Raw genomic sequence first — 57,671 nt, 5'->3', positions numbered from 1 at the left:
ATTCCTTTTTGCTTCATCGCATCCTTGAGCTCTTCGTCATCCACAAGTTTGCCGGCAGTTTCCATGGCTACAAGTAGCGATGCTTCTGTATAGTTTTTAGGTGGCTGAGTCTCTTTTTCCAAGAGATCCGGCTTATGTGGCCCATGTTCTCCTTTTGAAAAGACAGGGAGGGTTCTCTTGTCCTCATTCTCTCCGCCCTCTTCGTCATCTGACGTTGAGAAGTCATATACTGCTTTCCACCCCAAGTCTGTTATGACGCGTCCCGTTGCTTTGAATTCTATGCCACCGATATCTGCCATTACTGTAGTACCCTCATATTGCATATCAGGGTAGAAGATGGCTATAAATCGTTTGAGTATGATGTCGTATACATTTTGCTCAAATACAGAGAGTCCTGAAGGCTGATATCCCGTTGGTATGATGGCGTGGTGATCAGTTACTTTCGAGTCATCGAAGTGTTTTTTTTGTTTGGGAAGTTTTTTTGATTTCAGAGGCTCTATCAAGTGTGGCACGATCTGATACAGCCCATTGAGGATGCTTGGGCATTTATCATAGAGATCGCTTGTCAAGTAGGTCGTGTCTACGCGAGGATAAGTCGTCAACTTTTTCTCATACAGGGACTGTATATATCTGAGGGTCTCTTCAGCCGTGTAGGAAAACTTTTTGTTGCACTCTACCTGAAGGGAGGTGAGGTCAAATAGTCTGGGAGCTCCCTCTTTTCCCTTTTTTACTTTGATATCAGTTACTGTAAGATCCTTTGATGCTATCTTATCGATGATTTCTTGTGCTTCCTGGACAGTTGTATAGCGTCCTTTTGTAGAAGCAAAGATCGCCTCCCTGTAAGTCGTCTTTATCTCCCAGTAAGGCTCGGGTTTGAAGTTTTGTATTTCTTCATATCTCTCTACTATGAGAGCGAGGGTAGGGGTCTGTACACGTCCGACAGACAGAAGTTTCTCTCCCGGTCTTGAGAACTTTAAAGTGTACAATCTGGTGGCATTCAGTCCCAGGATCCAATCCCCAATAGCTCTACTAAGCCCGGCATAATATAGATTTTGAAACTCTGATGCATCTCGAAGATTTTGAAATGCCTCTGCGATAGCTTCCGCTGTCATTGACGACAACCAAAGCCTTTTTACGGGACACTTACACTCTGCAAGCTGAAGAACCCAGCGTTGTATCAACTCCCCTTCTTGTCCGGCATCCCCACAGTTGATGACCACAGAGGCTTCGCTCACAAGTCTCTTTATGGTGTTGAACTGAGCCTCTATCCCCTTGTCTTCGATAAGTTTTATACTGAACCTTTCAGGGATTAATGGTAGGGAAGATATAGTCCATCTCTTCCACTCCGGTTTGTAGTCTCCAGGGTCTTTGAGGGTGCAGAGATGTCCGAAAGTCCATGTCACCCGGTAACCATTGCCTTCAAAGTAGCCGTCATGCCGGGAAGTCGCCCTTATGACTTGGGCAATTTCTCTTGCAGCTGAGGGTTTTTCGGCAATGCATAGGATCATGTGGATACTGTGTTTTGTGAGACTTCTACTGACTTTACCCCTTTTGTATCGGATAGGGGCAAAGTTACATGAATTGAAGTAAACTCACAAAGACCTTGATTCAGTATAATATCAGTCCCGAGATCCCGGCCAATATGATGAGAAGGATGGGGTGCAGCCACTTTTTGAGGACAAATACAAGGACGATGCCAAAGAGTAGATAGCTCTTATAGTCGATAAAGTTTTCAGTATTGATCAACAATAGTGCTGCAGCTGCTATAAGACCCACAGCTGCCGGTCTCAGGCCGGTAAATATCGCATCTATGTGTTTATTGTGTCGAATCTTCGCGAAAGACAGGGATATAAGCAGCACCAATACGAAAGAGGGTAAACTTACCGCAAAAGTGGCCAGTATACTGCCCCAGATATTTCCTGTTACTGTATATCCTATATATGTGGCACTGTTGATCCCAATGGGGCCGGGTGTCATTTGCGATACTGCAACGATGTCCGTAAACTCCTGCATCGTCAGCCAACCATGCTTGTGTACTACCTCCTCTTGTATCAAGGATAACATGGCATAGCCACCTCCAAAGCCAAACAAGCCTATCTTCAAGTACACCCGGAGTAGTTCGAGATATATCATATCGGACAGCTATTTGTGATGATTGATTCTTTTCTTGACAAACATGATATACATCCAGCCCAGTGTTCCTGCTACGACGATGACTGTTACGGGGTTGATCCCCCAATGCCATACCAATACTGCAGATAAAGCGGGTATCCATGTCAATTTCCACCCGAGTTTCATTGTCCTCCAAGTGCTGACCACCGGAGCTGCTATGAGTGCCACCACGGCCGGCCTTATACCCTTGAAGACTTTCTCTACATAAGGGTTCTCTCTGAACTGTGTCAGGTACATGGCTATGATGAGGATAGTGAGCATACTTGGCAGAGTCGTCCCAAGTGCACATACACATGCTCCCCAAAAGCCCTGAAGTCGATATCCAACAAATATGGAGATATTGACCGCAAATACCCCGGGTAGAGACTGAGCTACGGCAAATAGGTCTATAAACTCTTCGTCCGTCATCCATTTTCGTCTTGAGACGATCTCTTCTCGTATGAGTTGAAGCATGGCGTGGCCACCCCCAAAGGTAAATGCACCTATGAGTGTAAATGTCTTGAAGAGTAGCCATAACCGGCGTTTGTCCACTGCTTTGTCCATTGTCCGGGTTCTCTTATTTGTACTCTCTATTCGCGATCTGAGATAAACAAGAAAAGCTATCCAATATATTTCATATTGGATAGCTACTGTAGCCCATAGGGGAATCGAACCCCTCTTTCAAGAATGAAAATCTTGCGTCCTAACCGATAGACGAATGGGCCAATATTTCTTTGAGAATCCGTACTCCTACATATTAAAAGGGTAGGGTACATCTTCTGTCAAAATCTTAAAGAGCGTTGACTTGCTTAGTAAGCTTTGACTTGAGGTTCGCCGCCTTGTTCTTGTGGATACGTCCCTTAGAAGCCATGCGGTCAAGGAGAGAGGTGATCTCCGGCAACTTTGCCATAGCTTCTGCCTTGTCTGTTAGGTTTCTGAAGTTGCGAACCGCATTACGCATAGTCTTTCCGTAGTATCTATTGCGTAGACGACGAGTCTTATTTTGTCTGATTCTTTTAAGTGCTGACTTGTGATTTGCCATGACTACTTTTTTGTTTTCTTATTCTTTTTATTTGTAGCCCATAGGGGAATCGAACCCCTCTTTCAAGAATGAAAATCTTGCGTCCTAACCGATAGACGAATGGGCCAAATTTTACTCCTTAAGATCTTAGTGAGAGTCTCACTTGTTGGAGTGGTTTTGCGTCTGCAAAGATACGGAATAAATTTTGATACTTCCAAATCTTTCATAGAAAAAGTTTTGGGTTGGGCAAAACTTTGTGGTTTGGAGTGTCTCTTTGGAGAGAGCAAAGCAACAAAGAGCGTTAAGGAAAGTCCTAATACGCTCTTTGTTCCTGAGGCTTTAGGCAGAAATGTATCTGCCTTGTGCCTTGTCGAAGCTTAGCGACGGATGCCGAGCTCTTTGATAATAGCACGATATCTTTCGATATCCTTGCTTGCGAGGTAGTCAAGCATGCGACGACGCTTACCTACTAGCATTTTAAGAGCTCTTTCAGTACTATAATCCTTTCTATTGACCTTTAGGTGTTCGGTCAAATGGGAGATACGGTATGAAAACAATGCTATCTGGCTCTCAGGTGAACCAGTATCAGTGTTAGACTTTCCGTGCTTCTCGAAGATTTCTTTCTTTTTTTGTGAATCTAAATACATGATTCTAAAAGGTTTATTGCTTGAAAGTGTTAATAATTTTGTCATCCTCTCCATATGGATGGGCCGGATTAACTCCGCAAAGATAGGGCTTTTATTCCTTATACACAAGAGTTTTGGATGGTTTTATATGTAATGATCAAAAATGCCTTTGAGTATTTTTTGTTTTTGACAATTTATTCTTCGTAAGAAATCCTTTAGTAGTGGGGCTCCCAACTTAATATCCAAAAAGAAAAGTGGAGTGAGCAACAAAATTGAAGGTTTGTGGCTTACTCCTTATTGGATATTTTTGACGAGAGTAGAACTCTCGAAATTAACGTGGCTACCTTGATGAATTAAGATGCCTACCTTGATCTATCAGGTTAGACAACTTTTTCATCCCCCTTGGGTGCGGGTTAAATCTTCGCAGTCAGATTAAATTAAATAGAAAAGGCTGACTCTTTTGGAAAGAACCAGCCTTTTTTCTTGCTTTTCTTTATTTGTCGTTAAGCGAGGAGTTGATCGAAGTTGTATGTGCGTACAAATTCGGTTGCGTCCTGTATCAATTTGTACATGACAACATCATCGTGTACCATAGGTACAGACTTGCGGAAGTCGTTGTGTAGCTTAGTCAACTTTTCTGAAGTTATGGCTTCTGCACCTCTAAGGTCAAATGCCTGAGCTCCGTTCATCAACTCAATACCAAAAATCGTTTCAAGATTTTGGATAAGAGGCATGAGCTTTGTTGCGGCATTGGCACCCATAGAAACATGATCTTCTTGTCCATTACTGCTCACGATACTGTCTGAAGCAGCAGAATAGCAATACATCTTGTTTTGGCTGACAAGCGAAGCAGCTGCGTATTGAGGAATCATGTAACCGGAATTGAGCCCGGGAGCTGCAACCAGAAATTCAGGAAGACCTCTCAAACCAAGTATTAGCTGTGCCACTCTGCGTTCCGAAATGTTGCCAAGCTCTGAAAGTGCAATGGCGAGGAAGTCATAGACCAAAGCCAGTGGCTGTCCATGAAAGTTTCCTCCGCTGACGATGAGATCATTTTCAGGGAATATAGTAGGATTGTCTGTTACAGAGTTGATCTCACGAGTGACAACAGAGCTCACATAATCAATGCTGTCATAGCTGGCTCCGTGCACCTGAGGGATGCAACGGAAAGAGTAGGGATCTTGGACTTGAGCCTTGGCTTTCGATTGCATCGGACTCCCTGAAAGTAGGGATCGCATCTGCTCTGCAACGACTTGCTGTCCTTTGTGAGGTCTGACGATATGCAGACCGGCTGTAAATGGAGCGGCAAGGCCATCAAAAGCTTCGAGAGAAAGTGCTCCGATACAGTTAGCCATCTTCATGATGCGACGAGCTTTGATCAGGGCATATACTCCGTGCGAAGACATAAACTGTGTACCATTGAGGAGGGCTAGGCCTTCTTTACTTTTGAGCGTAATAGTCTTCAATCCTAATTCATTAAAGACATCGATTGAGTTCCTTTTAACTCCTTTGTAATACACTTCTCCTTCCCCAATGAGAGGGAGGAATAGGTTCGATAGTGGCGCAAGGTCTCCTGATGCTCCGAGAGAACCCTTATCGTAAACTACAGGAGTGATACCATGATTGAGCATTGAAACAATGCACTCTACCGTATCTACTTGAACCCCGCTATAGCCGAGTGAAAGCGCATGAGCTTTGAGAAGCAACATGAGACGCACTATCTCAACTTTTACTTCATTGCCGCAGCTGCAAGCATGACTCTTGACGAGATTTTCCTGCAGGGTGGTAAGGTCCTCAAGAGATATCGAACGGTTGCACAATGAGCCGAAGCCTGTGGTAATACCATAGAGTGGACGGTCAGACTCCTTGACTTTGTTGTCAAGATAGTCGCGGCATTTTTGGATACGTTCTCTCCCTTCTTGAGATAGCTCTACCTTGATGTCTTGAGAATGGATAAAAGTTTCAAGACCATCAAGTGTAAGATCATCTTTGCCTATGATAAAAACCTTACTCATGGCATTAGAGTGCTGCGTAGGTCTTTTCGAGAACTCTACGTTCGACAACTTGGACTTCTTCTTCCATCTTCTTAGCTTCTGTAGCCAAAGAATTTACGAAGGCTTCGTCTTTGATAGACCCGAGGTTGATGCGAACATTGAGGAGTGCGCCGAGAACTGCAGTACGTGCACACATCATAGCTACACAACCATCTGTGATGGCGTTTTGATTCCCTCTTTCTACCACGGCTTCAATAAGAGGTAGGAGAGAGAATGTCTTCTTTGCTACTTCCATTGGTACTTGAGCCGCATGCTTTGTTGCTTCTTGGATCGCATCGCTGCGCTTAGCTTTTTCATCATCTGTCTCCTTTGGTAGCTTGAATGCATCAAACACCATATTGTAGGCATCACTATCTCTGTCGATGTCAAGGATAAGTTCATTGAGGATGCTTTCAGCCTTCTGAGCGATGGTCTTCATCTCTTCCTCTACTTCGACATATTTCTTTTTGCCGATAGTCAGTTGAGCTACCATCTGAGCAAGGGCTGCAGAGATAGAACCACATAGTGCAGAAACGCTACCACCGCCGGGGACGGGATCTGATCCTGCTGTTTTATCAATAAACTCGGTTATTTTTAGATCTTTAAGCATATTAATTTTAGGTTTACTTTGATTGAATATTAGATATTTGATTGTGATACGGGATGCCGTTTTTTACTGTAGTCTTCACGATATTCATCCCAAAGTGATAGGAAAGGAACTTATATGACGGATACTGTAGAATGATGAGATCTCCCTTTTTGCCGACTTCAATGCTACCGACTTTATCGTGCATGTCTATTGCTTTTGCTGCATTGATGGTCATTGCTGATATCGTCTCTTCAATGGTCATGCCCATATTGATTGTCGCAAGAGCAATCAACAATGGAATAGAGGCAGAGAAACAGCTCCCGGGATTGAGGTCCGATGCTACAGCCACAGCACACCCTTCGTCGATCATTTTACGAGCTGGTGCATAGTCAGCCTTGAGACTGAATGCTGTGAGGGGAAGAAGGGTCGCGATAGTTTCGCTTTGAGCAAGGGCTTTTATCCCTTTTTCAGATATTTGAAGAAGGTGATCTGCTGACAGGCAGCCCAATTCAGCAGCTAACTCTGCACCACCAAATGGAACAATTTCGTCAGCGTGCATCTTGACCTTCATGCCCATTGCTTTTGCTGCATCAAGTAGTCTCCTTGTTTGAGCATGATCAAATACTCCCTTTTCAGTGAAGATGTCGCAGATATCGGCCAAACCTTTTTCTTTGACGATAGGGAGTACTTCTTTGACAATATATTCGATATATCCCGTGGGATCACCCTTGAACTCTGTAGGTGTGTCATGTGCTCCCATAAATGTCGGGCAGATATCAATCGGTTGACACTTGCCTATCTCATTGATAACTTCAAGTTGTCGTATCTCGGTCTCAAGATCCATCCCGTATCCGCTTTTGGCCTCACAAGTTGTAACACCCATTGAGAGCATATTGTAGAGATGAAGGAGGGCTGCTTGTTTGAGTTCCTCATGAGATGCTGCACGAGTAGCTTTGGTTGTTGAGGCTATACCTCCACCTTTTTGCATGATGCTCATGTAGCTTTCGCCTGCAAGTCTCCATTGAAACTCGTCTTCACGATATCCGCCGAAGACAACATGAGTATGGGAGTCTACGAAGCCCGGGAGGACTGCTGAGCCTTGTGCATCTAAGCTCTCAATGCCTTTGGTCATGGATTCGGCAACTTCACTTTCTTTGCCCGCAAATGCAATGACACCATCCTTGATAAGGACAGCGCATGGGCCTTCGATTACTCCGATATCACCCATCGCCTTGGCTCCTTTTCGGTAGGAGCCTTGGCAGGTAATAAGTTGTCCGATATTGTGGATATAAAGATTCGCTTTCATAGCAGAATTTATTCCATCATTCTGGTTTCCAACACTTGGTCTATTGAGAAGTTTTCCAAGCCCAAGTAGTATTCAGCTGTGTCGACAAGAGCAGCAAGAGGAACGAGTCCTACGATCTCAGCTCCCACGATCTCTACTCCGTATCGACGAGCCTCAATGCGGATAAGTTCGTGAGCACGGTACACAGATGTTTTAGTATAATCTGTGAGATTCATAGACACCTGCGTGATGTGCCTGTCCGTAAGTTCGACGCCCATGGCCTTACAGAATCTAAGACCACCACCGATGAACCGTACTTTCTTTGCAATTGCATCAGCGATTGAGAGATCTGAAGTGTTCAAGTTAACGTTATAAGCGACAAGAGGCATACGTGCACCTATAGCCACAGTTCCTGCTGTAGCATGGCGTTCGCATGGGCCGAAGTCCGGATGCCATGCCGGATCTTTGATCTTTTCAGCCATTCCTTCAAATTCGCCCTTACGTATTTTTGCAAGGTTTTCACGATCAGGAGATGTTGCAGATTTTTCATAAAGGAATACAGGTACACCTACTTCTTCTCCGATGACCTTACCAACTTCTTTAGATAGTTCGACAGCTTCATCAAGAGATACGTTACGGATGGGGATAAATGGTATGACGTCCACTGCTCCCATACGTGGGTGCTGACCTTCATGCTTGTTTAGGTCAATCTTTGATACTGCAATCTTTGCTGCAGCTATGACAGCAGTTTTGACTGCTTGGGGTTCTCCTACGATGGTGACAACCATGCGGTTATGATCTTCATCGTTACTATAGTCAAGTAGTTTGACTTCAGGTGTTGTACGGAATGGCTCAAGGATAGCTTCCATTACCGCTTTGTCACGACCTTCGCTGAAATTAGGAACACACTCTATGACCCTTTTATTATTCTCCATAATAGCTTGTAGTGATTATTGAGTTATTGATTAGTTTGTTTGTGTTTTTTACGTTGAGTTGGTTGATCTCGCTTTATTATTAGATGAGAGAATCGATAATTTCATCATCTACGAGATAAGGCATCGTGATGTGATAGCCGGAAGAATGGCTTTCATTAAATGCCTTGCTTGTCTCCATTGCATTTGTGTTGCGAGCCCAAGAGCGACGAGCAACACCTCCCATTACGTCCCAAAGCATGGCTGTGCGTAAGATAGTGTCTGCTCGCTCTGATCCGTCAAGTACCATACCAAAGCCTCCATTGATTGACTTTCCAATGCCAACACCACCACCATTATGCAGTGCGATGAGACTCATCCCTCGCGCGGCGTTACCGGCAAAGCATTGCACCGCCATGTCTGCCATGACATTGCTTCCGTCTTTGATATTTGCTGTCTCTCTGAATGGAGAATCTGTACCACTCACATCGTGGTGGTCACGACCAAGCATGATCGGTCCGACTTCTCCTCTACGAACCATGTCATTAAACTTTAGAGCGATCTCAAGGCGTCCGAGAGCATCTTGATAAAGGATACGTGCCTGAGTCCCGACAACCAAAGCATTCTTTTCCGCATCTCTGATCCATATCCAGTTATCCCTGTCTTGCGGGCGGCGGTCAGGATTTATACAATCCATGGCAGCTTTATCAGTTTTAATCAAGTCTTCGTGTTTACCACTGAGACAAACCCATCTGAATGGACCATAACCATAGTCGAACAGCTCTGGTCCCATGATATCCTCAACATAGCTTGGCCAGATGAATCCATCTTTGTCATCTATACCATTCCTCGAGATTTCCATGACTCCGGCATCATAAATGGACTTCATGAATGCATTACCATAGTCGAAGAAGTATGTGCCTTTAGCCACGAGTTTTTTTACAACTTCAAAGTGGCGCTTTAGACCTTCATCCACAGCAACTTTGAAGGCCTCTCTATCATTTTTTAGGAGTTGAGTACGCTCTTCAAACGTCAAAGAGGCAGGACAATATCCACCTTCATATACTGCATGGCAGCTTGTCTGATCGGAAAGAAGATCGATATGTATATTCTTTTCGACGGCATATTCCAATAGATGAACGATATTGCCAAGGTAAGCTATCGAGGTAGGACCCTGAGCTTTTGCTGCAAGGTCAAAAGCTTCCTCGATGCTACGCGCTATGTGTTGCACCCAGCCTTGGTTGTATCTCGTCATGATGCGAGACTCATCCACTTCAGCTACGATAGAAATAGCGCCTGCAATATCAGCTGCTTTAGGTTGAGCTCCACTCATTCCACCGAGCCCCGATGATACAAAAAGTTTTCCACTCAAGTCTCCATTTGCACCGATTCCGAGACGTTGGCGGCCGGCATTTAGTAGGGTGTTGTAAGTGCCATGGACAATCCCCTGTGGCCCTATGTACATCCATCCTCCCGCAGTCATCTGTCCATAGTTGGCTACTCCCATTTGAGCTGCAACTTCCCAGTCTTTGATGTTGTCAAATAAACCTATCATCATCGAATTTGTGATGATTACACGTGGTGCATCGGGTTTCGATTCAAAAAGTCCGAGAGGATGGCCGCTTTCTATGACAAGGGTTTGATTTTCTGTAAGCTCACTGAGATACTTCATGACAAGTCTGTATTGCATCCAGTTTTGGAAGACTTGTCCTGTCTCTCCATAAGTGACAAGTTCGTAAGGATAGAGCGCTACGTCGAAGCATAGGTTATTGTCTATCATTACTTGAAAAGCCTTGGCTTCAATACATTTACCGGGATATTCGTCAATGGACTTCGCATTTAGGTTGCCCTCAGGTCTGAACCTATAGCCATAGATCTTTCCCCTTGTTTTTAGTTCTTCCAAAAATTCAGGAGCTAATTCTTTGTGTAGCTCCTTAGGAATGTACCTCAATGCGTTACGGAGGGCGACTTTTGTCTGTTCTTTAGTCAGACGGTAGCCTCTGTCCGGGGCTCTTCTGATCCCTTCTTCAAATTTTGGGTACTTTGGAAGTTGAGAATCTAAAGTAAACATTTTCGTGTTTCCCATATTTTTTTATGTTTTTATAGTTGAATTTTTCGTTTAATATGCGCTACGGTACTTATCTTCCTCTTCATCATTGATAATGCTCAGGTAGCTTTTGTACCGGCTTGGTGCTATCTTGCCGTCAGCCAGAGCTTGAAGGACTGCACAGTTTGGCTCATGGGTATGTGTGCAGTTGTTGAACTTGCATTCTTCAGATATCCTGAAAATTTCAGGGAAGAAATGCCCGACCTGCTCTTTCTCAAACTCGAGAGTCCCGAAGCCCTTGATACCGGGCGTGTCTATTACATATCCGTTTTCAGAACCTTCTAATGGGATCATTGTCGAGTAGGTTGTCGTATGCATCCCTGTGTTATGAGCCTCCGAGATATCAGCTGTTTTAAGGTCGGCATTAGGGATTATTTTGTTGATAAACGTAGATTTCCCCACGCCGGAATGCCCACTGACAAGGGTGACCCCGTATCGGATATGTTGGAGTAGGGCATCTACCCCTTCCCCTGTGATTGCAGAGACCCCAAAACACTTATAACCAACTTCCTCATAGATTTTTTTTAGAGTTTCCATATCCTCAAGATCTTTGTGATTATACCTGTCTATCTTGTTGAAGACAATAGTAGTCTCTATATTGTAAGCCTCAGCCGTTGAGAGGAATCTGTCTATGAATGTTGTGGTCGTAACCGGGTAATTGACCGTGACCAAGAGTAAGGCCCGGTCAATATTTGCCGCAAGTATATGTGCCTGCTTTGATAAGTTAGATGAGCGGCGTATGATATAGTTAGAACGCGGATGGATCTTTGTGATCCATCCCGCGTTCTGTAGATTATTATCCTCCGAAACCTCAATGGAGACATGGTCTCCCACAGCTACAGGATTGGTAGTGCGTATACCTTTGAGTTTGAATGACCCCTTAACTTTACAAATAAAGGTTTCGTTCTGCACTTTTACCGTGTAGAAACTTCCTGTGTTTGTTATGACTACTCCTTCGCTGTATGTGACCATATGTTAAGCCTCGACTACCAAGAACAGTGCCGATGTCTCGCCTGAAGAGGTCTTGATAGAGGTTAGACTGTCATGATTTCCTTTTCTTTTGCAGCGTATAGTTCGTCGATCTTTTTGACAAACTGATCATGCAACTTTTGGACATCTGTCTCTGCATTCTTTGCAGCATCTTCAGGAAGACCCTCCTTTGTCCCTTTCTTGAAGAGGTCTATCGCATCACGGCGCGCATTACGGATACTGATCTTTGCATTTTCAGTTTCACCCTTGACTTGTTTTGCCAACTGCTTACGACGTTCTTCTGTGAGGGGTGGGATGCCAAGACGGATGATTTCACCATTGTTTTCCGGAGTTATACCTACCTCGGAGTCTATGATGGCTTTTTCGATGTCTCTGATGATTGATTTTTCGTATGGTGTGATGATGATAGTCTTTGCATCAGGTACAGTAACATTTGCCACATTGTTAAGTGGAGTGGGGGATCCGTAATATGGGACGAGGATATCATCCAAGATTTTAGGATTAGCTCTTCCTGCGCGGATCTTTGCCAACTTTTCGTCCAAGAATGCAATTGTCTCTTGCATGTTCTCCTTAGACTCTTTCAAAATCGTTTCAATGTCCTTCATAAATCTGTTATCTCTATGTAATGTTGATTATATATCTCCTTATAATGTGACAAGCGTCCCTATCTTTTCTCCATCCATGAGTCTGATAAGGTTGCCCGGTGTATCCATATCAAAGACGACAATAGGCATCTTGTTGTCCATACACATTGCCGTTGCAGTGAGGTCCATCACCTTTAGGTTTTTCTTGTATATCTCGTCATAGGTGATCTCTTCGTAACGTGTTGCTGTGGGATCTTTTTCCGGATCTGCAGTGTATATCCCGTCCACACGAGTACCCTTGAGCATGGCATCGCACTCGAGCTCTATTGCGCGTAGAGAAGATCCTGTATCTGTTGTAAAGTATGGATTCCCCGTACCTGCTGCACATATAACCACTCCTCCGGATTCAAGTTGCTCAATGGCCTTCCATTTGTCATAAAAAGTGCCGATAGGCTCCATACGTACAGCAGTCATTACTGATGCGCGGATTCCTTTCTCCGCCAATGCAGAGCTCAGAGCCAGGCTGTTGATCACAGTTGCCAACATTCCCATTTGGTCACCTTTTACTCTGTCAAATCCGGAGGCCGTGCCCGACAGTCCTCTGAAGATATTACCTCCTCCTATGACAATGGCCACTTGTACTCCTTTTTCGGAAATCGTTTTGATTTCGTTGGCATATGTCTCAAGCCTGTTATGATCTATACCGTAACCCTGATTCCCCATGAGGGATTCACCACTAAGTTTGAGTAATACGCGTCTAAACTTTGGCATGAATAGTTGTCGTTGTTGAAGTTCTTATTATAAACTCGTGCAAGCAAAGATAACAAGTTTATTTGACATCTAAATCTTTTTTATTGCCTATGATTCCTGATTGCGTCTATTGCTTTCCCCAAGGTTCAGATTGGTGCTTAAATCAAAAAGACGAGAATGTCGGTTTGTGAAGAGATGCTTTACGAGCCTGAAAATGTTCTACAACTTATCCTGTTCAATCGAGCATAAAAAAACTCCCACAGATCGCTCGGATCTATAGGAGTCGGAGTTTTGGCAAACTATATCTTAAGCTTCTGCTTCAGCCGGTGCTTCTTCAGATGCTTCTTCTGCTACCGGAGCTTCTTCTGTTGCCGCTGCTGCCTCAGCTTCAGCTCTTGCTGCTGCTTCAGCCTCAGCCTTTGCCTTAGCTTCTTCTGCACGCTTTTCAGCGAGAGCTTCAGCCTTAGCCTTGTTTACTTCTTTTTCTGCTTCAAGACGCTTTTTGTCTTCAACTTTCTTTGCTTCAAGAGCTTTGTTCTTGATAGAAGCAAGACCTTCTTTTTTGTCCTTCAACCATGCTTCAAACTTAGCCTTTGCTGTAGCTTCATCAAATGCGCCCTTACGCACACCACCTTGGAGGTGCTTCATGAGGAGCACACCTTCTTTAGAGAGGATACTGCGGACAGTGTCTGATGGTTGTGCACCTACATTCATCCAATACAAAGCTCTATCGAAGTCCAAATCTATTGTAGCAGGATTAGTATTCGGATTATAAGAACCTAATCTTTCAATAAATTTTCCATCACGTGGAGCCCTGCTGTCTGCGACAACGATCTTGTAGAATGGATAGTTCTTGCGACCGTGTCTTTGCAATCTAATTCTTGTTGCCATTAAATTGTTTTGTTTAGCTATTTATAAAACTTTGTATGTATCCATAACCCGGGAATACATCCCAATTTAGGATTTGGGTGCAAAGTTATTGATAATCTTTCAAATAACAATGCGTTACTTCTGTTATTTCCTTTTTTGTTGCTTCTGAAGCTCCATTTGTTGCTTTTGCATCTCTTCGAGGCGCTGCATGAACTTCGATTTCTTCATCGGCTTTTTCTTGTTTTCTTCCATCTGAGCAAGCAGTTTCTCCTCATTGATTGCAAGTCTGAATACACCGGTCTGAGCTATAGATATAAGCATCGAGAGTAGGTAGTAGTAGCTGAGACCTGATGCGTTTTGGTTTAGGAACACAAAGAGCATGATGGACATGAGATAAGGCATGAACTTCATGGCCTGCATACCCGGAGCCTGGGGTTGGTTGGCTTGGCTGATCTTCATGTATACTACCTGAGTGATGGTCATGAGGAGACAGAACAGACTGATGTGGCTACCGACGAATGGTATCTCAAATGGCAAACGGATAATGTCATCGTAAGTCGAAAGATCACTTGCCCAAAGGAAACTTTCACCGCGAAGATTGATACTTGTTGGGAAATATTGATACATCGCGATCAAGAATGGCATCTGGAGAAGCATCGGTAAACAGCCGCCCATTGAGCTTGCTCCGGCTCTTTTGTAGAGCTCCATAGTTGCTCTTTGGCGCTGCATCATATTGTCATCCCCCGGATACTTCTTGTTGATTTCCTCCACTTGTGGGCGGAGTACTCTCATCTTTGCTTGTGCAATGAAAGACTTGTATGTGAATGGGCTGAGGAGAATCTTGATGAACAGAGTCAATAGGAATATGATAAGCCCATAGTTGGAGAACATCTTCTCAAGGAAGTTGAATACAGGGATGACAAGCCAAATATTGATAAATCTGAACCAATCTCCCATGTCTACAATCTTTGCAAACTGAGTGCTTTTACCCATTTCTTTGTCGACTGCCTTGAGGAGAGAGTAGTCGTTAGGGCCGAGATAAATGGTAAGGGCCGGCTGTGGTTCTCCCGATTCTTCCAAAGCCAATACAAACTTAGACTCAAGAGTCTTGAGGTAATCTGTGCCTACATTGACAGAGCTACTGAGCGAAACACTTTCAAGCCCTTTGTCACTGTATAGTATTGTGGAGAAGAACATGTCTCTGAACGCAATCCACTTGACAGATCCGCTGATATTCTCTTTTACATCCTTGCCGGTATTCAATTTTTCAACATCACCTCCGCTGTGCTCATAAGCGAGACCGGAATATCTGGCTTCAGTTTTATCGCTTTTTTCGTTTTGGTAGATTGGGAGCTTTATATGTCCATCAAGATAGAGAGCATTCGGAGCAATAACCTTATCAAAGTTATTGTTTTCGATCCGGACATCGACTCTGAATTTATCTCTCAGATGGTAGATAAATGATAGCTCCTGTCCATTATCTGAAGCAAGAGTCATGCGTACAGTCTTATCATCAATCTTCTGTGATCTGAAAAATAGATCTTTGGTGTTGATGATACGGTTGGAGGCTGTGACGAAAGTATAGTTGAACTCGGCCTCTTCGGGACGAATGAGTCTCACATTTTCACCCTTGTAGTCTTTGTATGTCTTTAGCTCGGTAGATATGAGTGTTCCACCCTTATTTGAAAATGCAACTTTTATAGAGTCATTTTCGAGAGTAACTACTTCTTCGACCCCTGATGCTGCAAGAGACAAGTCTCCGAACACACGTGCTTGATTGCTCATACGAGCAGAGTCGCTCATCTCCTCTGTGACTGTTGCCGTAGAGTCTTGGGCAAAATGTGTGACTTGGGAGTCTGCCTCTGCCTGAGCCTTTTGTGCGGCTGCAATAGAGTCGTTGTATCTTTTTTGTTGTGCAAGTTGCTCTTCGGAGGGGCGTCCCAGCCATGTGAATAGTACAAGTACTAATGCCATGAGGACAAACCCGATGATCGTGTTTCTATCCATTCGATGTTGTTTGCTTCTACTGTTTGTATGTATGCAATAATGCTTTATTGTTGAGATTTATTTCTTTTTCTTACTGTCATGCTCTGAGATACTTGCTCTCATAAAGGACATGAAGAGAGGGTTGGGTTTGACAACGGTGCTGTTGTATTCGGGATGATATTGCACCGCCACATACCATTTTTTGTCCGGTAGTTCGACCGCTTCGACAAGACCTGAGTCGGGATTGTGACCTGAGAAGATGACACCTGCGGCTTCAAAATCATCTTTGTACTTATTGTTAAACTCAAATCTGTGCCTATGTCTTTCCTCAATGTCTGTTGCACCGTAGGCTTCTGCTATTTTTGTCCCTTGTGTCAAGTGGCATTTGTAAGCACCAAGACGCATTGTGCCACCAAGGTTGATGACGGATTTCTGATCCTCCATGATGTCGATGACTTTGTGTGTGGAGTTGGGATCAATCTCTGTGGTATTGGCATCAGACCAACCCAAGACGTTGCGAGCAAACTCTATCATTGTACATTGCATGCCAAGGCATATCCCGAGCATTGGGATGTCATTTTCTCTTGCATACTTGAGTGTCTGTAGTTTGCCGTCAACACCCCTGGTACCGAATCCGGGCGCCACGACTATACCGTCAAGATCTTTGAGGGCTTGAGCTACGTTTGTCTCATCGATCCTCTCTGATTGGATGTGTTTGAGGTTGAGTTTGCGATTGTTGTAAATCGCCGCTTGTTGTAAAGCCTCATCTATCGACTTGTAGGCATCTTGCAGTTCGACGTATTTTCCCACAAGACCTATGGTGACTTCGTCCTTAGCTTCCTGTTTCATTTTTAGGAAATCCTTCCATGCTTTCATTTCAGGTTTTTCACCTACCTCCAGTCCTACTTTGCGCAGGATCACTTCATCCATCTTCTGATCTTGGAGTACAAGTGGGACTTCGTATATCGTAGGAACATCGTAAGACTGCACTACTGCCTCAACGGGGACATTGCAGAATAGAGCAACCTTGGCAAGTATATCGTCTTTGAGTTCGTGTTCTGTGCGGAGTACAAGGATATCCGGTTGGATACCAACCTCTTGGAGATGCTTTACCGAGTGTTGAGTAGGCTTGGTCTTGACCTCACCTGCAGCTGCAATGAATGGAATGTAAGTAAGGTGCACACAGAGGCAGTTGGAGCCTAACTCCCACTTCAGCTGGCGAACACTTTCCAAAAATGGTAAAGACTCGATGTCGCCGACAGTACCTCCAATTTCTGTAATCACAAAATCAAACTCACCCTTTGACCCAAGAAGTTTTACGTTTCGTTTGATTTCATCTGTAATGTGAGGTACTACTTGAACAGTCTTGCCCAAGTAATCTCCACGACGCTCTTTCTGTATTACATTTTGATAGATACGTCCTGTCGTGATATTGTTGGCTCTTGTTGTGGAGATGTTGAGAAACCTTTCATAATGCCCCAAGTCCAAGTCTGCTTCGTGACCATCAGTGGTGACGTAGCACTCTCCGTGTTCGTAAGGATTGAGTGTGCCGGGGTCTATGTTGATATATGGATCAAACTTTTGAATTGTCACCCTATATCCCCTTGCTTGTAGGAGCTTACCGAGAGATGCGGCTACAATGCCCTTGCCAAGAGAAGAAACGACTCCGCCCGTAACGAAGATGTACTTTGTGCTACTTGAAGTATTCACTGTATCAATGATTTTTAGAGGTTGATAAAAGCGCGGTTTCGGAAATATCAGGGCTCATTCCTTTCAACTAACCCTTTGATATTTATTGTACCCAACACACAAAGTTACGATAATATAATGTGAGTTCGATGTCAGGAGTCGCATATTTTTTCGTTTGATTTGAATTTTATTTCCAATATTGGCTCAAGTGTACTTTTTAAACATGCTTTATTAAACAGCACTGAACCAAATTGCTACATTACCGGTAGGGTTCTTCTGATCTTTATTCTTTGCTTCGTATTCAGCATGGTTGATGTATATTGTATACTTTATTATCGGCCTTTTAAAAGGTTGTCTAACTTGAGAGATCAAGTTAGACTCCTTCATTCATCAAGTTAGACACCTTGATTTGTCACCTTCTTTACCTTTTCATCAATAACCCTATTTGAGGCAGGGTTTGAAGGGATAGATTATTCTATCTCTCTCGGGCATGAGGTTTGTTTTTGCAGTCATAGCGTAGACTATGGTGAAATAAAAAAAAGGTCTGTGTCATCCTAAGTTGACACAGACCTTGATTTGGTGTTATTGACGTTATCGTCAGATTAGTTGACAGTCTTTTCTTTGCCTTGAGAAGTTACGACCATTTCGAAGTAACGGTGATTCTTCAAGAAGTCTTTCAAGTATTGTTGGATACTTGCAGGTGTGATTTTCTTGAGAGTATCAAGATAGATCGGATGGTTGTCTTCCTGGTCAATAAATTTAGAAACCATTATATTCAACCAATAACCATTTTCTCTTTGATTTTGGTTGTAGTTGTTTTCCATATTCTTGACTGTTTTGTTGAAGAACTCCTCATTGATTCCATGTTCTGCCATTTCGTTTAGCTCCTTCTTGATCTTATCGTTGAGATATTGGGACTTCTCAGGAGCTGTCTGGAAGTTGATGATGATAGTGGCTTCGCCTTCCGGATACTTGCGTACGCTACCGCTTGCGCTGACACCATATGTTCCTCCTTCTTCTTCACGGATAGACTTTAGATACTGTTGAGTCAAGATCTCGCCCAATATCTGCATCTTCATGCGGGATTCAAGAGAGTATGGAACTTTGCTTACAAATATATCGAGAACGTTCGCCATCTTAGTGTCTATTTCTTTGTTGAAATGCTTGATCACTGCCTTTTGAGTGATAGCTTCAGCCTTGTTGAAGTGGCTTACATCTTTTCTTTCCACAACAGGAAGAGCACCGAGATATTGCTCTACCAATGGCTTGAGTGTTACTTCGTCAAACGTACCAATGATAAAGAATGAGAAGTCGCTTGCGTCAGCGAAGCGTTCACGATATATCTCCATGATACGATCGTAGTTTACTTTATCAAAATCTTTTTCCTTGAGAGGTACGCGGAGAGCAACACCAGGATAAAGCATCGCCGGGATAGTATCAGAGATAGAACTCATCGGATTGGCTGCTGCACTTCTGATACGCTCGATAGCATTTTGCTTAAATGCTTCAAATGCTTCCTTGTCACTTCTGTTTGCTGTCATTCTGAGATATACAAGTTGGAGCATAGTTTCAACATCTGTGTTGCTCGAAGCTCCTGATACTGTCTCATAAAACTCTCCAACCTCTGCTGAAGCTGTTGCTACACGACCGGTCAACGCTTTTGATAGTTGGATAGTGTTGAAGTTGCCCACCCCACCAAGAGACGTTACAGCGCCTTGGAGTTTGATGTTTTCTACTTCTTTGTCTACATTAAGCATTCTGAAACCACCGGGACTCATACCTGAGAGGATGATCTGATTTTCCTTGAAGTCTGTCTTTTTGAGGTAAACCTTTACACCATTGCTTAGTGTCCAAAGAGTAGTTTCATAAGGTAGATCTTTCTTCACTGAGATAACTTTACCTGCTTTTGGTAGGTTTTCGATAAGTTTCTCGTTCGAGACTTCTTCCTTGTATGGCTCTACTGTTTGTTGAAGAGCTGCATTATATTGTGAGAGTAGCTCTTCAGATGTTGGGTACTTTAGGCCTGCTTTTTCGGGACCCATAAGTGTGATGAGGAGATTTTCACCGTGAGCTACTTGCTTGAAATACTCATTGACCTGCTCCACTGTAATCTGAGGGGCAATCATGCTTAGAAGTTGGTGTTCAACTTCAACACCTGGGATACGGCCTCCGTCAGTGAAGAAGTCTTTGTACTCTTCTGCGTACGCGCCATTAGTTTTGTTGGCTTTGTTTTTCAAACTTTCTTCACTTGACTTGAGGATATTCGTGCGAAAACGATCATATTCACTTGCTGTAAATCCAAAGTCTTTAGCACGCTTCATCTCAGCAATAAGAGCATTCATGGCAGTGAGGTATTGTCCCTCTTTTGCATAAACGTCAAAGCCCAATGCATCTTTAGTCTTTGCCAAGCCCATGTACTTACCATTGGACATAGACGCAGATAGGAATGGTGCATTTGGTTTTTGTAGGATTTCCGAGATACGCTCATTGAACATTGTTGAAATAGCAGCACTGAGATAATCAAGTACAAGACCTTGTACTGAAGACTTGACCTCTTCAGGAAGAACATCTCTGCTGTAGCTGAATGACAAACCTGTCAATGTCGCTTCAGGGTCTGTAGCGATGGCAACGATAGGTTCCTTGTTATCCGGAATTTGTGTGTAGAATCTTTCTGCTGCATTTTCCGGCTTCTTGACATCGGCAAACTGTTCTTTGATCTTATTTTCGACATAATCTACATCAATGTCTCCTACAATGATAAGAGCCTGGAGATCCGGACGGTACCATTTTTTGTAGTAATCTTTGATCTCTTTGTACTTAAAATTGAGGACAATATCCATTGAACCGATAGGAAGGCGCTTACCATACATGTTGCCATTAGGGAATGCCAAAGGAAGTATCTTTTCGATCATTCTCATATTGGCATTTTGGCTACCTCTCCACTCTTCATGGATAACACCCCTTTCGTCATCGATTTCCTTGTGATCAAGAGTGATGTTGTTGCTCCAGTCATGAAGGATAAGCAAACAAGAGTCTACGATGCCTTGTCTTGTTGTTGGGGCATCCATGATGGTGTACACTGTTTCATCAAAACCTGTGTAGGCATTTAGGTTGGAACCGAACTTAATACCGATGCTTTCCAAATAATTGATGAGATTTTTACCGGGGAAGTTCTTAGTTCCATTGAATGCCATATGCTCAAGGAAGTGAGCCAAACCACTTTGACTATCTTCTTCAAGCATTGAACCCACTCTCTGTGCAATATAGAAGTGAGCACGTTCTTTGGGTTGTTCGTTGTGACGGATAAAATAAGTCAGACCGTTGTCCAACTTGCCATATCGTACCATCGGGTCGATAGGTAGTGGCTGAAGCTGTCCTTGAGCAAAGGCACTCTGAACGCCTAATGCGACAAAAAGCAACAGCCCAAGACTTTTAATCTTGTTTAAGAACATACTGTTAATTCTTTGTTTTTAGGTTTGTAGTAATTGTTAATTCAAAATTTAATCACAAAGCTATAAAAAAAAGTACTATCGCAAGTATATATTGCATAGTACTTAAATAAATTCATTGTGAAAATTGTTTCTGATGTTTCTATTGGAGGAGGAATGATGTCCTGATGGCGTGCTCTATTCCTTGCGTCCGCCTGAAATCATACCTGAACCATAGCACAAGATCGAGTCCTTATCATATATGGTGCAATACTGTCCCGGTGCAATTCCTTGAACAAGATCGGCAGACTTCACTTCGTAGCCATAGGGTGTTGTATACAGTATGCCTTTCGTAAACTCCGGTGTGTGCCTCACTTTGAAAGTAATGTCAAGATCGGAACCGCCTTCAGGCATCGGATTTACAGAGATAAAGTTCATCTCACTCATCTCTATTATGTTGCCATATTGCTCGATCGGGTCATAACCTCTGCTCACGAAGATAGTATTGGACGGGACATCCTTACGTACGACAAACCACGGCCCACCGCTAAGGCCTAGTCCTTTGCGCTGTCCTATCGTGTGGAACCAAAATCCCTCATGTGTTCCTATTTTTTTGCTTGTTTCTATGTCAACGATATCTCCCGGCTTTGTTCCAACATATTTTCTCAGAAAATCATTGTAATTGACTTTCCCCAAGAAGCATATCCCCTGACTGTCTTTTCTTGTTGCTGTCACCAGGCCTTCGCGTCGGGCAATTTCTCTAACTTCGGCCTTGGGCAGAGCTCCGAGAGGGAAGAGAGCTTTCAGAAGTTGAGGATACGTGATCTGGGCCAAGAAGTCGGTCTGATCCTTAATCAAATCCCGTGCTGTGGCAAGGAAATGAATTCCATCAATTATCCGTTTATCTGCGTAATGCCCTGTTGCAATAGCATCGTATTTATGCCCCCAATATTCGTTGAAATACCCAAACTTGATGATTCTGTTGCACATCATGTCAGGGTGGGGGGTCAGTCCCGCACTCACGGTATCTATCATATACTTGACCACATAGTCCCAGTACTCGTCATGGAGAGAGACAATCTCCAGAGGACAGTCGTACTTACGCGCCAACCATTTCACCATCTCAATGTCTTCCTCCGCAGGACAGTCAGGGAACTCTTCCCCTTCCATTCCGATACGTATATAGTATAGGTCGGGGCGTATCCCTTGGCTATGCAGCAGGTGAAGAGCTACCGAACTATCTACACCTCCTGAAAGAAGTAGTGCAGTCTTCATGAGATCTTGGATCCCGGCAGTGTGTCAGATAGTGTTGTCAGCAGCGTAAGTTTGCCTTTAGGATCAACAGCCGATAATATCATACCTTCAGATACAATGCCTCTGATCTTACGTGGTGCAAGATTGGCTACAAAGCAAACTTGTTTGCCTACTAGTTGGGATGGATCACTGTAGTGTTCTGCTATACCTGAGAGTATGGTGCGCTTTTTTATACCATCATCGATGATGAAGTGGAGTAATTTGTCGGCTTTAGGCACCTTTGAGCACTCCAATACCGTTCCCACTCTCATGTCCACCTTAAGGAAATCTTCGAACGGTACATCGGGCGCTATCGGATCTGCCGCCGGTACTTCATTGGCTTTATTTTCCTTACGGATAGCTTCTAATCTTTCGATCTGAGCATTGATGACTTCGTCTTCGAGTTTGTCGAATAGCAAGGTTGCAGGCATCAATTGCTGTCCCTCATGTAGAAGTTCAGAGCCAACAATGTCCCATGTCGGCTTTTGCGTCATTGCAAGCATTTCGCGCAGCTTCTTCATCGAGAATGGCAAGAATGGTTCCATCAAGATTGCAATGTTAGCAGACAATTCTAGAGAGATACTCAGTATCGTTGATACCCTGTTCATATCTTCCTTCGCCAACTTCCAAGGCTCGGTGTCGGCAAGATATTTGTTGCCAAGTCGTGCAAGTCCCATTGCCGCACGTTGAGCATCGCGGAAGTGATAGCCATCGAGCAGTTTTGTTACTTCATCTTTTATCGCAGTGATTTGAGCTATGACCTCCTTGTCATATTCCGTAAGGGTATTCCTTGCAGGGACTTTTCCTTCAAAATATTTGTGTGTCAGTACGATTGCACGATTGATGAAGTTCCCCAATATTGCTACAAGTTCGCTGTTATTGCGAGCTTGGAAGTCTTTCCATGTGAAGTCATTATCTTTGGTCTCCGGAGCATTGGCAGTAAGTACATATCTGAGTACGTCCTGTTTGTCTGCAAAGTCTACGAGATACTCATGTAACCATACCGCCCAGTTACGGGAAGTTGAGATTTTGTCCCCTTCAAGGTTGAGAAACTCATTGGATGGGACGTTATCGGGGAGGATATATGATCCCTCCGCACGGAGCATTGCAGGGAACACAATACAGTGAAAAACGATATTGTCTTTGCCTATGAAGTGCACCAGCTTTGTGTCCTTATCTTTCCACCATAGTTCCCAGTCATCCGGACGAAGTTCTTTGGTATTGGAAATATAGCCTATCGGAGCATCAAACCATACGTATAGGACTTTGCCCTCAGCACCTTCCACAGGTACAGGGATACCCCAGTTGAGGTCACGACTCACGGCTCTTGGACGAAGTCCGAGATCAAGCCAACTTTTGCATTGACCGTACACATTGGGCCTCCATTCCTTATGCCCTTCGAGGATCCATTCTTTCAGAAAAGCCTCATGTTTGTCAAGTGGCAGATACCAATGAGTTGTTGCTTTCATGACCGGTTTTGATCCGGATAATGCTGATTTCGGATCGATGAGGTCTGTTGGGTTCAGTGATGTGCCACATCTTTCGCACTGGTCACCATAAGCCCCGTCGTTGTGACAGTGAGGACATGTGCCTATGATATATCTGTCTGCGAGGAATTGTCCTGCCTCCTCATCATAGTATTGCTCGGATTCGATTTCGAGAAATTCGCCCTTGTCATACAATTTACGGAAGAAGTCCGATGCCAGCTTCTTATGTGTATCACTTGTGGTACGAGAGTAGATATCGAAGCTGATCCCAAAGTCTTCAAATGACTTTTTGATCAGGTTATGATATCTGTCTACAATATCTTGGGGTGTTACACCTTCCTTTTGCGCACGGATGGTGATGGGTACACCGTGCTCATCCGAGCCTCCGATAAATAGGACATCATCGCCCTTCATCCTCAGATATCTCGCATATATGTCTGCCGGTAGGTACACACCTGCCACATGACCTATATGTACCGGCCCATTGACGTAAGGCAGGGCTGAGGTGATGAGGGTGCGCTTATAGTTGTTGTTGCTCATATATTGATAGTGTTTTACTTATTTTGTAGCAGGTCACAAAGTTACAAAAAATGAATGCAAATGTCTTGATCTTTCGGTGGTAATCATATATGTTCCATATTGATCGAAAAAAGAAAGAAGACCTGCTGCTTTGTGCAGAAAGTCTTCTTTTTCTTAGAAGGGTGGAAGACGGGGTTCGAACCCGCGACACCCGGAACCACAATCCGGTGCTCTACCACTGAGCTACAACCACCATATCAATTCAGTTGCTGTGATTTTCCTTAACAGCGATGCAAAGTTATGAATATCCTTTCAAATATGCAATACCTTCAGGAGAGTTTTCTCTTTGTGTAAGGCATTCAATCTTACTTTTTGTCTTTAAAGTGTCCGTCAGATTTCGGCGTCATAACGTTTATCACTTTGATAAAGTGAGACGAAATAAAGATCTCCCTCAAAATGGATTATTTAGAAAAGCTGTAGAAGCGTTCAAATCAATGTGTCTAACTTGATGAATTAAGTTGCTTACCTTGATACCTCAAGTTAGACAACCTTTTTCCGACCCTTGGTACACATATTATCACGGATGTGTCTCTGCCTCTTTTCTCGATGAGTACGGCATCTTTTTCCCATAACCTATGCGCAGCAAGATCGTAGGATACTCATTATCTATATCGAGTGTCTTTGCCATTATTCTTGAAAGCTCTTGGACTTCATTGGGTTGATTCATATAAGCATGCACTATGCCCATCTCCGTGGATTTGAGGAGGAAAAACTCCAGTATCCTACCCAGATTTATCCATTCTTCGATCGTGTTGTGTCGCGTTGTAAGTAGTGTGAGATGAGAGGAGGAAAGTATCTTTCTTTTGTCACTTTTGTTTTGCATCTTCTCGTTGATGGCTTGTGACATAATAGCTTTTGCAATGAAGCAAGGCAGGTTGGGAGCTCCGAAGACTGCGTAGCTGAGTCCATCTCTTGTTGCATCTTGGTGCTTTTTGTTGTAGCGCATCCATTGTTTCAATTCATTTTTGAAATCTTTATCTCCCATCTGTCTTCTGTTTCCCTCGTAGATTATTTCTGAGATGGCTTCAAATTCCTTCGTGCCATTTTCGAAAAATCGAAGTTTGATATCGTGGGTTGTTTCAATTTTCCTAAGTGTCTCAATCTGATCTTTAGGAATTTTATTGCCATTATAGATACTCCTATTTGTTTGCCTGATATTTATCTGGGACAACAGAGAAGAAGGGCGGCTGCAGCCTTGTTTGGCGAGTTCTATGTGAATTGCACCATTTTTAGTGATGGTCACCGTTGGCTCATAGCCCCTATGCAAAGCCGTAATACAGAGGTTTTCGGTGGCACATCCGAGACTGATAAATAGTTCTCTATTATCGGGATCGACTATTGGTAATGATCTCGTGAAATCAGGGAGAATGTCAATGCTTGTCGCTCCTACCTCGAATAACCAAGGCTGTGTATTGTGTCCCGAAGGTGCTTTGATCGCTTGTTCGATCATAAACGCGTAGTCCGGATTTTGTGTAAGTACTTTGTTCATCTCTCCTATGCATAAAAAGTGAATAACCTATTTTCCCCACTATTGCTGATGAATAGCCCTAAAGTTAACTCGCCTATTGGCAATAAACAAGAAGAAATCGGGGATTTTAATATTTTAATACTATCGTGATGTTTTCTTTGTGAAGCAACTTTTAATAATTGTCACGATTGTGTCTGAGTGTGAGCTTAGAGGAATCTATTTTTGCTCAGAATTTTTTGCAGGCTTTATGACTACACATTATATACCTTTAGGTTGGTATTTGGGAGCGAAAACTTGTATCTGTCCGCAGGGTTTCGATGAAAAACTGTAAATTTGTAATTATATTAGGCGTGTTGGGCGTGGAGGTCATACTATAGCACGCATAAAGATTTGATATTAAGATAAATGAGATTTAAAGATAATAATAGTTCTTCGTGCAATAAGATGACTGCCAGAGGGTGTTGCGGTTGTATGAAGAAGAAACTGAATACGTTTGATTACCTCAGCGACTTGCCGAAGGGGTGTAACGTTGAGGATTATGTGGAAGTGCAGTTCAAAAATACTCGTAAGGGGTATTACCTCAACAGCCTTAAACTTCCACTTTTTAAGGGGGATGTCGTTGCAGTAGAAGCGACTCCGGGACATGACATCGGTACGGTATCTCTCACGGGAAAGTTGGTGGAACTGCAAATGCGCAAGGCCAACTACCGGAATAATGGCGAGCCTAAGCGCATCTATCGTATTGCAAAACAGACAGACATCGACAAGTTTGAGGAGTGCAAGGCTTTGGAGCATGATACAATGATACGCTCGCGCCAGATCGCGCTTGATCTCGGATTGGACATGAAGATTGGAGATGTTGAGTATCAGGGAGATGGACAAAAAGCTATCTTTTACTACATTGCGGATGGACGTGTGGATTTCAGACAGCTTATCAAGAAATTGGCTGAGGCTTTTCATGTGCGCATAGAGATGAAGCAGATCGGTGCGAGACAGGAAGCTGCTCGTATCGGAGGGATAGGGCCTTGCGGACGACAACTTTGCTGTTCTGGATTTTTGACCAACTTTGTTTCTGTCGGCACCAATGCTGCAAGACTGCAAGACTTGTCGATGAATCCACAAAAACTGGCCGGACAGTGTGCAAAGCTCAAGTGTTGCCTCAACTACGAGGTGGACGTCTATTTTGAGGCTCAGAGGCGGATGCCATCTCGTGAAATAGAACTTGAAACTTCGCAAGGTGCTTATCGTCACTTTAAGGGGGACGCTCTATCCGGAACAGTGTATTACATCAATAAAAATCCGAAGGAAAGTGGCGAAATCATAGGTCTATCCACGCAGAGGGTGTTCCAAATCATCAATATGAATAAGAGGGGGGATAAGCCGTTTTCTCTTCAACTTGATAGTGAGGGAACACAACGTCCTGCACCTTCGACAGATATTCTTGATGAGAATAGTTTGACTCGATTTGATTCTGTGGCGCGTCGAAAGGGACGTAATCGAAGAAAAAACGCCGAAGAGCGGAGAAGTGATAATCCTTCTCATCGTCCCTCAGGCTCGAACGAAGGACAGGAAACCTCTCATTCTGAGAACAGACGCCAACATCGAAATGGTAACAGACCTCACAAGATGAAGCAAAGAGAGGACGGGCAACACAAGCCATCAGGTAAAACTCAGACTGCAAAGGAGGCTTGACCTTTTGTGGGATGGAGGATGACACTTTACTATGGGTAGGTGGTATAGATATATGAAGGGTTGGATGAGTGGTTGGTTACTACTCATCCTCTTTGTGTCTGCCTGTGCCAGACCGAGAGTATATGCGGAGTATAAGCCCATAGACCCCAACGGATGGGATATGACGGATGAGATATTCTATTCCTTTTATATCGAGGACACGACAAGGGCTTATGAGATGACAGCCTCTCTCAGATATTCTCCTGATTTTACCCCCAAGGTCCTGCCTCTCGGCTTGGTTGTGGAGGATCCCAAGAGACAGTTTCGGACTCAGGTGCTACAGTGGCATTTGGAACGCTCGGAGCTACTTTCGACTAAGAATGGATACAACATATTTCAGTCTACTTATAAGATCGACTCGCTCTGGCATTTTCCCAATAAAGGCCTTTATACAATAAGCTTGAGACATCTCTCTCAAGATTCGGTTTTGACAGGGCTTGTTGAGTTGGGGCTGATAGTAGAGTCTCGAGACTGAACCATAACTACTTCTCATACTGTTTGAACTATGATACCGGACAATGTTGATCTGACAGGCAGCCCTCTCTTTGCAGGAGTGGAGCATGGCGATGCCAATGACATTTTGGAACGTTGCATGGTTGGTACTAAGGTGTGTCACAAAGGAGAACATATTGTGAGGCAGGGAGATCTTGTAACGCATCTTTTACTGCCTGTATCCGGCTTCGTGCGTACTGAAATGATTACAAAAGAGGGGAATGTTGTGGAAATAGACTTTATTGAAGCCTTGAGGCCGCTTGCCCCGGCGTTTCTCTTTGCAGATCGTAATATCTTTCCGGTAGACGTGATAGCTGCGGAAGAAACGGTTGTGTATGTAATAGACAAGACTAAATTACTGGCTCAGATGCAGGATAATGATAGGCTGTTGTTGAACTTTGTGCGATTGACTTCGAATATTGCGGTCTTTCTATCAAATAAAGTCCAGATGATGTCCATCAAAAGTGTCAAAGGCAAACTCGCCCTCTATATCCTTGAAAACACATCAGTAAAAAGTCCTTCATTCAAATTGACACGCACACTTACTCAGTTAGCAGAGCACTTCGGAGTACAGAGACCTTCTCTTTCTCGTACCATAAGAGAGCTTGTGGGAGAAGGCGTGATAGAGTGGGACAAGAAGGAAATAAAGGTTCTCAGTAGATTCAGGTTGGAGTGTATGATCTGATTGAGTCTACTGTGTCACCCTTCTTTGAGGAGCCGTTGCCGCTCACGTAAGTACCATAGCATTGCCAAAAAACCTTTGAGCGTTGTCGTGGCTGCTATTACAATCCAAATAGTTTCTACAGAAGGAAAATATTGAAGAGCTACAAGGCATATAGGAATACGTAAGAGATTGCCTCCGATGCTGATTGCTGCGGGAGGAATGGTCTTTCGGATACCGTAGAAAAATCCTTGAGTAGTTATCTCAAGCATCATGAATAACTGTGAGTATCCACTGATACGCAGGTATATTCCTCCTGCCTCGTATGCAATGGGATCAGGAACTATGAGGCTGAAGAGACCTTCGCCACCAAAGACATACAAGGCTGTCGATCCTAATCCAAAGATAAAAGTCATCCTTAGAGTGAATTTAAAAGCATCTATCACTCGAGAGAGCTTCTTTGCTCCGTAGTTTTGGGAGATGAAGGCACTTAACGCAGTGGAAAAACCCTGGGCTGTGTTCCATGATATGGCTTCCAGTTGCCCTCCTGTCGTAAGAGTCAAGACTCCTATATGTCCTCCAGCAAGAGACGCAAGGCGTCCGAGATACATATTTATAAAGGCAAAAAGGCTATTGAAAAGGGCTACAGGGATGCCTATCTTGAAGATCTTATAGCAGGTCCCCCATGATAGTTTGGCAAAGAAAGAAACTCCTCCCAACAGTCTGTCTTTGTACTTGATCTGAAAAATAAATAGCGCACAGACTATAATTTGTGCTAGTACAGTAGCCACTCCGGCGCCTTTTGATCCCATTCCAAAGGTGAAAATGAACAGCGGATCCAAACCCATGTTCAGAAAGAGTCCTACAGAGCTGATTATAAACGGGATCTTACTATGACCGGTAGCGTTATATATACCTGTGAGTGCTGCACTACAAAAGGTAAATGGAAGTCCTATTGATGCAATCCTAAGATATACCAAGCCCTCGCTATGGATACTTGGCTCTAACTCATAGAATTTCAAAAGATATGAGCCAAAGACAAGAAAAATTCCTGCTAATATACTTCCTATTATGAGTGATAAGTGAATATTGTGATTAGCGAAGTGCAATCCACTCTTTTCGTCTCGCTTCCCGACAGAATGGGCTACGGTAACTTCGCTACCCACTTTGTTGATAAGTGATATAGATATAGCCAGCCATAAGAAGACCGAGGCCGCCCCTACAGCTGCAATGGCTTCACTGTTGAGCCTCCCGAGCCAGGCCATATCCGTAAAGCTGTACAGCATCTGTACAAAGGAAGTGCCCAGTATTGGAAGGGCAAGTTTGAACAGGTGTAGAGGGATACTTCCTTCTGTCAGTATCCGTACTTCTCTCGCTGCTTTTTGTGACATCGTATTATTGTTTGTCTTTCTTGGTGGAGAGCATACCACAAGCTGCAAAAATATCTTCTCCCCTCGAGCGCCTTGTTGTACACCTTATTCCATGCTCATTGAGATAGTCTTCAAATGCTTGTACAGCCCGAGGTGATGGTGACTGTAGGTCTACATCGGGAATGGAGTGATAACGTATGAGATTGACTCTGCAGTCAAGTGGTGCGAGCAGCTTCCTGAGGGCTTCTGCATGTTGAAGCGAGTCATTGAATCCATCAAATAGAATGTACTCGAAAAAAAGTCTCCTTTGTCCCGAAAAGTCATATTGCTTGAGAGTCTCTATGATGCTTTGAATGGGGAAAGCCTTTTCGATCGGCATAAGTGAGAGTCTTTCCACACTGAATGGGCTGTGTATGCTGATTGCAAGATGACACTGCTGTTCAGATAGATACTTTTTTAGACCTTCCTTAGACCCGATTGTACTTACGGTGATACGCTTAGGACTCCATGCCAGTCCCCAGTCTGCTGTCATTATCTGTAACACCTTGGCTACGGATTCATAGTTATCCAATGGTTCTCCCATCCCCATAAAAACAATGTTGGTCAGCTTGTCATGATGAGGAACACTGAGGATTTGATTCATGATGTCGGAGGGACGCAGATTCGACTTGAAGCCCATCTTGCCTGTATGACAAAATGAGCAGTTCATCTTACATCCTACCTGGCTGGATACACACAATGTAGCCCTGTCTGCTTCAGGTATGTAAACTGTTTCTATTGCTTGATCCGGAGCATGAGTAACGCTGAATAGATATTTTTCCGTGCCATCCTTAGATATCTGTCGAGCGATAATATCGTGTCTGCCTATTGTATACTGTTCATCTAATTTGTCACGAAGAGCTTTAGGGAGATTTGTCATTTCATCAAAAGAGGTTGCTCTCTTCTGATACAACCACTCTATGATTTGTTTTGCTCTGTATTTGGGTTCTCCTATGCTTGTTATGATTTCTTGCATCTCCGCAAGTGTCAAACCAAGTAATATATCTTTTTCCATTATGGTAGTGTTACTTTGTCAATGTCATTTTCGAGATTGTACCAGATGTATCCGACAGGTGAAGTATATCCCATACTTTGGAGCAAATTCAAGTAGTTATCTACCTGTCGTCTGTACTTTTGGTTGCGGTGTACGCCAAACTTGTAGTCTACCACAACCGCTTTATCTCCATTTATTATCAACTTATCAGGACGATAATTGCCTGCTTTTGTCATAATATCTTGTTCTGTCAGAGATATAGAAGAGCTATCAACTGTAAACCATGTCCCGATGGTGGGGTGTTGCATAGCTTGAGTAAACTTGTCGGTATAAATTTTCTTGTCTTCCTCACTAAGCCTGTTGAGGAGAACTTCTTTTTCAATATTTTTTTCAAAGTCTTTGAGAGTTTTGGTGCGAGACAATATCTCGTGCATAATGATTCCCTTTCGGCGTTCTTCTTCTGTTTCAAGAGATAAGCCGTAAGCTTTTCGGCTAAGAAGTAGATCCTCATAACGTGGAGATGCGGTCAGCCCCTTAAGTTCATTTTGGCCTTTCTGCTCTTCTTCTATGTCCTTGTTTTTATGGGTCTCATTACCATAATAGGACGTAATGATGCCAGTATCAGGATCTTCCGCCGTATCTATAGGTAAAAGCTCATTGATGAGGTTCAGTCTGTTGGTTATTATGTCAGCAGAGTTATTCTTTAGGTTCGTGTGAGTATAGACATGTAACTCACTTGAAGCTCTTGTAAATGCCACATATAAGAGATTGAGCGTATCAGTGTAGTCTGCTTCAAATTGAGTCTCAGCAATACTTGAAAGATAGCTCTTTGCAAACTTGCTATAGTTTGTCGGGATGATGTAGAATGGAAGTAAGCCAAACATCGGTGGGAGTACATCTGCTGTGACTATCCGTGGAGCAGCAGAACTCTTCTTTGTGATTTCCCATGATGCAAATGGTAGAAACACAATAGGATACTCCAAACCTTTGGACTTGTGTATCGTTGTTATGGTGATACTGTTTGTCTGTCCCTCACCCATGTTGACCATGGCCTTGTCTTTATGCTCTTCCCACCATTCAACAAACAGACTGTATGATCCCATTTTTTGTGATGAGAAGGAGAATATGATATCCAAGAATGAACTGACGTAAGTTTCATCCTGCTCCGGTACAAAAGATATTATCTCTATGGCCTTAGATACGGATTCATATATAGTTAGTCCGTACGACAATATGTTCAGCAACCGGGCTTTAGTGAGAGCTTTACGATTATCGGATAGATGGTTTCGATACATTCGGATATATCTCTCGATATGTAGAGACAATTCTTTCTCGTTCTCCTCCTGCCCAGGCGATGCAAAGCACCTGAGTAGACACATCAGTAACCTCACTACTATAGAGTTGTTGATCAGCAGTGCATCATCTGATAGAAATCTAAAGGATACTTCGTGGTCATCGGAATATTTCTCAGAAAGGGTGGAAAGGAGCTCTGCCAATATCATGCCTTCTGCTTTGTTACGCACGAGAAAGGCTATATCAGAGGGAGAGTATCCTTGCTCTTTTTGGAGATGAACCAGCTTCTCTTCTATAGATGCTGCAATATCCTCTATCTCTATTTTCCTTGCAGGGGGGAGTTCGGTGATCGTCACATATCCGTCCGAGCTGCGGTTGTTGGGAAATTTTTGAGTCGCTCCCTTGTAGGAATCTTCGTGCGCTTCTAAATCTTCTGATTTTTGAGTTAGCTCTTTTTCAAACTGCTCTTTGTAATATCTTTCAAAATCATACGATTGTTCGAAGAATGCGTTGTTGAAGTCTATGATATTTTTTTCGCTTCTCCAGTTGTACTCCAACATTTCCTCCTCTACATGTTTCCCAAACTCTTTATTTACTTTGTAGCCGAGAAGGGAGCTGTCTGTCCCACGGAAACGGTATATACTCTGTTTCACATCTCCCACGATCATGTTGCGATTGCCATTATCCAAGCTTTCTCGGAGTAATGGCTTGAAGTTTGCCCACTGCAAGGGGCTTGTATCTTGAAACTCATCTATCATGTAATGATTGATACGAGTCCCAACCTTTTCGTATACAAACGGTAGCTCCGAATCGTTTATGATGGCATTCAATAGCTGATTTATATCAGAAATAATGAGGCAGTTATTTTCCTTTCGATAGTTTTCTATATCGTGAATCAGTTCAATCATTCCCGGTACAGCATCTATATACTTCAGCAATAGTCCTGCTGTGATGACCTTTTCCTGGGACTCTTGGTGAACCTTGATGACAGCACGTACCTTTTCCCTGATTTCTGTTTCATGTCGGTCAAAAGACTCTTTTATAGAAGCACTTGCACTTTTTGCATATAGTGGGCCTTCCTCATAACCTATACTGATGAGGGAAGAGTTGAAGCCTTTTTTTTCATCCTCAAGAAAGAGTTTTGCAGTTTCATCATCGGCAAGCAGATCCCCAAATTTTGAGAGATATTTACGAAAACTACTCTGAGGATCTATACCATTTTGAGCAAAAAACGAGACAATCCCTTTGCATTCATTTATAAACTCCTGTAGGCCCTCTTCTGCTATTTGTTTGAGCCTTTTTTTTGCCTCACCTATTTGGCTTGGAGTAATACTACTCAAAGATTTGATTATGGCACTGTTATTTTCGTCGAAAAGGAGGGCGTTGGCCAGGCGCTTGATGTCTTCAAAAGTACTCGTATGGCTTTCATTTTCCAAGTTTTCCTGATAAATCCTGCTTATCCATTGATGCAGGGTCAGTATACTCTCGGACTGACCATCCAGCCTATCTATCAGACTTTCAAGAGATAAGGTGATGACATTTTCGGAGTCCATTTCTATCCCGAACGCGCTTTGGCGGTTCATCTCCATGGCAAAACTCCTTACAATCTCTTGAAAGAATGAGTCTATGGTCTGTACCTTGAATGCAGAGTAGTCTTCAAGCACATTTTTGAGGATTATGCGAGCCTTCCGGGTAAGCTCATCATCTCTTAGTGCGCTATTTTCTTTTATCAGATCGTATATACTCCCTTTTTCTCCAAGACTTATTTTATATAGTTCAGAGAGGATACGTTGTTTCATCTCGGCGGTAGCTTTATTGGTAAAAGTCACTGCCAAGATCTTTCGAAAAGCATAAGGATCATCCGCATTTTCAAAGAGGAGTTTGAGGTACTCCGCTGTTAGAGTGTAAGTCTTTCCTGATCCCGCTGAGGCTTTATATATTTTGAGAGGGAACTCCATTTCTCACCTACATGATTATCCTTTTCTCTTTGTTTTGGTATAACCCCATTCTATCAAAAGGGACAATACCTTGTCCACATAAGAGCCTTGTACTATGATATCTCCATCTTTGACACTTCCTCCGACACCGCATGCCGTTTTGAGGCGCTTACCTAAGGCTTCAAGATCAGACTGTTGTCCCTCAAAGCCGGTTACAAGCGTTACGATCTTACCCTTTCTTGCCTTTGTATCAAGCTGCACTATCAATCTCTGATCGGATGTCGGTAGTGTCTCGATCGAAATAATATTTCCGAGTTGTATTTTCTGAAGTAATTCGGTGTTGGTAGAGAAGACCAACCCATCACTTTCGCTTCCTTTTGAGCTTTTATTGTTTCTTCCCATCATCAGTTTGATCAGGTGTCACTTTTGCACCTTGATGTTCTTACTGTCCCTTTGAGGGGTAAGCAGTTTTCGGTATGTCTCTTTGTTGGAGAGAATTTCCAGAGCTTTCTCAAATGTTGGATCACTTTCCAGACCTACAGTGTATTGTCCGGACATACCAAAATAGTGAGAAGCTAATGAGCTCCTCAATTGGCTGATGATCATATCCTTGTGTTGTGCAAGATCTTTACGGAGTGAGGGAGATAGGGCTTTTTCAAGCTCTTTGAATGCCTCTTTGCTTTGTTCTTTGTATCCTTCAAATTCTGCAAGTTCCCTGAGACGATTGAGGGCATTGAGACTTAGTTTACCATACTCAAACTTTTGTTCCTCGAGATAAGTCAGAAAGTCTTCAAAGTCTTTGTCTGTCACACCGATATCTTGGACTGATTGGGGAGCTGCCGTTCCCTTTCTATTGACAAATAGTTTGTTTGCAAATTCAAAGATGTAGCCTCCTCTGATCATATTGAATACAGACACCGGTAATATCTCATCCTGTATTTCCAAGTCCGGACGTATCCCACCTCCATCTTTGACTATCCTGCCGTTCTTTGTTTTGAACTGATTGGCAAGGCTGTCGGGAACCGATGCTACCGAGCCATCAGGGTTGCGGTGAGAGTAGTCGAGTTGCTGGATACATCTGCCGCTTGGGATGTAGTAGCGTGCTATTGTTACCTTCAATATCCCCTTATTGGGGAGTGGACGAGTGGACTGAACCAAACCTTTTCCGAAACTTTTGCTACCAAGTACTACACCTCTATCGAGGTCTTGCATTGCACCTGAAACAATTTCGGAAGCTGAGGCTGAGCCGCCATTGATGAGTACCACCACCGGGATATTGGTGTCTATAGGCTTATCTGTCGTATAGTACTTCTGAGATGTTTCGGGCAACTTCCCTTCTGTATAGAGAACAAGGGTCTTTTCCGGCAAAAACATGCCAAGGATCTTGATGGCATCATCCATCACTCCGCCACCATTACCTCTGAGGTCCAGTATGAGTGATTTCAGCTTGCGTGTACTGTTGAGTTCATTATAAGCTTTGCGCACATCCTCCGCACTTTTGTTGGTAAACGAACTGAGTCGGATATATCCGATATTGTCACGATAGATTCCCCTGTGTACGACCTGATCCACCACTACATTATCTCTTGTCAGGGTGAATTCTCGCTCTTTTGTTTCACCCAACCTCAGTATTTTTACTTTTACTTTGGTGCCTACTTGACCTTTTAGTAGCCCGCTCACCTTTGTAGCAGTGGCAGGAACAACAGGGACTCCTTCGATGACAACAAACTTGTCTCCCATTTTGAGGCCGCTCTTTTCCGCCGGAGTACCGGGCATGGGCATTTGAACGTACACGGCGGAGTCCTTCTCTTGGATATATGCGCCTATTCCTCCATACGCCCCTGTTGTCATGAAAATAAAGTCTTTACTTTCATTGTCGGTCATATACTCTGTGTAAGGGTCAAGTTGAGATAGCATTGTGTTGATACCTCTCGCAGATATCCCCTTTATGTCTACGGTGTCTACGTACAGGGTCTCTACTCCTGCCAGTACAGATCTGAATACTTGTATGGCTCTTCCAATCTCCAATTGGCTATCTGCTTTTTTTGACTTACCTGTATTTTGTCCATACGATGTCAGCGATGACGTCAGCACTGCTAACAGTAGTATAGAAAACCTGAAAACTCTTTGTAAGTGTATCATTGCGTAAATAGTGTTTGAATATCTGTGAATTTGCGCTCGATAGGAGGTGTATCTTTATTTGTCCTCCAATTGTCAGAAGTTGGGGCAGTGCCTATTCTGTTCATTATTCATCCCTCTCACATCCTGTCCCCACATCAGTTTGTTGCGGAGGGTATCATAGAATGTGTGGATGGGGTGGCGCACTATACGTACTTCCTTTTCCGATCTCCATACTTTTATTTTGGCTGATCCGGGCAGTGGTGTGCTATATCCATCAGAGGATAATAGGATTGCATCATTGCGGGTGGTTACACTCATTTCCAAGACTACATTATCCGGGATTACGATGGGGCGCATATTGAGAGTGTGTGGAGCTATAGGCGCCAAGAGTAGGGTGGGGCAATAAGGATGAATTATCGGGCCTCCTACACTAAGCGAATATGCCGTCGAACCTGTGGGGGTGGCAATAAGAAGCCCGTCTCCCTCAAAAGTGGCGACTCTCTCTCCATCCACAGAAGTGTGTACCCCGATCATACTTGCAGTATCTCTCTTGAGTATTGCAACTTCATTGAGCACAGGGGGAAGTCTTTTGATTACCCCATCTGCTTCTGTAGATATCTCGAGCATACTCCTCAACTCTGTCTCGTACCTGCCTTCTATGATGTCGTCCCACATCTGTTTCAACTCATTTGGGCAAGTCCCCGTGAGAAAACCGAGGCGTCCTGTATTGATGCCAAGTATTGTTGCAGATGTCCCGGCAATTAGTTTTGCAGAACGGAGGAATGTCCCGTCTCCGCCGAGACTGATGAGGAGATCTGTCTGAGGCTCTTTTCTCACTGCCGACGAGAGTTCGGCCGGAAGTTTGATACCTGTGCGGCGAAGATAATCGAAGAATCCACTGTCTATCCTGAGTCTGTGCCCTCTGCTTCCCTCAATTATTGTGCTCATCAACTCACTTAAAACCTCTTGTGAGCACTTTTGATGTATAGATCCTATTACGGAAACGATCATGCTTATATTGTTGTCGATTTACAATACCAAAAAAGTATTACCTGAAAAGATATCTTGCGACTTCGTCAGAAGTAGCTTATCAGAGTAAAGGTACATATTATTTTTATGATAGGTAGTGGATGTAGGTTGGATTATTCTTAGTTCGCGAGTATTGTACTCTGTTTTGTTGTTAATCTTATTTGGCTCTTATTGTGTGTGATTTTTGCGTTAACGTATTTAAAATCAGTTACAAAATGTCTATGAAACACTTTTACTCGTGTTTTGGGACTCACCTATCCTCAGATTCCCGTCTCATCAATGATCTCATAGGGCCTGAAAAAAGTTGTCTAACTTGATGCATTAGGTTAGACAACTTCATTCATCAAGTTAGACACATGAATTTTGACCCTTCTATACCTTTTTCTTTGGTTACAGATAATATGCTAAATTTGTGGATAAATATTTAGTTGTTGATGAGTATATTAGCTGCAATATTACTTTTCTGCTTTGTGTGGGTTCTTATTTCCCTTGTCTTTTACAGAAAGAGGGAAGATACTGTGTCTGTATCATCGGATCATTTGTCTCACACTCCATCTACGGAAAATCCTTTTTTCCCTCCTAAGGCCGATGAGCAAGAGGACGTGAAATATACTGTTGTTGATATTCAGACGAATGGGCTTATTGAAGAATCCGGTATCTCTCCCGATCCTTTGCAGGTATCTTGGATGCATCTTTCAGAAGATTTTTCCGTGTTGGATCACAAGACTGTTTTGATCCGACAGGATAATCTTGGTCCTGCCGAGGCAAGGAGAGTGCACAAGATCGGTGCAGATCAACTTGCTAAATTTGGGCTTGGAGAGTCCGATGTTTGTAAGATGATGAGTGATGCCACCGGTGATGGTCAGACGCTGGTTTTTTACAATGCGGAGTTTGATGTTCAAGTGCTTTGCCGTATGATGAGAAAGCATTTGTCTGTTGAAGCATTCGAAGTATTTGCTCGCAAAAAGACCATATGTGTTATGCGCTTTGAGGAACATCTTTTAGGCCAAGAATATCGATATGTCAAATTGCCTTTTTTGGCAAGTAGTCTGACAGGAATCTCTCAGAAATCCCTTGAGGATCATCCTGTGACATCATGGAGAAATGTCTGCCTTACCCGTTTGTGTTTTAAGGTGCTTTGTGAACGCCACGATCTTCATTATCCACCTCCTGAATCATTGACAAAAACAGCTTGCTACTATCTCAAGTCGGCTTGTGAGTGATAGGTCTGCGTGTAGGGGAAGAGCATAGAAAATTTGTATCTTTGCGGCATTATTGCAAGCAGTTGGTGTGTATGAATGATTTCAGACAGTTTGAGAAGATCGTAGTCGTCACCGGAGGCGCCGGTTTTATTGGTAGTAACTTGTTGTTACGCCTTGTTCCAAGATATCCCGAGTATTTGTTCATCAATGTGGATGCGCTTACGTATGCCGGAAATCTCAAAAATCTTTCCTCTCTTGAGTCTGCCGATAATTATATTTTTCGGAATATAGATATTACGGATGCGACAGGACTCGAGGCTTTGTTTTCAGAGTTTGGAGTCACTCATGTGTTACATCTTGCAGCTGAGAGTCATGTCGATAGGAGTATAAAGGATCCTCTGTTGTTCGTTCGTACCAACGTATTGGGGACTGTAAACTTGCTGAATACGGCTTTGGCAAAGTGGGAAGGAAATTTTTCTGACAGACTCTTTTATCACATCTCGACAGACGAAGTTTATGGAAGCCTTTCAGCTACAGACTCTCCCTTTACTGAGAATACTCCTTATGATCCGCATTCGCCATACTCGGCAAGTAAGGCCGGTTCTGACCATTTTGTCCGGGCTTATCATGATACATATGGGCTTCCTACGATAATCAGCAATTGCAGTAATAACTATGGCCCGTATCAGTTTCCTGAAAAGCTAATTCCCCTCTGCATCCTCAATATCCTTCAAGGTCGGGATATACCCATCTATGGAGATGGATGTCAGGTGAGAGATTGGTTGTATGTCGATGATCATGTGGATGCGATCGATGCTATTCTCCACAAGGGCAAAGTCGGGGAGACGTATAATATCGGTGGAAACAATGAGATGAGAAATATTGATATGATCAAGATGATAATCTCTCTCATGGACAAGGAGATGGGTAACTCGGACGGGCATTCCCTCAATCTGATGACATTTGTTAGAGATAGGTTGGGGCATGATGTGAGATATGCCATAGATGCTTCAAGACTCAGGAATGAAATCGGATTCGTCCCAAGGTATCTTCCTGAAGAGGGACTTCAACACACTGTGGAATGGTACTTGCAACATCAAGATTGGTTGAAAGAGATTATCTCAGGCGAATATAAAGACTATTATCGCAAAATGTACGATCTCTGACTCCCCACAATTAGGGAGTCTTCTCTCAGTTATTTAATCTGTTATACAGCATTCTTTGTCTCTGTTTATACAGATATTTACAATGTATATTGCGAATAATTATTACCTTTGGCGAAATTAGAGAATTATACCTATAATTGACTATATGGTGAAGCTCCTCGTGACATCCTTGCATTAGGAGCATAGATATATTTTTTAATTCAATATTATGAACAAAATCGTAAGTAAGGAGTACCTTTCCGAACGTGTTGTCAAGTTTGAGGTTGAAGCTCCTCGCATCGCTAAGTCTCGTAGAGCCGGCCACTTTGTCATCATCCGTGTGGGCGAGAGAGGCGAACGTATCCCCCTAACTATTGCTGACTCTGACGTGCAGAAAGGCACCATCACAATGGTTGTCCAAAATGTTGGGCGTAGCTCAGCAAAATTGTGCGAACTCAACGAGGGTGAATACATTCATGATGTTGTGGGTCCCCTCGGTCAGGCGACACACGTTGAAAAGTTTGGGACGGTTGTCTGTGCCGGAGGTGGTGTCGGAGTAGCTCCTTTGTATCCAATCGTCCAGGCTATGCATAAGGCCGGTAACCGTGTGATTGTAGTGCTGGCTGCTCGTACCAAAGATCTTGTGATCATGGAAAAGGAGATGCGAGAGCACTGTGATGAGGTTGTCGTCATGACAGATGATGGTAGCTACGGTAAAAGGGGATTGGTTACCGATGGTATAGAAGAAATCATCAATCGAGAGAAGGTTGACCTATGTGTGACGATAGGTCCTGCTATCATGATGAAATTTGTTTCTGCATTGACTAAAAAGTATGAAGTGCCTACAATGGCTTCCCTAAATACTATCATGGTGGATGGGACCGGTATGTGCGGAGCTTGTCGTGTTACTGTTGATGGACAGACAAAGTTTGTCTGTGTCGATGGGCCTGAGTTCGACGCTCATAAGGTTGATTTTGATGAGATGCTCATGAGAATGAGTGCTTATAGAGATGCCGAAACACGCAAATAAGTCTGGAGAAGTTTTTCACAACACTAAAACATCTATACAAAAATGGTAGACCAACTGATTACGGAAAGACGTAAAGAAGAGTGGCGAGAATCTCTCCGTAAGAGTGTGAAGACAAAGGATCGAATGGATGCCGTACGTGTGCAAATGCCTGCACTTGACGGCAACTATCGAAACAAAAATAATGAAGAAGTAAATCAAGGCTTATCTCCGGAAGCAGCTCAAGCAGAGGCTCTAAGATGTCTTGACTGTGCCAATCCTACTTGTATGGAGGGTTGCCCTGTAAGTATACACATCCCTACTTTCGTCAAGAACATCGAACGCGGCGAATTTTTGGAAGCTGCGAGGGTCATTAGAGAGACAAGCTCTCTACCTGGCGTTTGTGGTCGTGTGTGCCCACAGGAAAAACAGTGCGAAAAGAATTGTATCTATACTCTAAAGCTCGGTAAACCAGCGGTTGCTATCGGATATTTGGAGCGTTTTGCTGCGGATTATGAGCGCGAAGCTACTCTTTCCGGGACTGTTGATATTCCTGAGCCTACGATTGTGCCAAATGGAATTAAGGTTGCTGTCATCGGTAGCGGGCCTGCCGGTCTCTCATTTGCCGGTGATATGGCAAAGTATGGTTACGATGTAACTGTATTTGAGGCTCTACATGATGTTGGGGGAGTGCTAAGGTATGGTATCCCTGAGTTCCGACTCCCTAATAACATTGTCGATTTTGAAATAGACAAGTTGCGTAAACTTGGAGTTAAGTTTGAGACCAATTGTATCGTGGGTAAAACGATCTCTTATGAAGATCTCCATGAAGAGGGTTTCAAGGGGATATTTGCAGGTAGCGGTGCAGGTCTGCCAAAGTTTATGAATATCCCCGGTGAGAACCTTGTTGGTGTCATGTCAAGTAATGAGTACCTTACTCGTGTCAATCTTATGGGTGCATTCGAGAGGGATAGTGAGACCCCTGTTTCTCGTGGTCGCCACGTTGCCGTCATTGGTGGTGGTAATACTGCAATGGACTCGGTGCGTACTGCAAAGAGACTCGGTGCTGAACGTGCTATGATTGTTTACCGTCGTAGTGAGGAGGAAATGCCTGCTCGTCTTGAAGAAGTTCATCATGCGAAGGAAGAGGACATAGACTTCCTTACTCTTCACAATCCGATCGAGTATCTCAATGATGGTACGGGTAAGGTCTGCGCGATGAGATTGCAACGTATGCGTCTCGGCGAGCCGGATGCATCAGGTCGTCGCAGTCCGGAGCCTATTGAAGGTGATATCATAGAGATCCCTGTAGATGAGGTGATTGTAAGTGTGGGAGTATCTCCTAATCCTCTCATCCCTCGTACATTCAAGGGACTTGATGTTACAAGGCATGGTACTATCGTCGTCGGAGAGAATAAGCAGTCTGATCTAAAAGATGTCTTTGCCGGAGGAGATATTGTCCGTGGAGGAGCAACGGTTATCTTAGCTATGGGAGATGGTCGTGATGCCGCAGCGGGAATGCATGCATATCTATCCGAACAGTGATAAAATAATGAAAAAGCCCCGCTCTTTTAGGAGTGGGGCTTTTCTGTATAGAGAAGAGAGATTTATGGATACAGTGAAGAATGATAGAAGCACGACGATCGGCTATATTTCGGCTATCGTTTCAGCATGCACGTTCGGATTTATTCCTCTGTTCGTACTACCTCTCTTTCATGATGGGTATTCTGCTACCGATGTATTGGTTTATCGTACACTCTTTTGTAGTATCGGTTTGGCTGTTTACATGCTTTTTGCGAAGATCCCATTTACCATCTCATGGAAGGATGTCCCTTTCTTTGTTCTTGGAGGAATATTTTATTTCTGCTCAGCATGGTTTCTACTCATCGGCTATACGTATATATCGAGTGGATTGGCGACGACCATACACTTTTCCTACCCGTTTTTTGTCGCTCTTATTCTCCTTGTTCTCTTTGGGAAAAGACCTTCCTTCAAGTCTATGCTTGCTATCCTTCTTGCAGTGGGAGGAGTCGCGAGCATTTCGATGTTTTCGGGGACAGAGCTTGATCCCTCTACTTCATTTGCAGGCATTGCGATGATACTATTTTCAGGATTCACTTATGCTGCATATATTGTTGAGTTGAAGCATACAAGACTCTCCCGATTTCCCGGATTTCGAACCACATTGTACGTGATGTTTGTAGCATGTGTCATGTTTTGTGTAGTTTCTCTTTTCAATCAAGGTTACATTCAACCTCTGCGTGCTGTAAGCAATTACACTAATGCTATCCTCCTCGCGCTTGTTCCCACTATTGTGTCCAATCTCACACTTATTGTTGCGGTCAAACATATCGGTTCGTCCAAGGCCTCAGTATTGGGGGCATTGGAGCCTCTTACAGCTCTCGTCATCGGAGTGATGATCTTTGGTGAAAGCCTCAGTATTGGTGGGATGGCAGGTGTAGTTTTAATATTACTTTCGGTCTACCTTGTTATCAGAGACAAGCAATAAATACCGATCATTACTTTCGCAAGAATGTACACTTCAATTTCATAACATCCTTAATGGCAAGAAATAAAAAATCTCCTATCACAGTAGAAAATCTAGAAATCAAGACAATTGCAGCAGAGGGAAAATGTGTTTCTTACCTTCCGGACGAGCGAGTTGTCTTTGTCCCGTTTGTAGCTCCGGGAGATAAGGTGAACATCCAACTGACGAAGCGGCGCAAAGCCTATGCTGAAGGCAGACTCTTGAGTATAGTTGAGCCTTCGCCACATCGTATTCCTGCCCCATGTCCTCATTTCACGGTCTGTGGTGGTTGTAAATGGCAACATATTCCTTATCAGATGCAGTTGTCTGCCAAAGAGCAGCAGGTCAATGACCAGTTGCAGCGGATAGGTAAAATAGAGATCAAGGATGCACGACCTATAGTTGGTTCAGAGAAGATTTATCAATACCGCAATAAACTCGAGTATACCTTCTCTAATCGCAGATGGCTTACAAATGAAGAGATCGGCACGATTGACGATATACATCAGAGAGAAGGGCTGGGATTTCATATCCCGGGCATGTTTGACAAAGTCCTTGATATCAAGACTTGTCTACTCCAAGATAATATCTCTGACAGGATTCGTCTTTTTGTCAAAGATTTTTGTCATAGTCATGACGGGTATCCATTTTTTGATCTTCGTGAGCAGACTGGCTTTATGAGGACCCTGATGATCCGAAATACTACCATCGGAGGGCTTATGGTTGTGGTGGTCTTTGCACATGAGGATGAAGCTAAGAGGGAGGCTCTTCTTTCTGCTCTCAAAAAACAGTTTCCTGAGATTACATCGCTCATGTATGTCATTAACGAAAAACGGAATGACACCTTTGGTGATCTTGATGTGCACCTATATAGTGGTGAAGATCACATATGGGAAGAGATGGAAGGGTTGAGGTTCAAGATAGGTCCCAAGTCCTTTTATCAGACCAATAGCGAACAAGCTTATCGTCTGTACTCTCTCACTCGCCAACTTGCAGATTTGACCGGAGAAGAACTTGTGTATGACCTTTATACCGGTACCGGTACGATTGCTAGCTTTGTATCTCGCAAAGCCCGCCAGGTCATAGGTATTGAATATGTTCCTGAGGCTATTGAGGATGCTCGAATCAATGCTGAAGTGAATGGCATAGCTAACACTTTATTTTATGCCGGAGATATGAAGGATATATTGACGGACGATTTTGTCAATCAGCATGGACGTCCGGATGTCATCATCACAGACCCTCCACGTGCAGGGATGCATGACGATGTTGTAGACGTCATCCTCCGTGCGGCTCCCAGGCGGATCGTCTATGTGAGTTGTAATCCTGCAAGTCAGGCTCGTGATGTAGCAAAGATGTTACATGCGTATGATGTTGAAGTTTCTCAACCGGTGGATATGTTCCCTCACACTCATCATGTAGAGAACATCTTGTTGATGACTCATAAAGAGAGATAAATTGATATTTAACACATAACAAACATGGGACAACCCTCGTACTTTCGGGGTTGTCCCATATTTGATTTTGAGAAGAGGAGATACTTCCGACATATGGGGAGATCACCAGAATACTGAGTACTTTTGGGTAAAAGGTCAGCTCCCCTCAAAATCTATATGTCTATTTCGATGAGTCAATGCGTTTACCTTATTTTATCGACCTGGAGAACTTTTCTTTCGATACATTCAGGGGGAATAAGAATAGGATACATAGGGCAACCCTATGTATCCTATCTTATGACTTAGTGAAATGCTGTTTACTCAACTATAGTAACCCAGCCATGCTTGTCTTCAGCGTCTCCGTACTGGATTGCACGAAGAGCATTGTACAACTTGGTACATATAGGACCGGCCTCACCATTTTTTGAGAAGACATAGCTGTGGTTGTCATCCAAGTCATCAACACGTAGGATAGGACTGATAACGGCTGCTGTACCACAAGCTCCAGCTTCATCAAATTCAGCAAGTTCTTCCACAGGGATCGGACGGCGTTCAACCTCCATACCAAGATCTTCAGCTACCTGCATAAGGCTTTTGTTGGTGATAGAAGGAAGGATAGACTCAGACTTTGGTGTAATGTATGTGTTACCCTTGATACCGAAGAAGTTTGCAGGACCGCACTCATCGATATACTTCTTTTCTTTTGCATCGAGGAAGAGGACTGCAGAGTAACCTTTTTCGTGTGCAATATGTCCGGCCTTGATACCTGCAGCATAGTTACCACCGACTTTGATAGTTCCCGTACCAAGAGGTGCTGCACGGTCATATCCGCGTAGGATAGCCATAGGGGTAGGCTTGAATCCATCTTTAAAGTAAGGGCCTACCGGAGTAACGAAGATGATGAACAGGTATTCTGTCGCAGGGCGTACACCTACTTGAGGACCTGTACCAATCACAAGAGGTCTGATGTAAAGTGATGCTCCCGATTCGTAAGGTGGGAGGTACTCGATGTTGAGTTTGATCACCTTATTCACCATTTCTTTGAATAGCTCGACAGGTATTTCCGGCATCATGATGCCTTCGCAAGAGCGATTCATGCGGAGAGCATTTTCTTCCACTCTGAATAGGCGAGCTTTGCCGTCTTTCCCCTTGAAGACTTTGAGGCCCTCAAATGCTTCTTGTCCGTAGTGTAGGCAAGTCGCAGCCATGTGCATACTGATGTTGGTGTCTTGAGTTTGCTCTACTTCACCCCACTTACCATCACGGTAGTAACATCTTACATTCCAAGCTGTTGGATAGTAACCAAAGCTTAATTTTGACCATTCAATTTCTTGCATAGGTTCGTTCATTTAAGTAGTTAGTTATTTAGGTGTTTTATACCTTTTTCTTTACCGATTTTTGTTTCTTTTCAAGTTGAGCCTTGAGAGCCTCGATCTCTTCACCTTGATTCTTGATCGTGAGTAGAAGAGCATTCAACTCTTCATTTTCTATAGAACTCGGATACTGAGCTTCGACCCTTAGGTGAAAGTCACTTAGGATATTCATATAATTGTTGAATGCATCATAAGGCCCATCGTATGGACTGAAAAGTCGAACATCCTTATTTGTCGTAGTCATATATAGAAAATGATCACTGCTTTGCAAATATAGCCAATCTTGTAATAATCTTCTATCTTGGCAGAGACGAGTTCGTTCTCCCCATTGGATAAGTTTTGTAAAAGCCTCTGATTGCAAACTGTTTCCCAGCCATGTGCTGGTATTTTTTTCTTCTTCTGACCATGAGATAGCCAAGGGGATCGAGATCGTACTCACAGGCTTGTACCTTGCGATAACTTCCGAGGGGGTTGCAAACTTTAACCCTTTCTCAAAGAAGTAAATTGGAAGCGCTTTGAAGAAGTCAAAAATACCTGAACTTGTCGGCTGAGCTTGCCCGAAGACCTCGTAAGCCATATCTATGTAGATGACTTCTTCATCCTTTGGTAGAGCAGAGATCCAGTCAGCAAACTTATCGGCTGTCAGAGGATATTCGCTCCAATCATATCGACTAAAGTTTTTTAGGATGTCATCACTAAATCTACGATTGCGGAGGAGTAGGGGCATGCCTTTGCTTGTGGCGGATTGATAGATATAGTTAGGACTTTTCCAACCGAGAACATGCTTGGCGCCTTCGGTGATCATCCCCTTGAATCCCATCTCTTCAATCTCCTCCGCTATCTCATCTGAGTAGAGCAACTCTGTGTTTCGGAATACTGCCGGTTTCTGCCCAAACATCATTTGAATCTTCCGTGAGTGCATCTGTATCTGAGATCTGAATTCTGCAACATCGCCGAGTGATGATAGGCTATGAGCATATGGTTCTGCAAGAAATTCAACACATCCGGTATTGCTTAACTCAACAAAACTATCAATGAGTTCCGGAGCGTACATCTCTATCTGACTTATCGCTGTACCTGACAGAGCAAAAGAGACTTTTACTCCCCCATTACTTTTTTTGATCATATCAAGCAGCATCTGGTTGGCAGGCAGATAAGACTCCCTGGCTATACGCTTGAATATCTCTTCGTTTTGAAAATCATCAAAGTAGTAATGGTCGTTACCAATGTCAAAAAAACGGTAGCGTTTTAGTCTGAACGGTTGGTGAACCTGAAAGTTAAAACATATGTTTTTCATAAACTTATCGTTTTTGTCTTTTTAGTATGCGCTTGACATGCCTGTTATTTTATCATAGATGCGGCGCACTTTTAATCCTGCATCTTCCCATTTGATACTATTGACCTCTTTCAGACCTTCTTCTTTTAGGAACTGATTAAATGCGGGATAGGTCACTAGCCCATAGATGGCGTCTGCCATCGCGTCTGTGTCCCAGTAGTCTACTTTGACCGCATAGTTTATAATCTCGGCACAACCGGACTGTTTGGATATGATAGAAGGGACACCACACTGCATGGCTTCAAGCGGGGATATTCCAAACGGCTCAGATACAGAAGGCATCACATAAACATCACTTGCTTTGAATACTTCGTAGACTTGATTTCCCTTCATAAACCCCGTAAAATGAAACCGATCTGAGATGTTTCTCTTTGCCGCAAGTTGTATCATTTGGTCTGTCATATCTCCACTTCCAGCCATGATAAATCTCACGTTCTTTGTCTTCTGCAATACTTTCGAAGCTGCTTCGACAAAGTACTCACATCCCTTTTGCATCGTTATACGGCCAAGGAAAGTGACGACTTTTTCCTTTACACCTCTTTTGTCCGGTATTGAAAGTATTGACGGACTTAGAGGTGTTACAGCATTGTGTACTGTTGTTACTTTTTCGGGACTTTGGTGATATTTCTCTATTACGGTAGATCTCGTGAGGTCGCTGACTGTTATGATGTGATCTGCATGATCCATACCATCTTTTTCGATGTTATAGACGATAGGGTTGACATTTCCCCTGCTTCTGTCAAAGTCCGTCGCATGGACGTGTACGACGAGAGGTTTACCTGTTACAGACTTTGCATGGATCCCGGCAGGGTATGTAAGCCAGTCATGAGAGTGTATTACATCACATTGGATACTTCTTGCGATGACTCCTGCAACGATTGAGTAATTATTGATTTCTTGATGGAGATTGTCCGGATAACGCCCGGAAAATTCAATACAGCCAAGATCATCAGTCTGAATGTAGCTGAAGTCTGCGTATATGTGATTCCTCAAGTTGTAGTAAGTGTCGGGAGACAAGAGGTGACCAATGCGCTCTTGAATATAATCTCGAGTGGAATCTTTCCATACAACCGGAACTTGGGAGGCTCCGATGATATTTAAAAAGGATCTGTCCTCATCGCCCCAAGGTTTGGGTATCACGAAAGTCGTTTCTAAGTCCTCTTGTAGGCTCATCCCTTTGGTCAATCCATAGCTTGCTGTGCCTAATCCTCCAAGTATATGGGGTGGGAACTCCCAACCAAACATCAATGCCTTCATACTTTAGCGTCTTTCGCGATCTCTACTTATTTTAAAATCTTGTCTCACCATTATCTATCTCTGTATGTTCATAAGATCCTCTTCCATATAGTAGTCATTGAGGCGGTTTTGTATCCTTAGTATTGCTGACACACTTCCTGCATAAGATATGCCGCTTCTCCCTACAAAAGGAGGTGTGCCATCATACATCTCGCTGATGGTTCCTATGCCATGAAGAGTCAGCTCATCTTCAAAAGATATGAGTAACCTTTCTACGAATGAAATCCCGCTGTGTTTGAATAATTTGAGATAAGCACTCAAGTATGGATACATCAGCCACGGCCATACGGCTCCTTGTACAGAGGCATAGGCACGTTCTCTAAGAGTGCCATTGCAGTAGCCCTTATAATCCGGACTTTTAGGACTCAATGATCTTAGACCTTTTGGAGTGAGCAGCTCTTTTGTTGTTATATCCAATACTGCTCGTTGCATATCTCTTGATAAAGGCGAGTACTTCAACCCTGTTGCAAATATCATATTGGGTCTTACGTTCCAATCTTGAGAACGTCCCTCACAGACATAATCGAACAAGTAGTTGTGTTCGTTCACAAATACCCGCACAAATGACTCTGCGACTTTCTCTATCAAATGTGTGTAGGTATCGTCCGTGATGTCAAATAACTCCCTGCAGAAGCATAGGGCATTGTACCATAACGCATTGAACTCAACTATGTACCCCTGTCTATCAACAATTGAGTGTCCGTCAATTTTTGAATTCATCCACGTGATAGGACTCCGATCTTTTGATATGGTGTAGAGAAGGCCATTTTCCATCCTACGCATCATTGGATGACGACTATCCATCAAATACCGGATCATTTCTCGTACCCTCTCTCCAAATTTGGATCTCGTCTCATCTATACCTCTCCATTTCATATAGTCTTGTATCGATGTGATGACCCAAAGAAGGGTATCCGGAGCTTCTATACCTATGATATCTTTGTCGCCTTCGCCTGTTTTCATGAAGTGATGTATTGCAGGCCATGCTGTGTTAAATATCTTGTCAAACCGTTCTGGTTTTCCTATACCGAAAGTACATGCCGTGAGATTAATGAATTGATCTCTTGCTCTGATGCCAAACCACGGGTAACCTGCAAGTAGATAATGTTTATCATTGTTTTTTTGCAAGTAAAATTGATCTGCTGCATTGATGAGACAATTCGTGAAATTGTTGCGAGGAGTTCGCTGTTCTATATTTTTCTCAAATATATCATCCAGCTCTTTTGGAGATACCGGTGCATCACCAGCAGCAAAGATGATAGATTGCCCCTTTTTGATGTTGCATTCGAAATAGCCCGGGTTAGGTAGATCTTCAGTACAAGCATGACCTCTTTCCAATTCTCTCTCATAGAGGAATCCTTTGTACCATACAGGCATATGACTCCATGTGACCGGAGATGAAAATTGCATATACAGTTCGGGGTAGCCCTCATACAAATTCATCATAATCCCATTCTCAACCTCTTTGAAGTTCCAGTTGATGGCGTTGTTTTCGCTTGTCAACTCTTTGGTACTTCGGAATGCCAGGATTGGCCTGAATCTAAGTGTTGTGGGAGAATGCGCATCAAGCAAGGTATACCGTATAAGTACTCTGTTGCTATTTGCTGCAAATATGAGCTCTTTTGATAGTATCACGCCTCCCACACGATAGAGTATCTTGGGTATCGTGTCGATATCAAACTCTCTTATGTATTTGTGACCATTGGGTGCCACGGTACCGTCCTGATACTTATGTACTGCAAGATTGAACTCCGCCCCATGCTGTATGACGGTCTCATCAAATGATGAGAGCAGTACACTGCTATGTTCATCTGCAAAGCTGTTTGGGACCACCAATAGACCATGATACTTACGAGTGTTGCAGTTCAATATTGTAGAGGCATGATAAGCGCCTCTACGATTTGTCCGAAGCATTTCTTTGCTGAGAGATACCTCGAGATTACTCATATTGTTTCGGTCAAATTTTACGTATCCCATAGCTTTTGAACATACTATCAGTGTTGATACCTTTTGTTTTACTCAAATTTAGTCCTTTCTTTCGATATTCTAAAATAAAAAGAACTTCGTTTTTATGAAGATCTTCCTTGATATTTTACCTGTAACCGATTGCCATGAAGTTGCTGTTGACATTTAATGTGTATTTTTGAGATCTTTTGTTAATGTAATATCTTGAAAGTTAGTTTTATATGTGATTCCTTTTCGGGTGTCTTCCGAATGGAATATAAGATCCCTCTGTCTTGTTAGATTTAGTGATGTGGATGTAAAAAAGGACTCATAAATAATACAAGCTATGCCTGATTATACGAGTCCTTTTCGATTTATTGCGAGAATTTTTATCCTCTCAAAAAAAATCATTTTTCAATGTTTTCCAATTGATCCCATAGCACTGCCGTGCCGGTGGAGTTTACGATGACGCCATTTTCTATGGTGAGCGTTTTCAGTCCTTTTGACATTCCTAACTCCTTGACCAATTTTTTACTTTGGTTTGTCCCTTTTATGCATATCTCCGGAGATACTCCATCGATACTTGCGTACTGCTTAGCCTCTTCTGTGTTTGCGTCTATACATACCGAGATGACTTTATCTGGAACACCTTTGTGGCTCAACCAAGAGTTAACCATGCGTGACTTAGGATCACGCTTAGACCATAGTACTACAAGGGTCACATTGTCTGTGCCGATATCTTGTAGGTCTATGTCGTCCACCTTGATACTTGGGAGCATTTCCCCGGGATTGTATCCGGTATTTATCTTTGTTTTTGCATCTGATGCTGATATAAACAAGGTAGCAAAGATTGCAAAAGCTAATGAGAGCAACCCAAGAACGAAAGTTTTCGATCTCATAAATAATAAGTTTCGTTTCACCTAACCCCACCAGATATCCCATCACAGAGACCAATATAATGGGGCTTCCGAGTTTCGGACGGGTATCATCCGCTGATGATACAGAGGAGCAAAGGTACGAAAAAATACATGAAGTCCCAAATGATCCTCTTTATCAAGGCTTTGTGCAAATTGTGATACTTGAGAACTGTCTGCCTCTATCTGTATATGCTTGAGAGTCTTCGTGGTCTTTTGCTTTCTTTGGGGGGGCTATGACAGTCCTTGGATCAAGAGTTGCGTTCCAAGCTGTATGACGTGATGCCAAGCTCTTCGTAGGATTGAAGCAAGGCTTCTTCATCATCTGAGATAAGCAAGACATGATCTCCCTCTTTCAATACGGTATTCCCTTTGGGGATTCTGTATCGGCCATCCCTTTGTATCATGAGCGCGAGGGTGTGATCCGGAAGGGGAAGATCCTTGAGCTTATTCCCTTTTTCGATCATTGAACGATTGACGATGATCTCACTTAGTGCGCTTTTTATTTCGTCAGGAAGGTCAAAACTTGCAAACTTCTTTTCTTTTCGACTCCTGTCTATCAGGTCTAATTTTGAGGCCATAAAGGTCACTGTTCCTCCTTGTACGATGAGAGATACGAGGGTGATGAAGAAGACGATGTGAAATATGAGCTGTGAATGTTCTACCCCTGCAAGCCAAGGGTATGTGGCAAATATAATCGGAGCAGCTCCACGGAGACCAACCCAGCTGATGTATGTCTTTGCTTTTAGAGTGAAGAATTTTGGGAACGGGATCAATGTCAAAAATACTGACAGAGGTCTCCCTATTAGGATCACAAATACAGCGATGAGGAGGGCCGGTATCGCAACACTCCATAGATCTTTGGCGTTGACAAGCAGACCAAGGGTGAGGAACATGATCAGTTGCCATAGCCATGCAAAGCCATCAAAGAAATTGGCTATCGTCTTTTTATTTGATATTTTAGCGTTACCGACCACAAGCCCTGCGATGTACACCGCGAGATATCCGTTGCCTCCCATTCGGCTTGTGGCAGCATAGATAAATGAGGCACAAGCTAGTAAGAGGATCGAATACAAGGATGTGGAAGGCAGGACAAATCGATTGAGCATCCATACCGCAACTTTTCCAAGTAGGACACCGAGCAGAGCTCCCAGTACAAGCTGTTTTGAGAGTAGCCAAAGGGCTGTCCATGTATTAAATTCGTTTGCCTGGATTACTTGTATAAGGAGGATTGTGAGGAGAAATGCCATAGGGTCATTACTACCACTTTCAAACTCCAAAGTTGGTTTCAATCTCTGTTTGAGTTGTACACTTTTTGATCGAAGAATAGAGAAAACCGAGGCCGAGTCTGTCGAAGACATAACAGCTCCGCAGAGCAATGCCTGCGGGTAGGAGAGGTTCACTCCTTCAAACAATTGAAACAGGTAAAATATGAATGTCCCTGTAAGGACTGCAGTTATCAATACACCTACAGATGCCAATGCCGCTCCGGGACCTATGACGGGCCGTATCTCTTTGAATTCGGTATCCATCCCCCCTGAAAATAGGATGACTGTGAGAGCCAACACCCCTATAAATTGAGCTATGTCGGGATCATTGAGTTCTATACCAAAACCTCCGGACCCCGCCAATATTCCAACTCCGAGGAAGAGTAGCAGCGTGGGCATCCCTAATTTGAAGCCTGCTTTACATAGGAAAAGACCAAAAATGACAAGTATTGATCCGTATAATAGTAAGAACTCTGCGGTTATCGGCATATAGGGTTAATGTATTGATTCGTTAGGTAGACAAATATAGCGATTTTTGTCTATTGAATAGATTTTGTGCCGGGATTAAATTGTGTTTTTTGAAAAATCGAGTTTGATATTTCATGGACACTGTTTATTGCCTGCTATCACCGAAAAATGATGCGTGTTGAGAGAGGTATAGAACCTTCCAAATTAATGTGTCTAACTTGATGAATCAATCAGTCTAACTTAACGCGTCAAGTTAGACAACTTTTTTGGCCTGTTGGGACTTCTACAAAATAATATCCCCCAATATCCAATGGAAAGCTAATTTCTCTCCTGTCGGATATTGGGGGGATTTTATGTTCCTTGAAGCGTTACTTCTTAGCTTCAGATATTAGATTTCTTTCGGCTGATATCGCCAAGATAACCTCCATGATGTCTCTTAGAGTATGACTCATAGTCAAAACCTATTGCTGTCATGACTCCCACTACAAGGAGGTCTCCTATAACGGTCATTACGGTCGTGCTTGTCGTCGGGGTGAGGCCAAGAGGACAGACCTCCTTTGGAGCTCCTGTGAAAAGTGCAACAGAGGCATTTTCTGCAAGTTTGCTTTCAGGGTTGCCCGTGATACATATGTAAGCTATGCCGGGAACAAGGTGTTGTGAGAGATCAATGAGTTCAAGGATTTCTCTGGTTTTTCCCGAATTGGATATCAGTATCATGATGTCATTGGGACACACGATGCCCAAGTCCCCATGCTGTGCTTCGCTCGGATGCAGAAAAAAGGCAGGAGTGCCTGTAGATGAAAATGTGGTAGCTATATTGGCTGCTATTTGACCGGCCTTGCCCATGCCTGATGTGACGACTTTTCCTCCTTTTTTATGTACTTGCTCAACAATAAGGTCGATAGCCTCTGTCACTTCCGGTCCTACAGGAATATTCTGTACAGCTTCAGCCTCTTTCATGAGAATATCACGTAGGACTGCTGTATCCAATCGTGGGTTATTATCCTTGTTCATCTATATTTTTATGTGTTCTATTTGGTGAAGAACGATGATAACTAAAGAAGTTAATTTAGTAAATTTGTGCCATTAACAAGCTACAAAATTACAGATTATCTTGAGTACGACACAATTTAAGCGAGGCTATTTTTCTCACACGCTGCCCAATGGGCTTAGGGTGGCTCTTTTTCCCACTAAAAGTAAGGTTATCTACTGTGGTGTGGCGATCAAGGTTGGGAGCCGTCAGGACCCGGATGGTCTGCATGGATTGGCTCACCTTGCCGAACATATGATTTTTAAAGGAACGACTTGTCGTAAATCCTGGCATATTTTGAATCGGATGGAGTCGGTCGGTGGAGAACTTAATGCGTTTACCTCAAAAGAGGAGACGTTCGTCTATACCATTTCGCCACGGAGCGAGGTGCGCCGTTCAATCGAACTATTGAGTGATATTGTTCTGAATGCTACTTTCCCTGAACACGAGTTGGTGAAAGAGAAGGATGTGATTGCAGATGAGATCAATCTGTATAAGGATACACCGGCAGAGCAAATATATGACGACTTCGATGCTGTCCTTTATCCCGGTCATCCACTTGGTAATCCTATTTTGGGTGATGAGAATAGCCTCGGGCGCATGACTCAGAGAACTCTCCTCATGCATACTCATAAGTATTTTAGGGCTGAAAATATGGTGTGCTTTTGTATGGGACAGATCTCTGAGGAGCGTTTTGTGAAGTTGTGTGAGGCGTATTTTTACGAAGCTCCATCCGGATACTCGGAAGTCGGAGGAGATATCATTCCCTCGCCCTTAACGGTCTCTCAGATAATTGCTCATGACAAACCCACTCATCAGACCCATACAATAATTGGAAATCTGGGTCCGACAATGTTTGATAAACACCGCGCTGAGTCTTCTCTCTTGATGAATTATCTTGGGGGCTCAAGCATGAATTCCCGTTTGAATTTAGCGCTGAGAGAAAAGCGTGGATGGGTTTACAACGTAGAAGGCAGTCTTACATCTCTTACAGATACCGGTTGGTGGCAGATTTATTTTGGTTGTGATCCTTCAAACGCTGAAAAGGCAAGAAAGGTTGTCTGCGCAGAGCTTGACATCCTGATAGAGGCAGGGCTGAAGGATACGGCGCTTCGAGCCTGGGTAAAGCAAGTCAAGGGACAGTTGGCTTTGACGACAGAGCAGCATGAGAGTAGATTCCTTAATTTTGGTAAGCAACTTTTGCATTTTGGCTTTTATCGTAGCATAGATGAAGTCTCTTTGTCTCTTGATGCGATCTCTACAACCTCTTTGTTGAATGCTGCCACAGAGCTTTTTTCCACCCGACATACCCTCATATATCGGGGTATACAAGATTAAATATTATCTTTGATAACACAAACTAACCTAAATAATATCGTATACAATATGATTTTTGATATCGCAATCATTGGTGGAGGTCCTGCAGGCTACAATGCAGCGGCTGCAGCTGCCGGAAAGGGATTGAAGACTGTCCTTTTTGAGAAGAATAAGGTCGGAGGAGTCTGCCTCAATGAGGGATGTATCCCGACAAAAGCTCTATTGCACTCTGCAAATCTCTATGATGAGATGCAGGAAAGTTCTAAATATGGAATCAAGGTAGAGGGAACTCTCGCTCCTGATTATAAGCGCATTGTTGCGAGGAAAACTAAAATAGTCAAGAAGCTCATAGCCGGAGTGGCAATGAAGCTTGAAGCTGCCGGAGTTACGACAGTCAATGCGGAAGCAAAACTTGCCGGAGAGGACGGCGAGTTGCTCCGCATTCAGGCCGGAGATGAGTTTTATACTGCAAAAAAAGTAATCATTGCAACCGGTAGTGAGACAGTCATTCCTCCGATAAAGGGCCTCGAATCCGTTGAGTATTGGACTAGTCGTGAAGCTCTAGATGCAAAGGAACTCCCGGAGGATATTGTTATTATTGGAGGTGGCGTCATCGGTATGGAGTTTGCAAGTATCTTTACTAGCATGGGAGTCAAGGTCACCGTGGTCGAAATGATGCCTGAAATCCTTGGTGCTATGGATAAAGAAACATCGGCTATGTTGCGCGATGAGTATGCCAAGAAAGGGATTAAGTTCTATTTGAATACAAAAGTTGTTGAGGTCTCCTCCGATGCAGTCACTATAGAAACTCCGGAAGGTGTGGTTGAAGAGATACCTGCATCTCGTGTGCTTTTGAGCGTGGGGCGTCGTCCGGTGAGTCAAAATCTTGGCCTTGATACGCTGTCTATAAAGATGGACCGCAATGCCGTTGTCGTCAATGAGTATATGCAGACTTCGGATAAGAGAGTTTATGCAGTAGGAGATATTACGGGCTTTTCGCTTCTCGCTCATACTGCGATAAGAGAGGGAGAGGTGGCTCTCAATCATATTCTTGGAGGAGCAGATGATTCTATGTCATATAGGGCAATTCCCGGTGTGGTCTACACTCATCCCGAGATTGCCGGAGTCGGGCGTACAGAAGAGGATTTACAGGCAAAGGGTGAGCCCTATAAAGTTATCAAGTTGCCGATGTCTTATTCTGGACGCTTCGTAGTCGAGAATGAAGGTGGTAATGGCCTTTGTAAGATAATTGTGGGTGAAGATGACACCATCATCGGATGCCATATGATCGGAAACCCTGCTTCTGAGTTGATCGTATTGGCCGGTATTGCTATTGCGGATAGATCCAAGGTAGAGGAATTTAGGAGACATGTTTTCCCTCATCCTACGGTTGCCGAGATTATGCATGAGGTTTTGTTTCACTGATCGAGATTTTACCTGATTGTCATCATAGAACATATGATAAAGAGATTACCAAGTCAAGCATTGGTGATCTCTTTTTTATTTTAGTATATCTGTTTTTTTAGTCATATAGATTATGTCTTAGTGTGGTGTCGTAAGATGTTCTTTTTCCTATAGCGGTTGATAGAACTTATTGCTGCATTGAGTCTTTGAAGAGAATGAAAAAGTCGTCTAACTTCATGCTGCAGGTTGCCACATCGATTTGTTAAGTTAGCCAAATTAAATTTGAGGCTACTATATTTTTCTCTGTACTGTCATTGAGGTGTTGATCCGGTATTCATATTTTAAGGTATTCAATTTCCTTTTGCTGGGATCTCGAGTCTTCATTTGCTTGGTTCGTGAAGTTAATTCGGAATTTTGTGGCTCGTTTTTTTATTTCCTATTGTGAGAATAAAAAATCTTTGTACCTTTGCAATCACTTTGCAAGAGCAAGG

General features: G+C 43.3%; 44 protein-coding genes and 3 tRNA genes (1 of these 47 running past the window's edge). 11 read left to right on the top strand and 36 right to left on the bottom strand.

Translation table 11 applies throughout. From position 1 onward, the window contains the following. The 23 genes from Q4A14_RS01740 to Q4A14_RS01630 all read right to left on the bottom strand — a co-directional run. Positions 1-1,508 carry the 5' portion of a DNA topoisomerase 3 gene (locus tag Q4A14_RS01740; RefSeq protein WP_303169492.1) on the bottom strand. The gene continues 466 nt to the left of window position 1, outside the view, so only the first 1,508 of its 1,974 coding nucleotides appear in the window; it begins with the start codon at positions 1,506-1,508; the stop codon falls past the left edge of the window. 100 nt (positions 1,509-1,608) lie between these two features. Further along, positions 1,609-2,133 (bottom strand): chromate transporter, encoded by a 525-nt coding sequence (locus Q4A14_RS01735; RefSeq protein WP_303169491.1) that lies wholly within the window; start codon positions 2,131-2,133, stop codon positions 1,609-1,611. A 9-nt stretch (positions 2,134-2,142) separates the two neighbouring features. Further along, the gene (locus Q4A14_RS01730) at positions 2,143-2,715 is read right to left on the bottom strand and encodes a chromate transporter (protein WP_303169490.1); all 573 of its coding nucleotides are present in this window, start codon (positions 2,713-2,715) and stop codon (positions 2,143-2,145) included. Between the two features lie 89 nt (positions 2,716-2,804). Beyond that, positions 2,805-2,876 (bottom strand) — tRNA-Glu (locus tag Q4A14_RS01725). A 65-nt stretch (positions 2,877-2,941) separates the two neighbouring features. Beyond that, positions 2,942-3,193: a 30S ribosomal protein S20 gene (gene rpsT / locus Q4A14_RS01720; protein WP_303169489.1), complete on the bottom strand. Its 252-nt coding sequence runs from the start codon at positions 3,191-3,193 to the stop codon at positions 2,942-2,944. Positions 3,194-3,227: 34 nt separating this feature from the next. Beyond that, positions 3,228-3,299, bottom strand: a tRNA-Glu gene (locus tag Q4A14_RS01715). Positions 3,300-3,549: 250 nt separating this feature from the next. Then, positions 3,550-3,819, bottom strand: a complete 270-nt coding sequence (gene rpsO / locus Q4A14_RS01710) for a 30S ribosomal protein S15 (protein WP_303169488.1) — start codon at positions 3,817-3,819, stop codon at positions 3,550-3,552. Positions 3,820-4,301: 482 nt separating this feature from the next. Next, positions 4,302-5,813, bottom strand: coding sequence for a histidine ammonia-lyase (hutH, locus tag Q4A14_RS01705; protein WP_303169486.1), 1,512 nt, complete (start codon positions 5,811-5,813; stop codon positions 4,302-4,304). Between the two features lie 4 nt (positions 5,814-5,817). Further along, on the bottom strand, positions 5,818-6,441 hold the full coding sequence (locus Q4A14_RS01700) for a cyclodeaminase/cyclohydrolase family protein (protein ID WP_303169485.1): 624 nt from the start codon (positions 6,439-6,441) through the stop codon (positions 5,818-5,820). 13 nt (positions 6,442-6,454) lie between these two features. Beyond that, positions 6,455-7,726: an imidazolonepropionase gene (hutI, locus tag Q4A14_RS01695; RefSeq protein ID WP_303169484.1), complete on the bottom strand. Its 1,272-nt coding sequence runs from the start codon at positions 7,724-7,726 to the stop codon at positions 6,455-6,457. Between the two features lie 8 nt (positions 7,727-7,734). Then, positions 7,735-8,640: a glutamate formimidoyltransferase gene (gene ftcD / locus Q4A14_RS01690; protein ID WP_303169483.1), complete on the bottom strand. Its 906-nt coding sequence runs from the start codon at positions 8,638-8,640 to the stop codon at positions 7,735-7,737. 79 nt (positions 8,641-8,719) lie between these two features. Continuing rightward, positions 8,720-10,702 carry a urocanate hydratase gene (locus Q4A14_RS01685; protein ID WP_303169482.1) on the bottom strand — a complete coding sequence of 661 codons (1,983 nt, stop codon included), beginning with the start codon at positions 10,700-10,702 and terminating at the stop codon, positions 8,720-8,722. Positions 10,703-10,735: 33 nt separating this feature from the next. Continuing rightward, a complete protein-coding gene (gene rsgA / locus Q4A14_RS01680) occupies positions 10,736-11,695 on the bottom strand; it encodes a ribosome small subunit-dependent GTPase A (protein WP_303169480.1) in 960 nt (319 codons plus the stop codon). A 62-nt stretch (positions 11,696-11,757) separates the two neighbouring features. After that, entirely contained in the window at positions 11,758-12,318 is a 561-nt protein-coding gene (frr, locus tag Q4A14_RS01675) for a ribosome recycling factor (RefSeq protein WP_303169478.1), read from the bottom strand. Between the two features lie 39 nt (positions 12,319-12,357). Next, a complete protein-coding gene (gene pyrH, locus Q4A14_RS01670) occupies positions 12,358-13,068 on the bottom strand; it encodes a UMP kinase (RefSeq protein WP_303169476.1) in 711 nt (236 codons plus the stop codon). A gap of 285 nt (positions 13,069-13,353) precedes the next feature. Continuing rightward, positions 13,354-13,938 (bottom strand): 30S ribosomal protein S16, encoded by a 585-nt coding sequence (locus Q4A14_RS01665; protein ID WP_303169474.1) that lies wholly within the window; start codon positions 13,936-13,938, stop codon positions 13,354-13,356. Between the two features lie 123 nt (positions 13,939-14,061). After that, positions 14,062-15,924, bottom strand: coding sequence for a membrane protein insertase YidC (gene yidC / locus Q4A14_RS01660; protein WP_303169473.1), 1,863 nt, complete (start codon positions 15,922-15,924; stop codon positions 14,062-14,064). Between the two features lie 57 nt (positions 15,925-15,981). Then, positions 15,982-17,613 (bottom strand): CTP synthase, encoded by a 1,632-nt coding sequence (locus tag Q4A14_RS01655; protein ID WP_303169471.1) that lies wholly within the window; start codon positions 17,611-17,613, stop codon positions 15,982-15,984. A 581-nt stretch (positions 17,614-18,194) separates the two neighbouring features. Then, a complete protein-coding gene (locus tag Q4A14_RS01650) occupies positions 18,195-21,044 on the bottom strand; it encodes a pitrilysin family protein (RefSeq protein ID WP_303169469.1) in 2,850 nt (949 codons plus the stop codon). 174 nt (positions 21,045-21,218) lie between these two features. Then, a complete protein-coding gene (gene mnmA, locus Q4A14_RS01645; RefSeq protein ID WP_303169467.1) occupies positions 21,219-22,295 on the bottom strand; it encodes a tRNA 2-thiouridine(34) synthase MnmA in 1,077 nt (358 codons plus the stop codon). After that, the gene (gene metG, locus Q4A14_RS01640; RefSeq protein WP_303169466.1) at positions 22,292-24,340 is read right to left on the bottom strand and encodes a methionine--tRNA ligase; all 2,049 of its coding nucleotides are present in this window, start codon (positions 24,338-24,340) and stop codon (positions 22,292-22,294) included. Before metG ends, mnmA begins: the two co-directional genes overlap by 4 nt. A 159-nt stretch (positions 24,341-24,499) precedes the next feature. Beyond that, positions 24,500-24,573: transfer RNA gene (locus Q4A14_RS01635), tRNA-His, on the bottom strand. A 323-nt stretch (positions 24,574-24,896) separates the two neighbouring features. Beyond that, positions 24,897-25,868 carry a nitroreductase gene (locus Q4A14_RS01630; protein ID WP_303169464.1) on the bottom strand — a complete coding sequence of 324 codons (972 nt, stop codon included), beginning with the start codon at positions 25,866-25,868 and terminating at the stop codon, positions 24,897-24,899. Positions 25,869-26,318: 450 nt separating this feature from the next. Here Q4A14_RS01630 and Q4A14_RS01625 point away from each other — a divergent pair, with 450 nt between their 5' ends. Genes Q4A14_RS01625 through Q4A14_RS01615 form a run of 3 tightly spaced genes read left to right on the top strand, consistent with a single transcriptional unit; the run spans position 26,319 to position 28,755 of the window. Next, positions 26,319-27,539: a regulatory iron-sulfur-containing complex subunit RicT gene (locus Q4A14_RS01625; RefSeq protein ID WP_303169462.1), complete on the top strand. Its 1,221-nt coding sequence runs from the start codon at positions 26,319-26,321 to the stop codon at positions 27,537-27,539. A gap of 52 nt (positions 27,540-27,591) precedes the next feature. Next, complete coding sequence (locus Q4A14_RS01620; RefSeq protein ID WP_303169460.1) at positions 27,592-28,053, top strand: hypothetical protein; 462 nt, start codon at positions 27,592-27,594, stop codon at positions 28,051-28,053. Between the two features lie 30 nt (positions 28,054-28,083). Further along, positions 28,084-28,755, top strand: a complete 672-nt coding sequence (locus tag Q4A14_RS01615) for a Crp/Fnr family transcriptional regulator (protein ID WP_303169458.1) — start codon at positions 28,084-28,086, stop codon at positions 28,753-28,755. Positions 28,756-28,769: 14 nt separating this feature from the next. Here the strand turns inward: Q4A14_RS01615 and Q4A14_RS01610 are convergent, their stop codons facing one another. From Q4A14_RS01610 to Q4A14_RS01585, 6 genes are all read right to left on the bottom strand, one after another. Continuing rightward, complete coding sequence (locus tag Q4A14_RS01610) at positions 28,770-30,122, bottom strand: MATE family efflux transporter (protein ID WP_303169456.1); 1,353 nt, start codon at positions 30,120-30,122, stop codon at positions 28,770-28,772. Positions 30,123-30,126: 4 nt separating this feature from the next. Next, complete coding sequence (rlmN, locus tag Q4A14_RS01605; protein ID WP_303169505.1) at positions 30,127-31,158, bottom strand: 23S rRNA (adenine(2503)-C(2))-methyltransferase RlmN; 1,032 nt, start codon at positions 31,156-31,158, stop codon at positions 30,127-30,129. Continuing rightward, entirely contained in the window at positions 31,155-34,385 is a 3,231-nt protein-coding gene (locus Q4A14_RS01600; RefSeq protein ID WP_303169455.1) for an exodeoxyribonuclease V subunit beta, read from the bottom strand. The genes rlmN and Q4A14_RS01600 overlap by 4 nt, the downstream gene beginning before the upstream one ends. A gap of 15 nt (positions 34,386-34,400) precedes the next feature. After that, positions 34,401-34,769 (bottom strand): translation initiation factor, encoded by a 369-nt coding sequence (locus tag Q4A14_RS01595; protein WP_303169453.1) that lies wholly within the window; start codon positions 34,767-34,769, stop codon positions 34,401-34,403. Positions 34,770-34,784: 15 nt separating this feature from the next. Continuing rightward, positions 34,785-36,506, bottom strand: a complete 1,722-nt coding sequence (locus tag Q4A14_RS01590) for a S41 family peptidase (RefSeq protein ID WP_303169452.1) — start codon at positions 36,504-36,506, stop codon at positions 34,785-34,787. A gap of 72 nt (positions 36,507-36,578) precedes the next feature. Next, positions 36,579-37,433, bottom strand: a complete 855-nt coding sequence (locus tag Q4A14_RS01585) for an NAD(+)/NADH kinase (RefSeq protein ID WP_303169450.1) — start codon at positions 37,431-37,433, stop codon at positions 36,579-36,581. A 515-nt stretch (positions 37,434-37,948) separates the two neighbouring features. On the opposite strand from Q4A14_RS01585, the gene Q4A14_RS01580 reads away from it, so the two are divergent. From Q4A14_RS01580 to rlmD, 6 genes are all read left to right on the top strand, one after another. Then, positions 37,949-38,737 carry a 3'-5' exonuclease gene (locus tag Q4A14_RS01580; protein ID WP_303169448.1) on the top strand — a complete coding sequence of 263 codons (789 nt, stop codon included), beginning with the start codon at positions 37,949-37,951 and terminating at the stop codon, positions 38,735-38,737. Between the two features lie 71 nt (positions 38,738-38,808). Then, complete coding sequence (gene rfbB / locus Q4A14_RS01575) at positions 38,809-39,882, top strand: dTDP-glucose 4,6-dehydratase (RefSeq protein ID WP_303169446.1); 1,074 nt, start codon at positions 38,809-38,811, stop codon at positions 39,880-39,882. 208 nt (positions 39,883-40,090) lie between these two features. Further along, complete coding sequence (locus Q4A14_RS01570; protein ID WP_303169444.1) at positions 40,091-40,891, top strand: sulfide/dihydroorotate dehydrogenase-like FAD/NAD-binding protein; 801 nt, start codon at positions 40,091-40,093, stop codon at positions 40,889-40,891. Positions 40,892-40,933: 42 nt separating this feature from the next. After that, positions 40,934-42,412 carry an NADPH-dependent glutamate synthase gene (gene gltA / locus Q4A14_RS01565; RefSeq protein ID WP_303169443.1) on the top strand — a complete coding sequence of 493 codons (1,479 nt, stop codon included), beginning with the start codon at positions 40,934-40,936 and terminating at the stop codon, positions 42,410-42,412. 7 nt (positions 42,413-42,419) lie between these two features. Further along, complete coding sequence (locus tag Q4A14_RS01560) at positions 42,420-43,376, top strand: DMT family transporter (RefSeq protein ID WP_303169441.1); 957 nt, start codon at positions 42,420-42,422, stop codon at positions 43,374-43,376. A gap of 53 nt (positions 43,377-43,429) precedes the next feature. Beyond that, entirely contained in the window at positions 43,430-44,851 is a 1,422-nt protein-coding gene (rlmD, locus tag Q4A14_RS01555; protein WP_303169439.1) for a 23S rRNA (uracil(1939)-C(5))-methyltransferase RlmD, read from the top strand. A 296-nt stretch (positions 44,852-45,147) separates the two neighbouring features. On the opposite strand, the gene Q4A14_RS01550 is transcribed toward rlmD, so the two are convergent. The 7 genes from Q4A14_RS01550 to Q4A14_RS01520 form a co-directional block, all read right to left on the bottom strand. Then, complete coding sequence (locus Q4A14_RS01550; RefSeq protein ID WP_303169436.1) at positions 45,148-46,167, bottom strand: branched-chain amino acid aminotransferase; 1,020 nt, start codon at positions 46,165-46,167, stop codon at positions 45,148-45,150. A gap of 37 nt (positions 46,168-46,204) precedes the next feature. Then, positions 46,205-47,500 carry a glycoside hydrolase family 57 protein gene (locus tag Q4A14_RS01545; RefSeq protein WP_303169434.1) on the bottom strand — a complete coding sequence of 432 codons (1,296 nt, stop codon included), beginning with the start codon at positions 47,498-47,500 and terminating at the stop codon, positions 46,205-46,207. A gap of 21 nt (positions 47,501-47,521) precedes the next feature. Beyond that, complete coding sequence (locus tag Q4A14_RS01540) at positions 47,522-48,796, bottom strand: glycosyltransferase (protein WP_303169432.1); 1,275 nt, start codon at positions 48,794-48,796, stop codon at positions 47,522-47,524. Positions 48,797-48,850: 54 nt separating this feature from the next. Then, positions 48,851-50,812: a glycogen debranching enzyme N-terminal domain-containing protein gene (locus tag Q4A14_RS01535; protein ID WP_303169430.1), complete on the bottom strand. Its 1,962-nt coding sequence runs from the start codon at positions 50,810-50,812 to the stop codon at positions 48,851-48,853. A gap of 374 nt (positions 50,813-51,186) precedes the next feature. Continuing rightward, positions 51,187-51,678 (bottom strand): hypothetical protein, encoded by a 492-nt coding sequence (locus Q4A14_RS01530; protein ID WP_303169429.1) that lies wholly within the window; start codon positions 51,676-51,678, stop codon positions 51,187-51,189. A gap of 266 nt (positions 51,679-51,944) precedes the next feature. Further along, positions 51,945-53,450: a potassium/proton antiporter gene (locus Q4A14_RS01525; RefSeq protein ID WP_303169427.1), complete on the bottom strand. Its 1,506-nt coding sequence runs from the start codon at positions 53,448-53,450 to the stop codon at positions 51,945-51,947. 360 nt (positions 53,451-53,810) lie between these two features. Continuing rightward, positions 53,811-54,443, bottom strand: coding sequence for an SIS domain-containing protein (locus Q4A14_RS01520; RefSeq protein ID WP_303169425.1), 633 nt, complete (start codon positions 54,441-54,443; stop codon positions 53,811-53,813). A 100-nt stretch (positions 54,444-54,543) separates the two neighbouring features. Between Q4A14_RS01520 and Q4A14_RS01515 the strand changes: the two genes are divergently transcribed. Together Q4A14_RS01515 and lpdA are read left to right on the top strand one after the other, a co-directional pair. Next, complete coding sequence (locus Q4A14_RS01515; protein ID WP_303169423.1) at positions 54,544-55,797, top strand: pitrilysin family protein; 1,254 nt, start codon at positions 54,544-54,546, stop codon at positions 55,795-55,797. 48 nt (positions 55,798-55,845) lie between these two features. Then, on the top strand, positions 55,846-57,201 hold the full coding sequence (gene lpdA / locus Q4A14_RS01510; protein WP_303169421.1) for a dihydrolipoyl dehydrogenase: 1,356 nt from the start codon (positions 55,846-55,848) through the stop codon (positions 57,199-57,201). Positions 57,202-57,671 lie beyond the last annotated feature (470 nt).

The organism is Porphyromonas sp. (assembly GCF_030529325.1).
GTDB lineage: Bacteria > Bacteroidota > Bacteroidia > Bacteroidales > Porphyromonadaceae > Porphyromonas_A.
Note: the sequence above shows the minus strand (reverse complement) of the source record. Positions and strands in the feature narration are given on the sequence as shown.

Bases quoted from the DNA above. Each gene is read 5' to 3' on its own strand.
- rpsO (WP_303169488.1), bottom strand. From the start codon at position 3,819: ATGTATTTAGATTCACAAAAAAAGAAAGAAATCTTCGAGAAGCACGGA.
- yidC (WP_303169473.1), bottom strand. From the start codon at position 15,924: ATGGATAGAAACACGATCATCGGGTTTGTCCTCATGGCATTAGTACTT.
- Q4A14_RS01520 (WP_303169425.1), bottom strand. From the start codon at position 54,443: ATGAACAAGGATAATAACCCACGATTGGATACAGCAGTCCTACGTGAT.
- gltA (WP_303169443.1), top strand. From the start codon at position 40,934: ATGGTAGACCAACTGATTACGGAAAGACGTAAAGAAGAGTGGCGAGAA.
- Q4A14_RS01620 (WP_303169460.1), top strand. From the start codon at position 27,592: ATGAAGGGTTGGATGAGTGGTTGGTTACTACTCATCCTCTTTGTGTCT.
- hutH (WP_303169486.1), bottom strand. From the start codon at position 5,813: ATGAGTAAGGTTTTTATCATAGGCAAAGATGATCTTACACTTGATGGT.
- Q4A14_RS01530 (WP_303169429.1), bottom strand. From the start codon at position 51,678: ATGAGATCGAAAACTTTCGTTCTTGGGTTGCTCTCATTAGCTTTTGCA.
- hutI (WP_303169484.1), bottom strand. From the start codon at position 7,726: ATGAAAGCGAATCTTTATATCCACAATATCGGACAACTTATTACCTGC.
- Q4A14_RS01630 (WP_303169464.1), bottom strand. From the start codon at position 25,868: ATGAACAAAGTACTTACACAAAATCCGGACTACGCGTTTATGATCGAA.
- Q4A14_RS01580 (WP_303169448.1), top strand. From the start codon at position 37,949: ATGAGTATATTAGCTGCAATATTACTTTTCTGCTTTGTGTGGGTTCTT.
- Q4A14_RS01625 (WP_303169462.1), top strand. From the start codon at position 26,319: ATGAAGAAGAAACTGAATACGTTTGATTACCTCAGCGACTTGCCGAAG.
- Q4A14_RS01540 (WP_303169432.1), bottom strand. From the start codon at position 48,796: ATGAAGGCATTGATGTTTGGTTGGGAGTTCCCACCCCATATACTTGGA.
- Q4A14_RS01535 (WP_303169430.1), bottom strand. From the start codon at position 50,812: ATGGGATACGTAAAATTTGACCGAAACAATATGAGTAATCTCGAGGTA.
- Q4A14_RS01560 (WP_303169441.1), top strand. From the start codon at position 42,420: ATGAAAAAGCCCCGCTCTTTTAGGAGTGGGGCTTTTCTGTATAGAGAA.
- rsgA (WP_303169480.1), bottom strand. From the start codon at position 11,695: ATGGTCACATACAGCGAAGGAGTAGTCATAACAAACACAGGAAGTTTC.
- Q4A14_RS01650 (WP_303169469.1), bottom strand. From the start codon at position 21,044: ATGTTCTTAAACAAGATTAAAAGTCTTGGGCTGTTGCTTTTTGTCGCA.
- Q4A14_RS01615 (WP_303169458.1), top strand. From the start codon at position 28,084: ATGATACCGGACAATGTTGATCTGACAGGCAGCCCTCTCTTTGCAGGA.
- Q4A14_RS01685 (WP_303169482.1), bottom strand. From the start codon at position 10,702: ATGGGAAACACGAAAATGTTTACTTTAGATTCTCAACTTCCAAAGTAC.
- Q4A14_RS01735 (WP_303169491.1), bottom strand. From the start codon at position 2,133: ATGATATATCTCGAACTACTCCGGGTGTACTTGAAGATAGGCTTGTTT.
- lpdA (WP_303169421.1), top strand. From the start codon at position 55,846: ATGATTTTTGATATCGCAATCATTGGTGGAGGTCCTGCAGGCTACAAT.
- Q4A14_RS01570 (WP_303169444.1), top strand. From the start codon at position 40,091: ATGAACAAAATCGTAAGTAAGGAGTACCTTTCCGAACGTGTTGTCAAG.
- Q4A14_RS01585 (WP_303169450.1), bottom strand. From the start codon at position 37,433: ATGAGCACAATAATTGAGGGAAGCAGAGGGCACAGACTCAGGATAGAC.
- rfbB (WP_303169446.1), top strand. From the start codon at position 38,809: ATGAATGATTTCAGACAGTTTGAGAAGATCGTAGTCGTCACCGGAGGC.
- rpsT (WP_303169489.1), bottom strand. From the start codon at position 3,193: ATGGCAAATCACAAGTCAGCACTTAAAAGAATCAGACAAAATAAGACT.
- Q4A14_RS01665 (WP_303169474.1), bottom strand. From the start codon at position 13,938: ATGGCAACAAGAATTAGATTGCAAAGACACGGTCGCAAGAACTATCCA.
- Q4A14_RS01600 (WP_303169455.1), bottom strand. From the start codon at position 34,385: ATGGAGTTCCCTCTCAAAATATATAAAGCCTCAGCGGGATCAGGAAAG.
- Q4A14_RS01610 (WP_303169456.1), bottom strand. From the start codon at position 30,122: ATGTCACAAAAAGCAGCGAGAGAAGTACGGATACTGACAGAAGGAAGT.
- Q4A14_RS01590 (WP_303169452.1), bottom strand. From the start codon at position 36,506: ATGATACACTTACAAAGAGTTTTCAGGTTTTCTATACTACTGTTAGCA.
- metG (WP_303169466.1), bottom strand. From the start codon at position 24,340: ATGAGCAACAACAACTATAAGCGCACCCTCATCACCTCAGCCCTGCCT.
- pyrH (WP_303169476.1), bottom strand. From the start codon at position 13,068: ATGCCAAAGTTTAGACGCGTATTACTCAAACTTAGTGGTGAATCCCTC.
- Q4A14_RS01545 (WP_303169434.1), bottom strand. From the start codon at position 47,500: ATGAAAAACATATGTTTTAACTTTCAGGTTCACCAACCGTTCAGACTA.
- ftcD (WP_303169483.1), bottom strand. From the start codon at position 8,640: ATGGAGAATAATAAAAGGGTCATAGAGTGTGTTCCTAATTTCAGCGAA.
- Q4A14_RS01700 (WP_303169485.1), bottom strand. From the start codon at position 6,441: ATGCTTAAAGATCTAAAAATAACCGAGTTTATTGATAAAACAGCAGGA.
- Q4A14_RS01730 (WP_303169490.1), bottom strand. From the start codon at position 2,715: ATGGACAAAGCAGTGGACAAACGCCGGTTATGGCTACTCTTCAAGACA.
- rlmD (WP_303169439.1), top strand. From the start codon at position 43,430: ATGGCAAGAAATAAAAAATCTCCTATCACAGTAGAAAATCTAGAAATC.
- frr (WP_303169478.1), bottom strand. From the start codon at position 12,318: ATGAAGGACATTGAAACGATTTTGAAAGAGTCTAAGGAGAACATGCAA.
- Q4A14_RS01550 (WP_303169436.1), bottom strand. From the start codon at position 46,167: ATGCAAGAAATTGAATGGTCAAAATTAAGCTTTGGTTACTATCCAACA.
- mnmA (WP_303169467.1), bottom strand. From the start codon at position 22,295: ATGAAGACTGCACTACTTCTTTCAGGAGGTGTAGATAGTTCGGTAGCT.
- Q4A14_RS01525 (WP_303169427.1), bottom strand. From the start codon at position 53,450: ATGCCGATAACCGCAGAGTTCTTACTATTATACGGATCAATACTTGTC.
- Q4A14_RS01595 (WP_303169453.1), bottom strand. From the start codon at position 34,769: ATGATGGGAAGAAACAATAAAAGCTCAAAAGGAAGCGAAAGTGATGGG.